59 protein-coding genes, 1 tRNA gene and 1 other RNA gene (2 of these 61 cut by a window edge) are annotated in these 57,671 nt (G+C 46.3%); 15 read left to right on the top strand and 46 right to left on the bottom strand.

From position 1 onward, the window contains the following. The 5 genes from brnQ to JJQ88_RS08290 all read left to right on the top strand — a co-directional run. Positions 1-469 carry the final stretch of a branched-chain amino acid transport system II carrier protein gene (brnQ, locus tag JJQ88_RS08270; protein WP_210365273.1) on the top strand. It extends 875 nt beyond the left edge of the window, so 469 of the gene's 1,344 nt are visible here — the last part of the coding sequence; its start codon lies off the left edge, out of view; its stop codon occupies positions 467-469. Between the two features lie 179 nt (positions 470-648). Further along, positions 649-2,139, top strand: a complete 1,491-nt coding sequence (locus JJQ88_RS08275; protein WP_210365274.1) for a peptide MFS transporter — start codon at positions 649-651, stop codon at positions 2,137-2,139. A gap of 361 nt (positions 2,140-2,500) precedes the next feature. Further along, positions 2,501-3,148, top strand: coding sequence for a DsbA family oxidoreductase (locus JJQ88_RS08280; RefSeq protein WP_210365275.1), 648 nt, complete (start codon positions 2,501-2,503; stop codon positions 3,146-3,148). A 540-nt stretch (positions 3,149-3,688) separates the two neighbouring features. Further along, entirely contained in the window at positions 3,689-5,572 is a 1,884-nt protein-coding gene (locus JJQ88_RS08285; protein WP_210365276.1) for a pyruvate kinase, read from the top strand. Positions 5,573-5,625: 53 nt separating this feature from the next. After that, a complete protein-coding gene (locus JJQ88_RS08290) occupies positions 5,626-5,832 on the top strand; it encodes a hypothetical protein (RefSeq protein ID WP_210365277.1) in 207 nt (68 codons plus the stop codon). A gap of 52 nt (positions 5,833-5,884) precedes the next feature. Here JJQ88_RS08290 and JJQ88_RS08295 read toward each other — a convergent pair whose 3' ends face one another. The 4 genes from JJQ88_RS08295 to JJQ88_RS08310 all read right to left on the bottom strand — a co-directional run bounded on the left by JJQ88_RS08295 (position 5,885) and on the right by JJQ88_RS08310 (position 10,348). Further along, positions 5,885-9,013 carry an MMPL family transporter gene (locus JJQ88_RS08295; protein ID WP_210365278.1) on the bottom strand — a complete coding sequence of 1,043 codons (3,129 nt, stop codon included), beginning with the start codon at positions 9,011-9,013 and terminating at the stop codon, positions 5,885-5,887. 2 nt (positions 9,014-9,015) lie between these two features. Beyond that, complete coding sequence (locus tag JJQ88_RS08300) at positions 9,016-9,471, bottom strand: MarR family winged helix-turn-helix transcriptional regulator (protein ID WP_210365279.1); 456 nt, start codon at positions 9,469-9,471, stop codon at positions 9,016-9,018. A 141-nt stretch (positions 9,472-9,612) separates the two neighbouring features. Then, positions 9,613-10,041 carry a cell wall hydrolase gene (locus JJQ88_RS08305; protein ID WP_210365280.1) on the bottom strand — a complete coding sequence of 143 codons (429 nt, stop codon included), beginning with the start codon at positions 10,039-10,041 and terminating at the stop codon, positions 9,613-9,615. A 70-nt stretch (positions 10,042-10,111) separates the two neighbouring features. Beyond that, positions 10,112-10,348, bottom strand: coding sequence for a spore coat protein (locus JJQ88_RS08310; protein ID WP_210365420.1), 237 nt, complete (start codon positions 10,346-10,348; stop codon positions 10,112-10,114). A 244-nt stretch (positions 10,349-10,592) separates the two neighbouring features. On the opposite strand from JJQ88_RS08310, the gene JJQ88_RS08315 reads away from it, so the two are divergent. From JJQ88_RS08315 to JJQ88_RS08330, 4 genes are all read left to right on the top strand, one after another. Continuing rightward, a complete protein-coding gene (locus JJQ88_RS08315; RefSeq protein ID WP_210365281.1) occupies positions 10,593-10,862 on the top strand; it encodes a spore germination protein in 270 nt (89 codons plus the stop codon). Positions 10,863-10,907: 45 nt separating this feature from the next. After that, positions 10,908-11,150, top strand: a complete 243-nt coding sequence (locus JJQ88_RS08320) for a spore germination protein (RefSeq protein ID WP_210365282.1) — start codon at positions 10,908-10,910, stop codon at positions 11,148-11,150. A gap of 29 nt (positions 11,151-11,179) precedes the next feature. Beyond that, positions 11,180-11,602 (top strand): Hsp20/alpha crystallin family protein, encoded by a 423-nt coding sequence (locus JJQ88_RS08325; RefSeq protein ID WP_210365283.1) that lies wholly within the window; start codon positions 11,180-11,182, stop codon positions 11,600-11,602. A 164-nt stretch (positions 11,603-11,766) separates the two neighbouring features. Then, a complete protein-coding gene (locus JJQ88_RS08330; RefSeq protein ID WP_210365284.1) occupies positions 11,767-12,036 on the top strand; it encodes a DUF2188 domain-containing protein in 270 nt (89 codons plus the stop codon). 93 nt (positions 12,037-12,129) lie between these two features. Here JJQ88_RS08330 and JJQ88_RS08335 read toward each other — a convergent pair whose 3' ends face one another. After that, positions 12,130-12,693, bottom strand: coding sequence for an NAD(P)/FAD-dependent oxidoreductase (locus JJQ88_RS08335; protein WP_210365285.1), 564 nt, complete (start codon positions 12,691-12,693; stop codon positions 12,130-12,132). Between the two features lie 262 nt (positions 12,694-12,955). On the opposite strand from JJQ88_RS08335, the gene JJQ88_RS08340 reads away from it, so the two are divergent. Continuing rightward, positions 12,956-13,690, top strand: a complete 735-nt coding sequence (locus JJQ88_RS08340) for a YwaF family protein (RefSeq protein ID WP_210365286.1) — start codon at positions 12,956-12,958, stop codon at positions 13,688-13,690. A 29-nt stretch (positions 13,691-13,719) separates the two neighbouring features. On the opposite strand, the gene JJQ88_RS08345 is transcribed toward JJQ88_RS08340, so the two are convergent. The 6 genes from JJQ88_RS08345 to JJQ88_RS08370 all read right to left on the bottom strand — a co-directional run bounded on the left by JJQ88_RS08345 (position 13,720) and on the right by JJQ88_RS08370 (position 18,553). Continuing rightward, positions 13,720-14,160, bottom strand: coding sequence for a GNAT family N-acetyltransferase (locus JJQ88_RS08345; RefSeq protein WP_210365287.1), 441 nt, complete (start codon positions 14,158-14,160; stop codon positions 13,720-13,722). A gap of 305 nt (positions 14,161-14,465) precedes the next feature. Then, on the bottom strand, positions 14,466-14,765 hold the full coding sequence (locus JJQ88_RS08350) for a hypothetical protein (protein WP_210365288.1): 300 nt from the start codon (positions 14,763-14,765) through the stop codon (positions 14,466-14,468). 265 nt (positions 14,766-15,030) lie between these two features. Beyond that, a complete protein-coding gene (locus tag JJQ88_RS08355; RefSeq protein ID WP_210365289.1) occupies positions 15,031-15,888 on the bottom strand; it encodes a hypothetical protein in 858 nt (285 codons plus the stop codon). Continuing rightward, positions 15,875-16,795, bottom strand: a complete 921-nt coding sequence (locus JJQ88_RS08360) for an oxidoreductase (protein ID WP_349237114.1) — start codon at positions 16,793-16,795, stop codon at positions 15,875-15,877. Before JJQ88_RS08360 ends, JJQ88_RS08355 begins: the two co-directional genes overlap by 14 nt. Before the next feature lie 183 nt (positions 16,796-16,978). Further along, complete coding sequence (locus JJQ88_RS08365) at positions 16,979-17,542, bottom strand: hypothetical protein (protein WP_210365291.1); 564 nt, start codon at positions 17,540-17,542, stop codon at positions 16,979-16,981. A 516-nt stretch (positions 17,543-18,058) separates the two neighbouring features. Beyond that, positions 18,059-18,553: a DUF6022 family protein gene (locus JJQ88_RS08370; protein WP_246861000.1), complete on the bottom strand. Its 495-nt coding sequence runs from the start codon at positions 18,551-18,553 to the stop codon at positions 18,059-18,061. A 150-nt stretch (positions 18,554-18,703) separates the two neighbouring features. On the opposite strand from JJQ88_RS08370, the gene JJQ88_RS08375 reads away from it, so the two are divergent. Then, positions 18,704-19,390 carry a MerR family DNA-binding transcriptional regulator gene (locus JJQ88_RS08375; RefSeq protein ID WP_210365292.1) on the top strand — a complete coding sequence of 229 codons (687 nt, stop codon included), beginning with the start codon at positions 18,704-18,706 and terminating at the stop codon, positions 19,388-19,390. A 1,334-nt stretch (positions 19,391-20,724) separates the two neighbouring features. On the opposite strand, the gene JJQ88_RS08380 is transcribed toward JJQ88_RS08375, so the two are convergent. From JJQ88_RS08380 to rpoN, 16 genes are all read right to left on the bottom strand, one after another. Further along, entirely contained in the window at positions 20,725-23,223 is a 2,499-nt protein-coding gene (locus JJQ88_RS08380; protein ID WP_210365293.1) for an ABC transporter permease subunit, read from the bottom strand. After that, positions 23,220-24,107, bottom strand: a complete 888-nt coding sequence (locus JJQ88_RS08385) for an ABC transporter ATP-binding protein (RefSeq protein ID WP_210365294.1) — start codon at positions 24,105-24,107, stop codon at positions 23,220-23,222. Before JJQ88_RS08385 ends, JJQ88_RS08380 begins: the two co-directional genes overlap by 4 nt. A 242-nt stretch (positions 24,108-24,349) precedes the next feature. Beyond that, positions 24,350-24,490, bottom strand: coding sequence for a hypothetical protein (locus JJQ88_RS08390; protein ID WP_210365295.1), 141 nt, complete (start codon positions 24,488-24,490; stop codon positions 24,350-24,352). Positions 24,491-24,742: 252 nt separating this feature from the next. Further along, positions 24,743-25,102, bottom strand: a transfer-messenger RNA (tmRNA) gene (ssrA, locus tag JJQ88_RS08395). A 147-nt stretch (positions 25,103-25,249) separates the two neighbouring features. Next, a complete protein-coding gene (gene smpB / locus JJQ88_RS08400; protein WP_210365296.1) occupies positions 25,250-25,717 on the bottom strand; it encodes an SsrA-binding protein SmpB in 468 nt (155 codons plus the stop codon). Between the two features lie 105 nt (positions 25,718-25,822). Further along, positions 25,823-28,162: a ribonuclease R gene (rnr, locus tag JJQ88_RS08405; RefSeq protein WP_210365297.1), complete on the bottom strand. Its 2,340-nt coding sequence runs from the start codon at positions 28,160-28,162 to the stop codon at positions 25,823-25,825. Between the two features lie 30 nt (positions 28,163-28,192). Continuing rightward, the gene (locus JJQ88_RS08410) at positions 28,193-28,939 is read right to left on the bottom strand and encodes an alpha/beta hydrolase (RefSeq protein WP_210365298.1); all 747 of its coding nucleotides are present in this window, start codon (positions 28,937-28,939) and stop codon (positions 28,193-28,195) included. A 238-nt stretch (positions 28,940-29,177) separates the two neighbouring features. Beyond that, a complete protein-coding gene (secG, locus tag JJQ88_RS08415; protein ID WP_210365299.1) occupies positions 29,178-29,411 on the bottom strand; it encodes a preprotein translocase subunit SecG in 234 nt (77 codons plus the stop codon). A 261-nt stretch (positions 29,412-29,672) separates the two neighbouring features. After that, complete coding sequence (eno, locus tag JJQ88_RS08420; protein ID WP_210365300.1) at positions 29,673-30,971, bottom strand: phosphopyruvate hydratase; 1,299 nt, start codon at positions 30,969-30,971, stop codon at positions 29,673-29,675. 108 nt (positions 30,972-31,079) lie between these two features. Then, entirely contained in the window at positions 31,080-32,618 is a 1,539-nt protein-coding gene (gene gpmI / locus JJQ88_RS08425; protein WP_210365301.1) for a 2,3-bisphosphoglycerate-independent phosphoglycerate mutase, read from the bottom strand. Beyond that, positions 32,611-33,372, bottom strand: a complete 762-nt coding sequence (gene tpiA / locus JJQ88_RS08430; RefSeq protein ID WP_210365302.1) for a triose-phosphate isomerase — start codon at positions 33,370-33,372, stop codon at positions 32,611-32,613. The genes gpmI and tpiA overlap by 8 nt, the downstream gene beginning before the upstream one ends. A gap of 127 nt (positions 33,373-33,499) precedes the next feature. Then, the gene (locus JJQ88_RS08435; protein WP_210365303.1) at positions 33,500-34,684 is read right to left on the bottom strand and encodes a phosphoglycerate kinase; all 1,185 of its coding nucleotides are present in this window, start codon (positions 34,682-34,684) and stop codon (positions 33,500-33,502) included. Between the two features lie 136 nt (positions 34,685-34,820). After that, positions 34,821-35,828, bottom strand: coding sequence for a type I glyceraldehyde-3-phosphate dehydrogenase (gene gap, locus JJQ88_RS08440; RefSeq protein WP_210365304.1), 1,008 nt, complete (start codon positions 35,826-35,828; stop codon positions 34,821-34,823). Between the two features lie 59 nt (positions 35,829-35,887). After that, entirely contained in the window at positions 35,888-36,913 is a 1,026-nt protein-coding gene (locus tag JJQ88_RS08445) for a sugar-binding transcriptional regulator (protein ID WP_210365305.1), read from the bottom strand. Positions 36,914-37,035: 122 nt separating this feature from the next. Beyond that, complete coding sequence (locus tag JJQ88_RS08450) at positions 37,036-37,296, bottom strand: glutaredoxin family protein (protein WP_210365306.1); 261 nt, start codon at positions 37,294-37,296, stop codon at positions 37,036-37,038. Between the two features lie 13 nt (positions 37,297-37,309). After that, positions 37,310-38,647 (bottom strand): RNA polymerase factor sigma-54, encoded by a 1,338-nt coding sequence (gene rpoN, locus JJQ88_RS08455; protein WP_210365307.1) that lies wholly within the window; start codon positions 38,645-38,647, stop codon positions 37,310-37,312. Positions 38,648-39,069: 422 nt separating this feature from the next. Between rpoN and JJQ88_RS08460 the strand changes: the two genes are divergently transcribed. Beyond that, complete coding sequence (locus JJQ88_RS08460; RefSeq protein ID WP_210365308.1) at positions 39,070-39,582, top strand: DUF3231 family protein; 513 nt, start codon at positions 39,070-39,072, stop codon at positions 39,580-39,582. Between the two features lie 418 nt (positions 39,583-40,000). On the opposite strand, the gene JJQ88_RS08465 is transcribed toward JJQ88_RS08460, so the two are convergent. Further along, positions 40,001-40,072, bottom strand: a tRNA-Arg gene (locus tag JJQ88_RS08465). A gap of 316 nt (positions 40,073-40,388) precedes the next feature. Here JJQ88_RS08465 and clpP point away from each other — a divergent pair. Next, positions 40,389-40,994 (top strand): ATP-dependent Clp endopeptidase proteolytic subunit ClpP, encoded by a 606-nt coding sequence (clpP, locus tag JJQ88_RS08470; protein WP_210365309.1) that lies wholly within the window; start codon positions 40,389-40,391, stop codon positions 40,992-40,994. A gap of 49 nt (positions 40,995-41,043) precedes the next feature. On the opposite strand, the gene JJQ88_RS08475 is transcribed toward clpP, so the two are convergent. The 16 genes from JJQ88_RS08475 to JJQ88_RS08550 form a co-directional block, all read right to left on the bottom strand. After that, entirely contained in the window at positions 41,044-41,301 is a 258-nt protein-coding gene (locus JJQ88_RS08475) for an HPr family phosphocarrier protein (RefSeq protein ID WP_210365310.1), read from the bottom strand. An 18-nt stretch (positions 41,302-41,319) separates the two neighbouring features. Next, complete coding sequence (gene whiA, locus JJQ88_RS08480; protein WP_210365311.1) at positions 41,320-42,267, bottom strand: DNA-binding protein WhiA; 948 nt, start codon at positions 42,265-42,267, stop codon at positions 41,320-41,322. Between the two features lie 179 nt (positions 42,268-42,446). Continuing rightward, the gene (locus JJQ88_RS08485; protein WP_282597673.1) at positions 42,447-43,430 is read right to left on the bottom strand and encodes a gluconeogenesis factor YvcK family protein; all 984 of its coding nucleotides are present in this window, start codon (positions 43,428-43,430) and stop codon (positions 42,447-42,449) included. Further along, entirely contained in the window at positions 43,427-44,320 is an 894-nt protein-coding gene (rapZ, locus tag JJQ88_RS08490; RefSeq protein ID WP_210365312.1) for an RNase adapter RapZ, read from the bottom strand. The genes JJQ88_RS08485 and rapZ overlap by 4 nt, the downstream gene beginning before the upstream one ends. Before the next feature lie 38 nt (positions 44,321-44,358). After that, positions 44,359-44,817 carry an NUDIX hydrolase gene (locus JJQ88_RS08495; RefSeq protein WP_210365313.1) on the bottom strand — a complete coding sequence of 153 codons (459 nt, stop codon included), beginning with the start codon at positions 44,815-44,817 and terminating at the stop codon, positions 44,359-44,361. Positions 44,818-45,375: 558 nt separating this feature from the next. After that, the gene (gene trxB / locus JJQ88_RS08500) at positions 45,376-46,326 is read right to left on the bottom strand and encodes a thioredoxin-disulfide reductase (RefSeq protein WP_210365314.1); all 951 of its coding nucleotides are present in this window, start codon (positions 46,324-46,326) and stop codon (positions 45,376-45,378) included. Between the two features lie 254 nt (positions 46,327-46,580). Then, complete coding sequence (locus JJQ88_RS08505; RefSeq protein ID WP_210365315.1) at positions 46,581-48,089, bottom strand: tetratricopeptide repeat protein; 1,509 nt, start codon at positions 48,087-48,089, stop codon at positions 46,581-46,583. A gap of 130 nt (positions 48,090-48,219) precedes the next feature. Continuing rightward, positions 48,220-48,471, bottom strand: coding sequence for a hypothetical protein (locus JJQ88_RS08510; protein WP_210365316.1), 252 nt, complete (start codon positions 48,469-48,471; stop codon positions 48,220-48,222). Between the two features lie 18 nt (positions 48,472-48,489). After that, entirely contained in the window at positions 48,490-49,140 is a 651-nt protein-coding gene (hisIE, locus tag JJQ88_RS08515) for a bifunctional phosphoribosyl-AMP cyclohydrolase/phosphoribosyl-ATP diphosphatase HisIE (RefSeq protein WP_210365317.1), read from the bottom strand. Beyond that, complete coding sequence (hisF, locus tag JJQ88_RS08520) at positions 49,137-49,895, bottom strand: imidazole glycerol phosphate synthase subunit HisF (protein ID WP_210365318.1); 759 nt, start codon at positions 49,893-49,895, stop codon at positions 49,137-49,139. The genes hisIE and hisF overlap by 4 nt, the downstream gene beginning before the upstream one ends. Before the next feature lie 27 nt (positions 49,896-49,922). Then, on the bottom strand, positions 49,923-50,660 hold the full coding sequence (gene hisA / locus JJQ88_RS08525) for a 1-(5-phosphoribosyl)-5-[(5-phosphoribosylamino)methylideneamino]imidazole-4-carboxamide isomerase (protein WP_210365319.1): 738 nt from the start codon (positions 50,658-50,660) through the stop codon (positions 49,923-49,925). After that, the gene (gene hisH / locus JJQ88_RS08530; RefSeq protein WP_210365320.1) at positions 50,657-51,298 is read right to left on the bottom strand and encodes an imidazole glycerol phosphate synthase subunit HisH; all 642 of its coding nucleotides are present in this window, start codon (positions 51,296-51,298) and stop codon (positions 50,657-50,659) included. Before hisH ends, hisA begins: the two co-directional genes overlap by 4 nt. Before the next feature lie 61 nt (positions 51,299-51,359). After that, the gene (gene hisB, locus JJQ88_RS08535) at positions 51,360-51,947 is read right to left on the bottom strand and encodes an imidazoleglycerol-phosphate dehydratase HisB (RefSeq protein WP_210365321.1); all 588 of its coding nucleotides are present in this window, start codon (positions 51,945-51,947) and stop codon (positions 51,360-51,362) included. Positions 51,948-51,968: 21 nt separating this feature from the next. Next, complete coding sequence (gene hisD, locus JJQ88_RS08540; RefSeq protein WP_210365322.1) at positions 51,969-53,234, bottom strand: histidinol dehydrogenase; 1,266 nt, start codon at positions 53,232-53,234, stop codon at positions 51,969-51,971. Between the two features lie 6 nt (positions 53,235-53,240). After that, positions 53,241-53,882: an ATP phosphoribosyltransferase gene (gene hisG / locus JJQ88_RS08545; RefSeq protein WP_210365323.1), complete on the bottom strand. Its 642-nt coding sequence runs from the start codon at positions 53,880-53,882 to the stop codon at positions 53,241-53,243. Further along, positions 53,879-55,063 (bottom strand): ATP phosphoribosyltransferase regulatory subunit, encoded by a 1,185-nt coding sequence (locus tag JJQ88_RS08550; RefSeq protein WP_349237113.1) that lies wholly within the window; start codon positions 55,061-55,063, stop codon positions 53,879-53,881. The genes hisG and JJQ88_RS08550 overlap by 4 nt, the downstream gene beginning before the upstream one ends. Positions 55,064-55,297: 234 nt before the next feature. Here JJQ88_RS08550 and JJQ88_RS08555 point away from each other — a divergent pair, with 234 nt between their 5' ends. Together JJQ88_RS08555 and JJQ88_RS08560 are read left to right on the top strand one after the other, a co-directional pair. Then, positions 55,298-55,855 (top strand): HAD-IA family hydrolase, encoded by a 558-nt coding sequence (locus JJQ88_RS08555; RefSeq protein ID WP_210365324.1) that lies wholly within the window; start codon positions 55,298-55,300, stop codon positions 55,853-55,855. A gap of 66 nt (positions 55,856-55,921) precedes the next feature. Next, a complete protein-coding gene (locus JJQ88_RS08560; protein WP_210365325.1) occupies positions 55,922-56,773 on the top strand; it encodes an MBL fold metallo-hydrolase in 852 nt (283 codons plus the stop codon). 136 nt (positions 56,774-56,909) lie between these two features. Here JJQ88_RS08560 and JJQ88_RS08565 read toward each other — a convergent pair whose 3' ends face one another. Continuing rightward, positions 56,910-57,449 carry an acyltransferase gene (locus JJQ88_RS08565; RefSeq protein ID WP_210365326.1) on the bottom strand — a complete coding sequence of 180 codons (540 nt, stop codon included), beginning with the start codon at positions 57,447-57,449 and terminating at the stop codon, positions 56,910-56,912. A gap of 1 nt (position 57,450) precedes the next feature. Continuing rightward, positions 57,451-57,671: the final stretch of a pyrophosphatase PpaX gene (ppaX, locus tag JJQ88_RS08570; protein WP_210365327.1), read on the bottom strand. 424 nt of this gene lie beyond the right edge of the window; only the last 221 of its 645 coding nucleotides appear in the window; the start codon falls outside the window, past its right edge; it ends in the stop codon at positions 57,451-57,453.

Consider the following 57,671-nt stretch of genomic DNA (forward strand, 5'->3'; position numbering starts at 1 on the left):
TTTCACAACCGCTGTGGGACTCGTGGCAGCATCGAGCCAGTTCTTCTCCATGATGCTGCCGAAAATTCCATACAAGACATTCACGCTCGTCATAACAATGATCAGCTTGTTCATTGCGAACCTTGGATTGAACCAGATCATATCCATTTCTGTTCCAGTCCTGATCATCCTGTATCCTGTTACGATCGTGCTCGTTGTCCTCTCCTTCTTTGAGCGTTTCATCAATGGTTCAAGAGGCGTCTATACAGGGGCTGTATTTGCTGCTATGGCAATCAGCATCTTCGATGGATTGAAGACCTTTGGAGTTGAATCAAGTTTCCTTTCATCCATTTTCAATTCCCTGCCACTTTATGCAGAAGGATTGGGCTGGCTGCTCCCAGCAGTGGCTGGAGGACTGATTGGCTTTGTTCTTGATAAATTCGTCTTTTCAAAATTTTTAAAAAAATCACTGAAGACAGCTTCGGAATAGCACATTTCGGGTATAAAAGGTGCGGGGAGATTCTCCGCACCTTTAATATTTTTGCAGGATTGCGCAAATATCCCCTACCGTATGAAATTTTTGGAATCGAGAAAATAAAGAAAATATTTTCGCGATAATAAAAAAAAGGTTATAATAGGTTTTGTCGAAAATAAGGAGGATTTTTAGCAATGAACACTATTGACAGACAGAAAATTGTGGAGAGTGTACCTCAAAAGGGTTTCTTTGGGCACCCAAAAGGTTTGTTCACGTTATTCTTCACTGAGTTCTGGGAACGGTTCTCATATTACGGCATGCGTGCCATACTGATCTATTACATGTACTATGAGCTTTCTCAAGGCGGCCTGGGACTAGATAAGACAACAGCCAACTCCATTTTCTCAATCTACGGGTCGCTTGTTTATATGTCAGGTATCATTGGCGGCTGGATTGCCGACCGTCTCCTTGGAACAACGAGAACAGTATTCTACGGCGGAATTCTGATCATGCTAGGACATATCGTCCTGTCGCTGCCGGGAAGCCTTACTGCCCTCTTCCTTTCAATGGGGCTGATTGTTATTGGTACTGGTTTATTGAAGCCGAACATTTCAAGTGTGGTCGGGGATCTATACAGCAAGGAGGACCCTCGCCGCGATGCAGGCTTCAGCATTTATTACATGGGAATCAACATGGGTGCATTCATTGCACCGTTAATTGTCGGAACAGTCGGTCAGAAATATAATTTCCATCTTGGATTCGGCCTTGCGGCTGTAGGTATGTTATTAGGCCTTATCGTGTTCCTCATTACAAAAGGAAAGAATCTCGGCCTTGCAGGATCACAAGTTCCAAACCCGCTAACGAAAGATGAGCGGAAGAAGGTGGCAATCCGATTTGGAGGGGCTGCTGTCATCATTGCCATCGTTGGTGCCATCATGATTTCAATGGGCTACCTGACAATCGAACGCTTTATTTTGTTCGTCAGTATCCTTGGGATTGTGCTTCCAACTCTGTACTTCATCTTTATGTACAGAAGTGAAAAAACAAATGAAGATGAGCGTTCCCGCCTGATTGCCTACATTCCGCTTTTCATCGCAGCGATGATGTTCTGGGCAATCCAGGAGCAGGGTTCAAATATCCTTGCGACATATGCTGATACTCGGACACAGCTTAATTTCGGCGGCATCAAAATCGAGCCAGCCTGGTTCCAGTCACTCAACCCATTGTTCATTATCACGTTCGCGCCGGTGTTCGCCTGGCTTTGGGTCAAGCTGGGCAATCGCCAGCCATCGACGCCGAAGAAATTCGCTTTTGGTCTATTCTTCGCAGGCCTGTCGTTCCTTGTGATGATCATTCCTGCCCTCGGCGGAACAGATACACTTGTAAACCCAATGTGGCTTGTATTAAGCTTTTTCCTAGTCGTTATGGGGGAATTGCTTCTGTCACCAGTCGGCTTGTCCGCAACAACTAAGCTTGCGCCTGCTGCATTCTCGGCACAGACCATGAGCCTATGGTTCATGACAAACGCTTCGGCACAGGCCATCAACGCCCAAGTCGTCCGCTTCTACTCTGCTGAAAACGAAGTAACCTACTTTGGCGTGATCGGCGGAATGGCCATTGTAATCGGTTTGATCTTGTATTTCATGACGCCAACCATCCAGAAGTATATGCGCGGAGTACGCTAATAGCTGGTTTAAACCTGATTGAAACAAATTATCTGAATCTTGATTATTCACTAGCAAAAACCTGTCTGCTTTTCATAATGCGGGCAGGTTTTTTAGATTTTTGGCCCGCTGGAAAATGTTCACTGCAAACCGAACCGGCTAACATTTTTCTTCTAATGGGAAAGCGCTCTCCAATCAGTCCGTTCAACCCACTCAAGATTCTTTCGTGGCCGTTGTAATGAAGAATCCGCATCCATTCAACGGTGTTTTATTATCTGTTCCTATTGCACCGGATAGCAAAACGTCTAATGCTAACAAAGTGTTTTTCAAAAGAAAAAAAGGGAACAATCAAACTGACAATGATCATGAAAAGGAGGCAGCCATGACTGTATCCATCAGAATTTACTCAGACTATGTTTGACCGTTTTGTTTCCTGGCGGAGGTTCCGCTGCAAGAAGCTACAAGAGGGAAAGATGTGGAAATTGAATGGATGCCTTTTGAATTAAGGCCCTATCCCACTAAGACTTTGAAACCGGAGGAACATTACTTGCAAAGCACCTGGGAGCAATCTGTATATCCGATGGCCGAACGGATGAGCGTTGAGATCCTCCTTCCTGATGTATCGCCGCAGCCGCATACCCACCTGGCGTTTGAAGGATACCAATATGCAAAAGAGCAGGGCAAAGGCAACGAGTACAACGACCTTATGCTTCGTGCCTTTTTTCAAAAGGGACTTGATATCGGTGATCTGGATGTCCTTGTGAAGCTGGCAGGTGAAATCGGGCTTGATGAAGCAGAATACCGGGAAGCACTCGAAACCCACAAATACCGGGAAGCCCATCAGCAAGCCCTCCACCATGCATACAATGAAGCGAAAATCACGGCGGTTCCGACACTTTTTGTCGGAGATACGAGAGTTCCTGGCCTGGTTCCCAAAGATACACTCGAGAAATTAATCGACGCCGAGATACAGAAGGGCGACAACGGCTTTTCCTCAGGCAGCATGTCCTGCGGGATTGATGGATGCTGAAAAAGTGCCCAGGATTCTGTCAACGTTCAGGCAATCGAAAAAAGGAAGGCAATGAACCGAGAAAGCGATACCCCTATGATGTGGAAAAATAAATCTCAAAGCATGAATTCAATAGGAGTTCATGCTTTTCTTTTCCAACGGCGCCAAAATACCAGGCCGCGAAACTTTTATACAAATCAATTACCCTCCCTTGTGGCTGCCTAGTAAGTTTAAAAAGGCTTCTAAATTAACCGAAACCCATTTGTCCCCTTATGATAAACTGTGTAAATGGCAGTGGGCATTTCCTCCAGTTCAGTATCAAGTCCCCCCTGCAATCTCATCTATTACTGAAAAATGTTCATTCCTTTGCTTATGGACAGGTATACACTAAGTCATAGTGCTGACATTTCGGCTCAGGCAATCCAATAGGATCCTTCTCAGCTCTCTTTTCGCCCTTTTTTTCCGATTCCCCCCAAAAATTAGGGCTTTTGCCCAAGAAGGCTCTTTGCCCATTTCATATTCTTTAACAAGGTCCAAAAAGCAAAAGGATGTGAATAAAGGTTGACGAGCCAGCAAATGTCCAGCCAGGAATTACGGAAGCATTTGAGAAGGATTTATCAAGAACTGATAAGGAAAATCGCATTGATTCCTGATCGTTACCCCAGCAGGAACTTTCAATTAAGCAGAGACAATCTGCTTGCTTACCTTGCGCTAAAACAGCAAAATACCTCCGCCCTTGAGCAACCTTTGCTTGAACACGGACTTTCCTCAATAGAACAAGCCAATCAACATATTCTATACAGCCTGGGAAAGCAATTGGAAAACCTCGGAGATCCGCTGCCGCAGCCAGATCAGCTTACCGTGATTACTCCTTTTGAAGCGGAAGCCATAGAAAAAAAACGGAAGGTAACGGTCCTTGGCAAGGCTAAGGAAAAGCAGCACGCTGCTATCATGGTCACCCTGGACAGCAAAATGATCCATCAGCCGGAATTGCTCGAAAAGCTTTTGACAGCTGGGATGAACATTGCCAGGATCAATTGTGCCCATGACGATCAGCATCTTTGGAAAGAGCTGATCCATGCCATAAGAGAAGCAGAGACTAGATTGCAGCGCGAAGGAAGGCATGGTGACAGAAGATGCAGGATTTTCATGGATCTGGCGGGACCGAAAATCCGGATTGGGAAGCTGGAAAGGACAAAACAGCCGATAAAATTATCTGTACACAAAGACCCTTATGGAAAGATCATTGAAAAAGCGGCAGGTTATCTGGATTGTAAGGCTGAACACACTTTTGCCGTAAGAGACGGGAACGGGGCAGAAACATTTGTCCTGGGGGTTGGGGAAGAGGCATTGATCCAGGCATTGAGCGTAGGGGATGAGGTTTTTTTCACGGATACGCGTAACAGGAGACGGAAATTGAAGGTAATGGAGATTATCAGTCCTTCGTGTGTCAGTGTCGAGGTCAACAGTACTTCCTATATAGATGATCGTACCCTCTTAAACTTTAAAACAAGGAGCAGCCAAATTAAGCCCCTTATTCCCGAACCAGTTGAAATTTCCGTTATCAGGGGGGATTCTTTAAGACTATATCTCGACCAGGATAAGGAAGGGCAGGCAGACTCGAAGAAAGGGCCGCCCGGAGTACCCGTCACTTTGGCAAAAGCCTTTCGCAATGTCCGGATGAATGATCCCGTCTATATTGATGATGGAAAAATCCATGGCCTTGTCAAAAGAATCACGAAAGAATTCATTGAAATCCAGATTGAATTTCCCGTCGTCAAGCCGGCAAAGATAAAAGAAGGAAAAGGATTGAATATCCCTGATTCGTTCCTAAGCCTGAATGTTCCCGCATTAACTGGCAAGGACTTTTTCGACTTGGAATTTGTCGCGAAACATGCAGATATTATAGGGATCTCCTTTGTCCATTCCCCGCTCGATTTGATCAAACTCCGGGAAGGATTGGAGCGGCATTCAGCCAGCCATCTTCCGGTCGTAGCAAAAATCGAGACAAAGGATGCTATTCATCATCTTGGCCGGATTATCATGGAAGGATTGAAATTCCGCGGATTTGGGCTGATGATTGCACGGGGGGACCTGGCAGTTGAGGTGGGAGCGGAAAATCTGTCTTTTGTGCAGGATGAAATTGTATCCATTTGTTCGGCTGCACACATCCCTGTTATTTGGGCAACAGGAGTATTGGAAAAATTGACAAAAAAAGGGCTCCCTTCACGATCAGAAATAACAGATGTGGCACAAGCGAAAAGGGCGGCTTGTATCATGCTTAACAAAGGCCCTTATATTGTCGATTCGGTTACATTATTAGCTAAATTGCTCCATACTGAGAAATTGAATCCGCCAAGAGAGGTGCCAGGCGAAAAGGACCTTGTTTCCCAGTATGGTATCTTCCCTGACGGTTCATATCGCGTAAAAATGACCATTGATTAACATCGCAACGGGCTTCCAGAAGCCGCGAGTCTGCCCTGCAGCGTTCTCCTTCCATGCACCAGTACGAACATGTCCTCCGTGCGAAGAAACTCGGTAGGCAGCATCTAATCCGCAGGTGCGAGAAGCTTCTGCCTGCAACCAATGAAACGGTCATGGGGAACATCAACTCCGGCAATGAATCTTCCCTTTCGCCAGTACTCAAAAAAACTCCCTTGAGAAAAGGCCTTGGAACGGATCAGCAGGCGGAAATTGAATGCTAGACATGGCCTCAGCCGACAAAGGAGGCTAGCCATATGGCCAGCCTCCCTTTTTTCATTCGTTTGCAGTTCTCTTGAATGGCCACCAGTTTGCTTTCCCGAAGTTCTTCACCATGACCGGGATGAACAACGGAAGCATGACGAAAGCATACAGGAACAGCCCGACAAGCAGGATGGATGCAATTTGGAGCAGCGACAGCATTCCCGACGGCATCATCGCTGCAAAAGTTCCGCCAAGGATGATTGCAGCGGAAATGATGACAGTGCCCATTTTCCTCATTGACAGCAGCATCGCCTCTGGGACGGAAAGGTCCTTGTATTCATTGAACCGGTCCATCAGGAAGATGCTGTAATCGACACCTAATGCTACTAGGATGACAAAAGCGAAGAACGGAACCGCCCAACTGATGCCTGTGTAGCCAAGAATGTTCACGAAAATCATTTCATTGACAGCCATTGCCGTATAGTACGTTAAAATCAATGAACCAATGATATAGATTGGCATGATGATCGAACGGAAGAGGAAGACAAGGATGATCGCGATCCCCATCAGCATCAGTATGACGGTTCTTGAATAGTCCTTGCCTGACATCGTATCGAGGTCGGCGTTTGTGCTCGTGATGCCTCCGATTGCTACATCCGCGTTCTCAAGCTTCGTTCCTTTTGTCGCCCGGCCGATCGCTTCCTTGAGATCATCAACCTGGGCAATCGCTTCATTCGAGTATGGATTTGCCTCGAGGATGACATCCATTGTCATGACTTTACGGTCTTTTGACATGTAAACATCGAATACCTGTGTGAATTCCTCATTATCCAGCGCCTCTTCCGGCAGGTAGAAACCGTTGGACCCGGACTTGGAAAGGCCATCCAAATAATCCTGGGCAGATCCGAGGCCATCGGAAACTTTATTTAGGCCGTCCGCGCTCTGGCCAAGTCCATCCGTAAGCTGGCTCAACTGGCCGCCAAGACCGCCGAAACCATCCAGGAGCTGCTGCTGCCCGGCATTGATTCCTGACAAGCCATTCGTCAATTTCGGGAAGTAATCAACGATTTGACCCTGGCCACTCGCAAGCGTATTGAGGCCCTTTTGCTGGAGTTCAATACCATCAATCAGCTGCTGGATCCCTGGACCGAACTTCTCCTGCTCAGCCAGCGCCGCTGCAAAATGCCTGTTCGCCTCAGCCATGCCTCCGTTCAGTTGGGTTAAGCCAGCGTTTAATTGATTGATAGCTTCGGAAGTTTGGCCGATCTGCTTTTGAATCTCAGAAATGGTTCCTTTTAAGATAAGGTAATTTTGATCTGCTTTCAAAGTCCCATCACGAGTTTCAAGATAGCCAAAGAGCTGCTGGTTTGTCTTGTCAAGTCCGCCAGCAAGCTGGGCTAACCCGTCCCCAGCCTGCTTGTAACCTGACTCGATCTCTGTAATCTTTCCCTGGATCTCTACATAGCCAGCCTGCAGCTTCTTGTAGCCGGCGAGCAGCTCTTCCGCTCCGCTCTTCGCTTCTTCCAACCCTGCTTTCAGCTGGCCGGAGCCTGCGGATCCCTTGCGGATGCCATCTTCGATTCTAGCAAGGTTCGTCTGGATTTCTCCCAAACCAGACTTAAGTTCACCGGTCCCTTTGATCAATTCATTGATGCCAGCGGTGGCTCCTTTTAACTCAGGCTCTGAATTCGAAAGCTCGGTTTCAGCCTTTTCCAGGCCTTCACTGATTTTATTTAGACCTTCTTTGCCTTCACCAAGTCCTGATTCCAGGGTTTCCGCCTGTTTGGAAACAAAGAAATCTTCGATTGGCTCCCCTGTCGGCCTTGTTACAGAGCGGACCGTATCAACCAGATCCACTTTTTCCAATTCGCGGCTTATTTTTTCGGCGAGCTCCACATATTCCGCAGAATCCATTCTCTCATCATTCTTCAAAATGATCTGTGTGGGCATGGATTCCCCTGGTCCAAAGCTGTCTGCAATAGCATTGAAGGCCTTGATAGAATTCACATCGCCACTGATCTCCTCAAGCGAGTTATAGCTTAACTTTCCGTCATAAGTGACGAGGAATGGCGTGACGACAGCAGCAACGACCAGCAACGCCAGGAAAGGGCGGGCAAGCGAGAAGCTCCCGACTGTTCCCCATAGCTTGCTTTCACTATGCCCGGCACTTCTCTTTGATGGCCAGAAAATTTTCTGCCCCAGTACCGCCATGAAGAAGGGTACGATCGTGAACAATGCGAGGAGAAGAATCGCCACCCCGATCGCTACAGCCGCAGCGGATTGATACAGGATGAACTGTGAAAATCCGATTGCCGCGAAACCAATCATAACGGCAATTCCGCTGAAAAACACGGTCCGGCCAGCGTTTTTATACGTCTCAACAATGGCTGCCGGTACGCTTTCATAGTGAGCAAGCTCTTCCTTGAAGCGGCTGAGCAGCAAGATACAATAGTCTGTTCCTATGCCAAAAAGGACAGCGACAAGGAAAATCTGGGTATAGTTCGATAATGGGAAGTCGAATTTATCAACAAGCATGGCCACGATGGACTGGGAGACAAGGTAACTGACCCCAACTGTCAACAGCGGGATGATAGGCGCTATGACCGACCTGAACACAAGCAGCAGGACGACAAGGATAAAGACGACAGTAATCCCTTCCGTTTTCTTAAGTCCTTCCTCCGAGCTGTTCATCAAGTCTTCGTTGATTAGCCACTGGCTGGTATAATAATGATCCACTTCGATCTCTTCGATGGTTTCATACATCAGCTTGCTTAGTTCGGCTGGTTCGCGTCCATTCCAGCTTACCGTCACAGAGGCAAGGATCGACTTTCCGTCATCCGAAACGAGCTGTTCCTCCAGGCTTTCTTCGTTGAAGTGGGTAAGGATGTCAGTGATCCCGATTTCTTCGCTGTTTTTCTCCAGCTTTCGGATTGCTTTTTCCGCTTCAGCAATCTCATCTTTTCTCAGCTTTTTATCATTGCGAAAAACGAGCGCCACTTGTGTTTCATCTCCGCCGCCCTCCTGTTTCCGGACATCCTCCATGATTTTGCCGGCCAAGGTCGATGAATATTCATCAGGAACGGTTATCTGGCCTTTATCACGGACAAGCTGCGCCATATCAGGCGCCACGACGAACAGACTTGCAGCAACCAGGATCCATGCGATGATGACAAGCCATTTCTGTTTGATGATAGAATTCATGGTTACTCCACCTTACCTTTTGTTTCAATTAAAATGTTATTCAATTTCTCATACGTGTTCAGGAACTGGACAATTTCGGTTTGGTCGAACCTTGCAATAAGCGACTCAACAAGTGCATGGATCCGTTCTTCCGTTTTGAAGAACAATTCCTTCCCCTTATCGGTCAGTGTCAGATAGACGACGCGGCGGTCATTTTCATCCCGGGTCCGCTGGATCAATCCTTTTTCCCACATCCTTGTGATGATGGCCGTGATCGCACTCTTCTTGACATCGAAAACCTCGGCCAGCTCAGATGATGTGCACGTGCCAACCTTATTGATATACCTGAGAGTGTAATGCTGGTCATTCGTCAGGTCCGCGCCAATCTGATCCTTTATCAGTCCCTCGGCAATTTTATTCACCGAAAAAGAAAGATTGATATAATGGTCGACCAGTTCCTTGATTGGTTTTTCATACATCTTTATTTATTCACCTCACATATGGATTATTCTACAATTTAACTGTTCAACTATTTAACTATTAACCTCATTAACTTTAATTCTTTTTCCTTTCTCTGTCAATATCATAAAAAAAAGGACTTGCCGTATTCGGCAGCCCATCTAAAAAGTATTATAAATATTTTCGCATTCTGCTCCTGTCGGTTCATAAAAGCAATGAAGTTTATAGCGCCCTACTAATGGCTGATTGTACCATGTCGGCGGGCAATCCCCTGGCGGCCTGAAATACCAGAGGCTGTATTTTGACGGCCATAAGCGCTCTCCCTTGACCGAACGCCTTGCCAATCGCCGTTCCGACTCCCTGGCCCGTTGGTAAAAATATCCCTTCTGGACCGCTTCGAATGCATGCTCCTGATACACCATATGCGGAATCGTCCTTATGCCCTTGAAATCAGAGCAATTCGCCCTGATCCTGTTGACCCCGACATTCCCTACCATCAGCATGCCCTCTGGTCCTTCTCCCTCTGCCTCGGCGCGAAGAAGCCGGGCGAGCAGGTTCAAATCTGCGTCTGTATGCTTCACTACTGCCATCGCATAACCCCCACCATCTTATTGTTACAGTTTATTTGCAAACGGCTCGGGCTATAACCGAAATCATCCATCACCAAAAATATGGATAACCACCGTATGGGTAAGCGAAAGGATATGAGTAATATGGATACCCATAGCCATAGAACGGGCTGAACAGCGCTGCTCCCAACAATCCGCCTGCCAATCCCCCGAAGAATGGTCCCCCAAAGAACGGCCGCCCGAAACCAAAGCCAAACGGGCGCCCGAAACCGAATGGCCGGATCCTCATATCAGCTTGCTCAATTGGCAGTTGATGGCTGTCCCTCATCACACTGGGCGAATACTGGATGTCTGTAGTCATCTCTTTGCCTCCTCGTTTTGTTATGGTAAAAATGTCCCCAGGAATCTGGGTTACTAAAGATTATGCATCCGCATAAAATATTCTTGGGTATTCGACCAGTTTCAAGCAGATATTTTGCCGGCTGACTGGTAAAGCGACAGGAAAATTACAAAGAACAAAAGGGCCATTGGCTGCATATAGTACCTCAAAGAAGTCATAAGGATGAAAATACATGTCAATCACGATCAACCTGTTTTACATGAAGGTGAACAGTATTTCAGGGAATGGTTCAATCACAATCGGTTCCGCAGCCCATAACAGCCATACGGCGAAGAGCAAATCGCTCGGGGTCAATTCTTCCTATGGAGATACCTCGCCTGCAGAGGCATTGATGGATAATGTCTATATTGATCCGGATATTAACGACCAGACTGATATCGCCAATTCTGATTCCACGAACCTCGGGGTTCCACTCATACCTTTTGACGAACCCGTTCTCTAACTTTTTCTGCATTCTGGACCGACTTTTGAAAAGAGGAGCTTTCTGATGCCTTATCAAATCAATATTTTCAACATCAAAGTGAATGGGGTAACGCAAAACGGCAACCTAGATATTGGCCCGACTGTGCATAACAGCCATACAGCAAACAGCAAAAATTTCGGAGTGAACCTTTCGCTTGGCGACCTGTCCCCGACTGCTTCTTGCATGAACACAGGAATCATTGACACGGATGTAAGCGACCAGGACCAAATCGCCAATCCATCAGCCCCTATTGCCAACCAGCTTTAACAGCGGCACGCTGACATTGGAGGATTGCCATGGATATAGAGAAAGTCACGAAGTGGCTTGAATTGACGAATAAGTATCAAAAAAATGATTTCTGGAGAAGTCTTTTCGAAAATTCCATCCCGGAACAGTTACTGAAATCGGAAAGGATCCTTCCCCTTTATGATCTCTACCAAAATGATACGCATATAAGCGTTCTGGTTGAAGTACCTGGCTTGACTGAAAAAGATTTGTCGATCGCCTTGCGCCAAAAAAACATCCTAATCATCAAAGGATCAGCGAAACCTTTTTTTCCCGCCGAAATGGAGGTCAAACAAGAAAGGTATTACGGGGAGTTCGAGCGGATGATTCCCCTTCCCGAACCGACTGACACACGATTCCTCCAGCTGAATTTTTACAACGGGCTCTTGCAGATTACGTATCCCCGCCCGTCCGTATTACCGCCAGGCAATTGAAAATGGTGTTAGGGAGCCTTTGGAAAGGCTCTCTTTCCATTTCATAGGCCAATCAAATCCTGGATATTTCTTCCTCGCTGGCACTTCCGCGTTTCCATGGCGGAAAGGCGGGTAAAACGATATTACCTGGTGCAGGGAAAAATCTTGAAAGCGAGGGATGACAGATGGCTGGAAACAATCAAAACAATGAAACCGAACAGAAAGAATATTTCAAGGACCGCGCCGGAACGGATGAAGCAAGATTCCATGCCGTTCCTCATGATGACGAAGGGTGGGCCGTCAAACGGGAAGGCCAGGACGAGCCGGAATTCACCTCAGGTTCAAAATCCGAAGTTGTCAATGAAGCGAAAAAACTGGCTGAGGATGCTGGGACGATGGCTTACATCCATGATGAGGATGGGCAGATCGAGGATCAATACAATTACAGTAACTAAGAGTGGCAATCCATAAGACGATTGCCAAGATGAGCTAAATGACCTGATAAAAAAAGAAGCCTTGCTGGGATTGCCCATGCAAGGCTTTCACTTTTACTTCTTCAGCACATCGTGGTCGACATAACGCTCGCCATTCAGCTCGCTGATGACATTGATGGCGACTTTGGCTCCGTCACCAGCCGTGATGATCGTATGCATGCTGACGCCTGCGCATGTGCCAGCTGCCCAGACTCCTTCCAGGTTCGTCTTGCCGGCAGCATCGACATCGAAAACTGTCTTGATCCTTGGCTCAGTGCCGGCCTTCGTTTTCAGGCCTGACGCTTCAGCGAGGTCCGTCATCATCCCTGTCGCAAGGATGACATGCTTTGCCTCATACTCGCCGTTCTCGGTTTCGATTTTGATGCTTTCCCCGTTCCTATTGATGGCGGTTACATTTGTTTCCACAAGTTCCGCCCCGAACTTTTTCGCCTGCGCAATCCCGGTATCGACCAGATCTGGCCCTGAGATTTCAGGCACACCGTAATGATTCTCCATCCAGGCACGCTTCGTGACACTCTTGTTGCTGTCGAGCATGATGGTTTTCTTACCAGCCTTTGCCGCGAAAATAGCCGCGCTGCCGCCAGCTGGTCCAGATCCAATAATCGCTACATCATACATAGGAAAATTCCTCCTTTTTTGTTTCTATTATTTATCTTAACAAATATTTCATTCAAGTAGCTAATAGTTTGAAGCCAAAATATTTTTCAGCCTTATTTATCGGGAAGTGAAACACTCCGATAGGATGAAAGGCAACTACAAGGAAGGTACCTATTATTTGCTATCTACGTATGATACTTTTTATTGATATCCATTAGACATATACTGATATTAAAGCGGAAATGCATGGCAAGCTGATTTTCGGAAAGAAAGGAGACTAAAGATGAACCGATTTTTCGAACCGGGAACGGAAGACGTATTTGATCTGTTTTCAATTGAACATCTTTTCACACTGGCAATTTTCGCTGGTGTCATCGTCCTGATGTACCTTCTTCGCAAACGATTAAAAACGGAACCATTAAATCGCCTGGTACGGGTTTGTTTTTTCTTCGTACTGATTGGTTCGGAGATCAGCCTGCAAATCTGGCTGTGGTGGAGCGGGTATTGGAGCTACCAGTATTCGTTGCCTCTGCATCTCAGCAGCCTTTCGCTCATCCTTTCCGCAGTGCTGCTCTTGACCCGTAACTATGCGCTTTTTGAATTCACCTATTTTGTCGGAGTCGGGAGCGCCCTTCAAGCGATGTTGACCCCCGATATCAGCCTGTATACCTTTCCGCACTACCGGTATCTCCATTTTTTTATTTCTCACGGTGGAACGGTCATAGCGAATCTGTTCATGGTATTCGTCCATGCCTTCCATCCGACAGGGAAATCTGTGTGGAAAGCCTTCTTGCTCTTGAACGGCTACACACTCATAATCTTCATTGTCAACTACCTGATAAAAGGGAATTATATGTATATCTCCGAGAAACCGGCCAACCCTTCGCTCATTGATTACCTCGGCCCATGGCCATGGTACATCCTTTCATTGGAGGTGATTGCCTTCGGAACATTTTTGCTGCTGTATGCACCATTTTGGCTGCATAGAAAAAAAGCATTGCCTTCCCGCTCAAGGTAATGCTTTTAACTCCCAGGTTTGCCGCTATTTTACTGGACGTATAATTCCATCGTAGTGGAAACCTCTTTAAATCCCAGCTTTTCACACATGATCCGCGAAGGATTTCCCTGGAATATATTCAGCTGGATGGTTTTGATTCCCTGCGCCTTCAATTCCTCAATTGCCGCCACTGTCAATTTCTCCCCGATTCCAGCCTTCCTGTATGCCGGGAAAACATATACGCTAAGAAGCACGCCGATTGTCTGGTTCGTGAGCATATTCCAATCCTTCCCGAGCAAGATCCAGCCCTTTAACCTTCGGTATTCTTCATCCACTAGAAAATATGCCCCATTTTGGATAAAGGGCATGAACAGTTGATAAGCGTTTTGGACGCTATTTTCCCCATATCCCATCGAGCTCTCCTTCAGTACTTTACCGGTCAATTTGATGAGATAATCATTTTCGGCGTAATGAGCTCTCCTGATTGCCATTTATAGCCCTCCACTGCAAAAAGAGATGATGCTTTACTATATAAAAAATCCATTCATTGCGTGCATGCTCCAACTCAAAAAAAGCAGGGCAGGCAGCCTCAACCGCCTTATCATTGATTGACCAGTCAATCGAGTGTTCCGGAAACTCAACTGCTTGATTGAGCAATCTCTTCCGGATTTTCCAGCTGCTCTATGAGCCACATTATAGTTTTTCTCTTAAGGGAGGATTGTCCATTTTGCAGTGAGGCTTAATCGTTCGTCCAAAAATGAAAGAACCCAGGCAGAAAATAATGCCTGGGTTGGGTTTATTGGGTAATGAAGATGGAGCCATCCTCAAAAATATGAATCGCTTGAAAGCTGCCTAAATATTTCAAAGCATTGCTGGTTGTCCCGCCATCAGCTAACTCCTTTTGGCCCTTCCAGAACGTGTCTTTGTCGAGGACAAGGTAATAAATAAAGCATTTCCTGCCATCAACATTCTCGGACTCGACCATTTGGAATGCCTGACCGTATCTCTTCTTGAACCATTCACGAGCTTCATCATGGCTCTTAAACACAGGAATCTCCGCCTCTTGCTCCGGAGTGATTGATCCTTGAGCGTACATTCGAACACCAGCTTTCTTCTTTTTGCCATCCCCAATCCATTTATATGTTTAAGTCAAGGACGGCATAGTGGACCTCACAGCATTTTACCATATTCAGCGAGGTTAATACAGATGGAAAAGACTTACCATCTTATACCCGGATATTGCATTTTCAAAATCACACGGTAGAAAGCCATAGATTCGCGTGATTTTCCATTCTGGAAAAAATGCCTGCTGCGCCGCTGGTCTATTGTAAGGCTGGATGTAAGGCAGTAAAACCATCCCCCTAAGAGGATGGTTCGATTTGCAGTACTTCAGGCTTGGATTCCTCCTGGCTCGCTTTGTAGAGACGGATATGGCCAATTTGAGGTGCGGATGAATTCGAGTGGACAAGAAAGTCTTCCATTAACGCGATTGTCCATTTAGCTTCCCCCTCCTTCATCAGGACGACTGCGAGGGTGCCAAATTGTTCTATTTGCTCCCATCCGAACAACTCTGTGTTACCCTCTTTGGAAACCAAAATTCCTTTTGTGTCGCTTATGACCATCGTATCTTTTCCTTTCCAGACTCCTTGAATTTCCGCCCCGACATAATAATAGGAGATACCGTCCCCGCGGTCTCCATAGGTACCGATGTGCTGCTGGATTTTGTTGTCCATTGTCATAAATGTAATAGCCGCGATATCATCCGCGAGCCACTCCACTTTCATATCATTCGCAGGCTCAGCGGAAATTTTTTGTTCCGGGCTGGCAAAAAGTCCATAACGCGAACGATAATAAACAGCTTCTCCCGTGTGTAAATTCTGTTTGACGGAAAGGATGTTTTCCGCATCAGGAGATAGGCTTGTGATTTGCTTTACCTTTTCTTTATCCGCGACAAGAAGCATGGCATTGACGAGGATAAAAAGAACAACTGCGCTTGCCCCTATCCATTTTGCCCTTTTGGATGGCAGGACCAGAAACAACAAACCCAGAGCCATGCAAAGAATAAAACCGATATTCAACAAGTAAAACAACCGGCCATCGATATACTCCCAGTGAAACCGGTCATGAACATACACATAAACCAGCTGTACAAAGAATAAGCTGAAAGCAATCAGGAAGCTTAATGACCCGATCAGTCTTCGTAACCTATCCTTCTTCAATCGGCTCAACCTCCTCCACAAATGTCCAGGTCAATCCATGATCGTTCGATTCGAACTTCGCTCTCACTTTCCCGCCTTTGTAGTCGCCAGTTGGTCCTTGATTTAAAAGAACTGTCATACCACCATCTTCTTTAACTGGTACCTCAGCTGTAACGAAGATTTTACTGTACTTTGGCGCAATCGAAAAGCTTGCTTTGCGCCATGAACTGCCGCCATCCTGGGTGACATAAAGATCTGGTGCTTCAGGATTTAGAATTCCATAGGATAAAAAACCGATCGATTCATCAACAAATCCACCACTATAGATCAGCCTAGTTGTCCCTGAATCAGCTGCCAGCCGCCAGTTCTGTCCTCCATCATTTGTCAAAAACACACTTGTTCCTTCTGAAGACATCGTTCTGCCGCCAGATACGATGATATACCCAAAAGCATCATCCAGGAAGGCGACTTTTCGATAACGTATCGGCGCATGCTGTTCCGAAACGACAGAATGATTCCACGTTTTTCCTTCATCTGCGGAATGGACCAGCATAAGCCTTTTTACATCCTGGCTGGCTCCATCCATATAAATGAAGGCAGACACACGTTCAGAGAGAATGTAACTTCCTTCAATCAGTTCCAGTTGGTTCCCGCTGTATTCCCCCTCAAATAACTGATCCTTTCCTACAGGAACCTTGTTCCAATGAACGCCATTATCATATGTGATATTCAGTTCATTATTTTGCAATGAATATCCGATCGAGTCATGTGTATAAACCGGCTGCAATTCCTCTCTCTCTCGTTTTTCTTCCACCTGGCCTGGCAATGTCTTATCCAATTGGGCAGGAATAGGCTCGTCGACTTTTTGGTAATAGAAAATGACCAGGCTCATTCCTGCCAACATAAGGCCAGCCATCCAAATAATCACTTTTTTCAAGGGCAGATCTCCTTTTGGTTATCTTTCTTCCATCCTATCATATCGGTGAATGGCCAAAAAAATAAACGGAAAGTATACGTCTGCCAATCAGCATCCTTATACCATCCGAATACAAAAAGGACTTTGTTAGAGCAAAATGCACTTAAGGCTAGACATCCCAATCTTTGTTCATCCTCAACCTTTTTTCAATTTTAACGAACGGTATAGACCTATACAAAAACCGGAAGTTGTTCCAAGTGACGTAACAATGACGAGAAGATTCAGGTCAATGCCAGCCCAAAACTTCCCACTCATTAGGTTCGTTGTTTCCGCGATTAATCCAAGCACAAGGGAAACCAATCCAGATACAGGCAAGAAAAACTTGATTGATCCCCTTCCATAGATGCTGATTCCCTGGACAACCCCGAAAACGGTATTGATCACGATAAAGAAAACGACATTGGGGATAATCGACGCTAAGGAAGGAAAAATCCATGAAACGCCCTCACCTATCGCAAATCCCAACAAAATCGCTATGATGGCTCCTCCCACGCCCCAGACAATTTTTATAAAAAGATTATCTGAGATACCCATCACAAACAGCATCAGCAAGTTCCCAAAAACACCGATTAGCATGATGCTCAATAAACCATTTGATAGGAAAAAGCCAGAAATGAAGCCGCTGATCAAGAAGGAAAAGAGTCCAATCAACATCGTCAACAACGGATATACCTTTGTGTTTCTAATGATTCCGTCCATGATCCTTTCCCCCTCTTACCATCTTCATGGAACCTTTCCGAAAAAGCTTTGGAACTAGCACATACTTCCTCGTTTCTTTGCTGTTCATTATAGAAATTCGATATAAAAATTTTGGAATCCTTCCGGTAACGAACAGACAAATAAATATTTTTAATCCTTTGTGGCAAAGAGTCACAAATTATCCATATCGGCAAAGCAGTAAAAATGAAGGATAACCAATTTTGTTAGAAAGCGATGAATATAAATTCTATCTTGATAACCAACTGGATGTTTGGAGAGAACTTGTTCGAAAAAATAAAGTGTTCAATTTTATATGACTCTTAGTAATTCAAACCCGATTGAATTCCTTAGAATCCTTTATAAAAACCGCCAGGAAACCGTAGGAGACCTATGAAGAAGGTGGAACATTATTAATGGAAATGGTGTCTAAAGAAAAAAAGAAGCACTAAGTGCACACGGCTCATAAAGCCCCCGAGAGGTGTTCATTCCTTTTCCAAAACAATAGGAAGAACAATATTACAAGTTCTCTTCTAATTGAATAATTTTTTTTATGATTTCTTCTCGTTTAATTTCTTCTAAAGAAAGGAACCTTGGCGCCGCTGGCAAATTGAACTCAATATGTGAATGAGATAGCTCAAACAGTAGAGTTCCAATCTTATCCTTATTTTGGTTTTCAATCACAATCCAAAAAACGCGTTTTTCATGATGAGGCTTGCCCCAATTAGCCTTTTCTATTGAATTTCTAAAGTGTAGGCACTCCCCAATAACAAAGTCGTCCTCTTTCGTTATTTCTATAGATCGAAATCCATTTTCTTTTATGAGTTTCCAAATTGGTGGAATGAGTTTATCTAAATACATGCCGTATGTTGCATCTTCATATTCCGGAAAGAGCTGTTTAAGCTCTTTGATATTCTTGTTCAGCACTTCTTTCCAGTGTTCTTTTATATAAGTAAAAAGCACTTCTCCTAACTCATTGATTTTCATATTAGGTTGAATATTTACTTTTTCCATATGAATCCCTCCATATTTTTTCATCTTACAAAGCAAGCATACAACATTAAAGCCAATGATAAAGTTTTTAGAAAAAATAGCTGAATTCCCTCCCTTTATTTGATAAACTTTACATGAATTGTACAGTTATCATATATAGGAGTGTAATAATTGAAAAAAATCAGGCCTATAGATATTGCAAAAAAACTAAAAATTAGCACAAGCTCTTTAAGAAGCTATGAAGAAAGAGAAATTGTGCCGAAAACTGAACGGTCATCTACAGGTTACAGGATATATACAGAGGAGCATGTAGCCTATTTTGAGTGTATTGTAGCTATGACTCCTGGATTTGGAATTGATATAACATCTGCTGTTCTAAAAAAGTTGCAACGCAAAGAACTAGACGCTGCTCTTTGGATAATAAATAATGCCCAAGTAGCAAATTCTGAAGACAAAAAGATTATTGAACGGGTGAATACACACCTGGAAAACTTGACACATGAACACTTAATGACTATTGGTGAGTTGTCACTTCAGACAAATATACCTCCAACAACTCTCCGATATTGGGAAAAGGAAGGTTTTATTACGGCCAAAAGAGGAGAACTAAATAATTATCGCCTATTTGATACATTCCAGCTCATAAAAGTCTTATTAATGAAAATTACTCAGAATGCAGTTTATTCATATGAGGTTTTTCAAATAAAAGAGGAAATTAAAGATTTAAACCAATATAATCTTGAAGAAGTCAGAAAAGTAATACACGATATTTCAAAATATATAAATAACCGTAACCAAAAACAGCTTAAAGGGATTTTCTATTTATATAAATTGTCAAAAATTTTAAACCAGCATTGAATATGTAGTCTTATTGAAGGTGAAGTTAAAAAGCAAATTTCACACCAAAAATAAAGTATAAGTTTGCCACAAATAAAATAAAGCATAAACCTGCCATTTGGCAAACTTATGCTTTAAGCCACACAAAAATGTGACTTAACCTATATTATTGCCATTTGTTAACCCATAATATTGCCAGCCCTTGTGCCGTCTAAGTTATTAGCATGTGTCTATATAGAAAAATATTAATCACCATAAGTAACAGCTATCCTTTCAAGAATATAACCAAAAAATTCAGCACTCTAGGCAACGTTATGGGTTCGTGTAAAACTCTCGGCAAGGTTATGGGTTCTCCTGAAATCTTGATATTTTAGCCCACCTTTACCTCTCTCCCTATTCATACAGATAGGTAAGGGTTTGAAGTTATCGCCCCCTTTTCCCCCTGTTCACACCGTACGTGCGACTTTCACCGCATATGGCGTTCCAACTAATCCAATTCATTCAATTCTATGTACTTGGTGAAGCAAATTCAATCCAATCAAATTATATGATTTTCACACATTCTTCGGAGTTCATTAACTTTTTCCTTTTGCTTGTTGGTGAGGTGTAAAGCCTCAAACAATTGTCCACTGCCAACATCACATTTTGGTGATATACACTTTCTATGTATTGTGCTTTTAGACCCGTGCATTCAGAAGTTCGTCAGCTTAACCCTTTCTTATGGGTTTATTCGCATTCTCACCATATTCATTCAACTCAAGCATCATGATTTACACCACCCCCGCGGGTAGGCTTTCGTCAGCTTAACCTGTTACGATAAATTCTCACGCATTTTCACCGAGCTTATAACACTATCATTCTTACTTAATCAAGTGCTTTTCGACTAAGAGAGAACCCTTCAGGGCGTTACCCCATCATTTGATTCTTCGATATAACCCTTCAGTTCCGACAGGAAATGTCTGACCCTTAGCTGGGAATTGTGGCCAATCTCAATTTTAGCCAGAAACATTTCTCACAACATAAGCACCCTTTCGTTCAAGATAGAAAATATTATAAACGAAACAAATTACCTACTGACAAAATTAAAATTATCAATAAAGACAGACATAAAGTAAGAAAGACAGTTACACTACTTCGTATCATTGATTTCCAACAACTTATAAAAAGACAATAAAAAGTGACCTTCGAGCGATAGATACAATACACACAAAAAAGTGTAGATCCATCGACCACAAAGGTCGTTCATTTACTCAATAACCCGCTAAACCCGATAGGTTTGCAAAAAAAAGAGAAACAAAAAGTAATACAAAATTATCTTACAATGTTTTCTTTCTCTTTAAAATCTCTTGGTATAGTTAAATCCTACGTTTTAATAAAAGTGTTGCAATGATGACAAGAAATACAATCGATACAACTAAAACTAAAAGGCCAGTATAAACATTCAATGCAGGGTTGTCGAGCAAAGTGGAAGCTTCTCCATTGACAATCCTATTTATGTCCAAGTACGTGAAAGGTGATAGATGTGCAGCAGCGGCAAGGTAATGTTTACTTGCCATAAATCCCCCGATTACGATGAATACTGTAGACACAAAAACAACGAATTGACTTTTGATAAAGATAGATAAGAATTGGCTTAGTATAAGAATAAAGAGCAATACCACCAAGAATAAAGATATAATTTGCATGAGATACAATCTTAAGGGAATGAATTGAAATCCATAATAAATGGATTTCATGCCTGAATAGTCGGTTGTACTAGACTCACTCAATCCATCATAATGAAGGATAGGGTAATTCCAATCACCAAACCGGTCGAACACCGTTCCAATTAAGATGACAATTCCGAATAAAATTAAGCATGTGATAATTGATACAATAGCTGAATGAAGTACTTTCCCATAAAAAATCGCTTGTTCTGAAACTGGCTGTGTCCGCAAAAAGGAGATTGTCGGGCGTTTCCCCCTCTCATAAGCCAGCCCTCCACCCACTAAAAACAACAGGAAAACTAGCGGCAGGAAATGGGCGTTTTGCTGGAAGAATAAATAAAGAGAAAATAGCCCATTATCATCTATTCTTTCATTGTTTACTATCCATTCCCTTGACAGTTTTTTCGTATTAGTATGGATATTTAAAAGAAGTCCCCCGGATGAAAGAGGACGTATCTTATGCTTTAAAAGCCACTGCTTTTCTGCGATGCTGGCATCCATTGTAAATTGTCCAATATCATCAACGACACTGTAGGATGAATTAAATTCTCCGTTTATTAAACGATTATCAAACAATTGATATTCAATTAAATGAATATAATTCCCTTTCTTATAGTCAGCTATTGCCAGACTGATAAGGTCCGCTAATTCTCTATGAGCGTTTAAGGCAATTTCTTGTTCGTTTAGTTGCTTCATTAAATAAGAGGTATCCTCTTCCTCCTTTAAGGCTGTCTGCAGGTCATTCTTTATATCATTTAAGAATTGTTCTTGGAACGGAATATCAACTTCAATAAAGCCGATTCTGGCCCTCTCCAAATTAGCTAAGAATTCCTGCTCCTTTTCTTTTGCTTCTTGAGAAATAAAAGCATAGCCGCAAGCGATAAAAATAATCGAAATCGCTAAAACAAACCGATAATTCCCTTTCCTTATCAATTTCCTCCATTCAAAAACGACGATCTTCCATAAAGAGTTCCTTCTAGCACTTGTCGCTCCCTTTCGAAAGGGCTTCTTGATTATCCTGGAATCTAAAAGGCTATATTCTCGTTCAGGCAGATAGACGGACAGGAAAATCAAAAACAAACTCCAAACAAATGCGCTAATGACATATAGACCGTCTTTAGAATCAGGCACCGCAGTCAATAACGGTTCTAAATGAAGTAAGTAAAAGGGATTGAGCGGATTCTTTAAAATTCCTGCCATGCTCGTCAACAAATATCCAGCAAATAAAAGTGAAAACGTAATGACCAGGGCATTAAAGGTGTTTTGCATTCGGGTGCCAATGAATAAGGCCAAACTGAATGAAAATATCAACGCACCTATGAATAAAGCAATACTTTTTAATATATATATGACGGTTGAAACAATTTCGACTTCTGCTCCATTAAAGACAACTTGCGGATATTCCAAACGCAACGGCTGTTCTCCAAATGCCATTGGAATCAACAAACCAAGACAGATGACGAATAAAATATACACCAGTGACACTAGCAAGATACTTACATACTTCGAAGTTAGCAGATCCCTCTGTGTAATCGGTTGTGTTCTTAACATTAAGATTGTCTTTTGGTCCTTCTCCTGTGTCAAAGTGGTCCCAAAGAAAAATAGCAGGATTACAAGCCCGGCAAGTCCGATAAACAGGCTGCTTAACTGCTTTAATATCAGGTGGGCAGAAGTAGGATATTCTTCATTTTCATATGGAAGGTTGTTGTCGCGCATATAGTCATTTTTCTTCACAGCTATTACTTTTTCCATGCCTTGCAAAGGAGGAAATACTCCTCCAGCCATTTCAAATCGGCCCAAACTGTCAAGGAATTCTCCTTGCAGTTTAGGAATCTCGTCCCACTTTTTGCGCTCAACAGCGATTTGCCAATTATACAAGGCGTACCTTGCTTCCACGATATATTCATGCTGCAGTAATCCAGGTTCATCAAGGAGACCTTCTTTCCGTTTTCCTTCTAGGTCTGTCTGGATCTGTTCAGCCGCATTTTCGTATTCTACAATTTCTTCCTTTAACTTGATAACCCATTCATTCTGCTGGGAAGCATTGAAATGAAAAAGGTATGCCGCGCTGATAAGAATGATCAGGAAAAGCCACCATATCTTTTTTTGTCTCCAAATTTTCTTCAGTTCAAAGGTTAAAAGATTCATAAGATCTCTTCCTTTTTTCCAAAAATCATCTGATACCGTTCCTCGGAACCGATGGCTTTTTTCTCGATGTTCAATACTTGCACCTCATGGGTACTTAACTGTTTGAACAACTGACTTAAAGAAGCATCTCCCAAACTTACAATCAGTTGATTTTCTTTTCCGTGCTCAGCTACTATACCTGCGGCACTCAAAACCCCGATCACCTTTTCTGGCTGCTGAACTGTAAGCTCATAAGCAACTTTTTCATGGAGAGATAAATCTTCTTCAATGAGCTGGCCATTTTTTAAAAAGAGAATATGGGATGTCACTCTATCAATCTCGGACAGATTATGGGAGGAGAGAATAATGGCTGTACCTTCCTTATTCAACTCCAGCAGCAACTTCCTTACCCGGATGGCACTTGTTGGATCAAGGCCGTTTAGAGGCTCGTCCAGAATCAGAAGCTTTGGCTCGTTCACAATTGCCATGGTAAGTAAAAGATGCTGCTTCATCCCTAAAGAATACTTGCCAACTTTTTTATGCAAATAGCTTTCCATTCCAACCCGTTCAGCTGCAGATAGGATTTGTCCTTTCGAAATGCCCTGGACATCCCCGATAAATTGAAGATGGTCATAGCCTGTCAAATAATCATAGAGGACAGAGTTATCCTGCATAAAAGAAACATAGCGAAAAATTTCCGGATCTTTATTGGTACGATTTAAAATTTTCACCTTGCCATGGTCCGGGCTGATCAAGTTGGTGACGATTCCAAGAAGGGTAGACTTTCCCGATCCATTCGGTCCAACCAAAGCAACGATTTCAGGCTGATGAATCCGGATGCTCACTCCATGTAACACTTTTTCTTTTCCATATGATTTTTGTATTTCTTCAACAGATAAAATCATGTTTATCTCCCGTATAGAAATAATATATGATTGCATAATTATAACATATATTTCATTGTTTTTACTTTTCTTAAAATTTTTTACATTTATTTTTTTGACTATATAGTAAATTTAACGGTACTTTTATGTTTTTTGAAGTTTTCATTGAGGGATATTCTAATATTGGCAAGTATTCTTCATCTGCAGAACAGAGTGGTTCCAGCCGTTGCACAACGGCAACCTTCTGTTGGAATAGAGGCCGATTACAACACTACATCTGCTAAACGAGTAACATAACTTGTCAAACATTCAGTATAAGGAGTACCTATTCTAATTGGTTCTAAATTATACAAACGGCTAACTGACTCTAAATTGTCTTCAGTTTTTAATGATTTAGTATCCATTTCCACACCTTCTAGATTTGCAAAATACTTTTTCAAAGGGTATTTTTACCATCAAATGAAATTACATACAAAGTTTTTTTATATATAGGGGGTTACCTAAGTTAGGCAAAAAAAAAAAGACAGTAGGTTAACTACAGTCTTCTTGAAATATATGAAGCATATATTTGCCGAGAGTTTATTGAAGCATATCATTGACATTCTGGCAAAATTATGGGTAAAATCACAAAAATAAAAAACCACCAACATATGTATTGGTGGAGACGGTGGGAGTTGAACCCACGTCCAAAGGCATTGCCACTTAAGCTTCTACGAGTGTAGTCGGCATATTCGTGATTCGCTGGTCCTTTTGCCTGCCGACAGGCGGCCGGCCAGCTAGCCTGGTTGTTCTCTTCCTTCATCCTCAGGCGGTGGAATCCGGCGTAGCCCACTAAGAGTGAGTCCGCTACCCTACCACATGGGCGATGGAGGGGCGAACCGCTAAAGCGCTATTAGGCAGCTAAAGCGAAGTTGTTGTTTTCTTTGCCAGTTATAGGCGTTGACGTTTTTACGAGGCCGATCCCCTCGACTCGCAACTTAAGCTCAAACTACCCCTGTCGAATCCGTAACGTCCCCATGATAAAAGGCTTCTGTATCTGTGATACAGACGTCCGGAAAACTCGGAGAGCCGAGCAAAAGGAATTGCGTCACATTAAAGTGACAATTATTATTATAACACATTAGGTGTTTTTTTCAACTGGTACACTCTTCCACAGCTCAGGATTACATTTTCTGGCGTTCCCGGAAAGCCCGCTCGATGTCGCGCTTGGCCTCTTTTCTCTTCAGCGTTTCGCGCTTATCGTAATTCTTCTTCCCTTTCCCAAGTCCAATCAAAACCTTTGCATAGCCATCCTTCAAATAAATTTTCAAAGGCACAAGCGCATAGCCCGCTTCCTTCGTTTGGCCAAGAAGCTGGTTGATCTGACGCTTATGGAGCAGCAGCTTCCTTGTCCTCAGCGGATCATGGTTGTAGCGGTTCCCCTGCTCATATGGACTGATGTGCATGTTATGCAGAAAGATTTCCCCGTTCTGGATTTTCGCATATGAATCCTTCAACTGGACACGTCCGGCGCGGATCGATTTGATTTCTGTGCCTTGAAGGACAATCCCGGCTTCATATGTTTCCTCTATAAAATAATCATGGTTCGCCTTCTTATTCTGGGCGACCACCTTTCCCTCACCTTTTGGCATGGCATTCTTCCCCCTCTATGCCTTCCTATTGTAGCAAACAACGCCCTCTCCTACAATGGATATCAAGGCCAGCAGAGAGCTCCAATAGAGGAGCTCCCAACATGTCTATCTTCTCTTTTTGGACTTGCGTTTCGCTGCAGGAGCGTTTTCGTAAAACTTCTTCTTTTTGCTTTTCGAACCGGATCTGCTGCCGGATCCCTTGCCGCCTCTTTTTCCTTCTTCCTCTTTGCCTCGGCGTGGCTTTTTCTCGCTGCTTTTCGTCCTGAACACCTTAGGCGTTTCCGGTCGTTCACGGCGACGTGTCCCCTTCATGCCGACGATCTCGAAATCGATCGAGCGTTCATCTTTGTTGACATTGATGACACGGACTGTGATTTCATCGCCAATGCGGAAGAAGTTCCCGGTACGTTCGCCGATCATGGCCATCTGGCGCTCATCGTAGCGGTAATAATCGTCTGTCATATAGCTGACATGGACAAGTCCTTCAATCGTATTCGGAAGTTCGACGAACATCCCGAAATTCGTTACTGAGCTGATGATGCCATCGTATTCGTTACCGATTTTATCTTCCATGTATTCGGCTTTCTTCAACTCGTCTGTTTCGCGTTCAGCTTCCACAGCCCGGCGCTCCATGTTCGATGAATGCTCGGCAATGTCTGGCAGCAGCGCATTCCATTTTTCCTTCGTCGCTTGATTCATTTTTCCATCGATCAAATAGGTCCGGATAAGGCGATGGACAATCAAATCCGGGTAACGGCGGATCGGTGAAGTAAAATGGGTATAAAATTCGGTTGACAGGCCAAAGTGCCCGAGGCTTTCTGGATAATATTTCGCCTGTTGCATCGAACGGAGCATCACGGTCGAAATAACTATTTCCTCCGGCTTGCCCTGCACTTCCTCGATGATTTCCTGGAGCGCCCGCGGATGCACTGCATTGGCAGATCCTCTTACGATATAGCCAAAATTAGTAATGAACTCAAAGAATTTCCTCAGCTTGTCCTCTTTAGGATCTTCATGGATCCGATAAATGAACGGGACATCCAGCCAGTGGAAATGTTCAGCGACTGTTTCATTCGCTGCAAGCATGAATTCCTCGATCAGCTTTTCCGCCACGGACCGTTCACGCAGGACAATATCCTGCGGCTTGCCTTCTTCATCGACAAGGACCTTCGATTCTTTAAAATCGAAATCGATCGCGCCCCGTGTCATCCTCTTATTACGAAGGATGGCAGCGAGCTCTTCCATCAGCTCGAACATTGGAACAAGCGACTCGTAACGCGAACGGGTTTCTTCGTCTTGATCAACGAGGATCCTGTTTACATCTTGGTAGGTCATCCGTTCCGTCGTCTTGATGACGCTCTGGAAAATTTCATGGTTGACAACCTGTCCGTCCTGAGTGATTTCCATCGTGCACGAGAGGCTTAAGCGGTCTACCTTTGGATTCAGTGAACAAATTCCATTAGAGAGGCGATGCGGGATCATCGGGATGACCCTGTCCACCAAATAAACACTCGTGCCCCGCTCCTCCGCTTCCCGGTCAATCGGAGAGTCTTCCGTTACATAATGCGAAACGTCGGCAATGTGGACACCAAGCTTATAATTCCCGTTTTCCAGCCTAGTCACCTGGACAGCGTCATCGAGGTCTTTCGCATCCGCGCCATCAATCGTGACAATGACCTCATCGCGGAGGTCGCGGCGGCCGCCGATGTCACTTTCATGGATCTGATCCGGCGTTTCATTCGCCTGCTGCAGGACTTCAGCCGGAAATTCAATTGGGAGCCCATGTTTGTGAATCACCGAAAGGATATCTACGCCGGGATCGTTTTTATGCCCCAGAATCGCCGTTACTTCTCCTTCGGCACTTTTCCTGCCATCAGGGTAACTGGTTAGCTTGACGACCACTTTATGCCCTTCGACTGCCCCCATCGCCGCATCCTTTGGAATGAAAATATCGCTGTTGAATTTTTTATCGTCAGGAATCACAAAACCGAAATGCTTGCTTTCTGTATAGGTCCCGACGATTTGCGTCACACCTCTTTCAAGGATTCGGATGACGGTTCCTTCACGGCGCTGTCCTGAGCTGTCAGAGGACACCCTGACAAGGACCGTATCACCATTCATCGCGTTGTTGGTTTCATTTGGAGGGATAAAAATGTCATCCATCCCCGGCTCATCAGTAATGACGAACGCAAACCCCTTCGCATGCGCGCTCAGGCGGCCGCGCACCAGATTCATTTTTTCAGGCAGCCCGTAGCGATCGCTCCTTGTGCGGACCACAAGCCCCTTTTCCTCCATGACAACCAAAGCCTTGACAAAATCCTTGAATGTTGAAGAATCATGGATGCCAAATGCGCTTTCCAGCTCCTGGACGGTTAGCGGCTTATAGGCTTCGTCCTTCATATAATGCAGCAGCCGGTCTATATGCCCTTGAATATTTTCGTCCATCACAAACCCCTCCTTCATAACGACTCTTTTTTATTCTTTCCAATTCAGCGTCTCTAGAAACTCATACACATCCTCGTGCAGCTGGTCACGCTCTTTGTCAAGCGTGATCACATGCCCAGACTCTTCATACCATTTGATCTTTTTATGCTCTGATTCTACTTCGTTGTATATGATGTTGGCGCTGTCCGGATTGATGATGTGGTCGTGCCTTGCCTGGACAACGAAGGTTGGTGCATAGATCATGTCAACATTATCCCTGACCTCGGCAATCAAATCCTGTAATGACTTAAGCGTACCCATTGTCTTTTTTGACAGCTCCTCCACCTCTGCCTTGATCTGGTCCTCAGGTTTTCCTTCCATCTTCTTATATTCTTTTGCATACTCGAGCACCCCATGATACATGACTTCCTCGGCCTTGATGTACATGGGTGCACACATCGTTACGATTCCCTTAACCGGGACAGTGTAGCCAAGTTTCAAGGACAGTACGCCGCCAAGCGATAAACCGGCGACTGCGATTTCTTCATAGCCTTCGCTTTTCAGAAATTCATAGCCGGCTACAGCATCCTTCCACCAATCTTCTGGCCCTGTATGTATCAGCTCTTCCGGCGGAACCCCATGGCCTTTGAAAATCGGGGCATGGCAAGTGTAGCCCTTTCCTTCTAAAAATCGACCCAGCATCCTGACGTCCGCTGAATTCCCGGTGAAACCGTGCAGGAGCAGCACAGCTCTTTTTCCTGCTTTAAAAGTAAATGGTCTTGGTACTAACTTTCTCATTTTTCTACTCCCTCTATGTCAAAAACATTTCATTGATTGAATATCTTCCTTAGTTTTAACAAACCGGAAGTGAACATTCCAATAAAAAGCCTTTCTATATTTCATTACCCATAAAATCAGGAATTATGTGATGATCTGCTGCCAGGGTTGGCCTGCCACCAATGGACCCGGCATTGGATCTGCCTTCCTGAACACAGCAAGACCCAGCCTCAATGGAAGCCGGGTCTGTGTGTTTGTATTATAGCTTGAAATAAGTTACGGCAATAGTCAGGATGAAGAACAGGACAGACAAAACAATCGTGATGCGGTGGAGGACAAGGTCCAGGCCTCTTGCCTTCTGCTTGCCGAACAATTGCTCAGCGCCCCCAGAAATCGCACCGGAAAGGCCAGCACTCTTTCCTGATTGAAGCAGGACTACCCCAATCAGCCCAATACTGACAATGACTAAAAGTACTACTAAAAATGTATGCATGACGAACCTCCCGAAAAACTGCTTAACAGTATTTTAAATTTATCACATTTTCTGTAATGAAACAATACTTGTCCGAATAGTTAGTTGTGATTTAAGGATCGGCGTGAAGGAATCCTTCTGGGATAATCTTCGCGCGGACCCTGGGACTTGTCCTGATGTCCTTGAATACGATCGGTTTAAAAAGAAAAATGAAGCAGGAGAACCGTCCCTTTGCTTCAAAAGAAAACGAAGCAGGAGAACCGTCCCCCTGCTTCATTTTATTTATTTTTTTAGGTTGTAGAAGGATTTGATTCCGTTGAAGCGGGCTGTTTCTGCGAGCTGGTCTTCGATGCGCAGGAGCTGGTTGTATTTCGCTACGCGGTCTGTGCGTGATGGTGCGCCAGTCTTGATTTGGCCTGCGTTTGTTGCGACAGCGATGTCGGCGATTGTTGAATCTTCCGTTTCGCCGGAACGGTGGGAGATGACCGCTGTGTATCCTGCGCGCTTCGCCATTTCGATTGCATCGAAGGTTTCAGTCAATGTACCGATTTGGTTCACTTTGATCAGGATGGAGTTGCCAACACCCTGCTCGATCCCTTGTGCAAGCTTCTTCGTGTTCGTTACGAACAGGTCGTCACCAACAAGCTGTACTTTTCCGCCAAGGCGCTCAGTCAATAGCTTGTGGCCTTCCCAGTCGTTTTCATCCAATCCGTCTTCAATGGAGATGATTGGGTACTTGTTTGCCATTTCTTCGTACCAGTCAACCATTTCCTCTGATGTCTTCACGACTCCTTCTCCAGAAAGATGGTATTTGCCGTCTTCTTTGTTGTAGAACTCCGAAGATGCAGCGTCCATCGCAAGCATGACTTGCTCGCCAGGTTTGTAACCAGCTTTTTCGATTGCCGTCACGATTGTTTGAAGCGCTTCTTCATTAGAACCAAGGTTTGGAGCGAATCCGCCTTCATCACCTACAGCTGTGTTCAAGCCTTTTTCCTTTAAAACGCCCTTCAGGCTATGGAAGATTTCCGCACCCATGCGAAGCGCCTCACGGAAGTTCTCAGCGCCAACAGGCATGACCATGAATTCCTGGATGTCAACGTTATTGTCAGCGTGCTCGCCGCCATTTACGATGTTCATCATTGGAACTGGAAGCTGTTTTGCATTGAAGCCGCCAAGGTATTGGTATAAAGGAAGATCAAGATAGTCTGCAGCTGCGTGAGCGACAGCCATTGACACGCCAAGAATCGCGTTCGCGCCAAGCTTGCCTTTGTTTTCTGTTCCATCAAGTTCGATCAGGGCATGGTCGATGCCAACCTGATCAAGGACGTTGAACTCTTCGCCCACAAGGAATGGTGCGATGACCTCGTTCACGTTTTCAACTGCCTTCAGAACGCCTTTTCCAAGGTAGCGGCTCTTGTCGCCATCGCGAAGCTCGACTGCTTCGTATTCACCTGTGGAAGCACCGCTTGGCACCAATGCGCGCCCGAATGCGCCAGATTCTGTGAAAACTTCTACCTCTACTGTTGGATTTCCGCGGGAATCAAGTACTTCGCGAGCATATACGTCTGTTATGAATGGCATAGGATAATCTCTCCTTATTTTTGGATTGTTTATAGTTGGTGAGTCGTCAGTTTCAATTTAATGAACCGGACGTCTTTACGCAAGCATTTCGACTGTCCGTAAAATGATTTATTTTTTGATCAGTGATTTCCCGGTCATTTCCGCGGGCTGTTCAATGTCCAACAGCTCAAGCATCGTTGGCGCAAGGTCGCCGAGGATGCCATCTTCACGCAGCTTGATTCCTGGCTTGGTGACGATGACAGGGACTGGGTTCGTTGTATGGGCCGTCATCGGATTTCCTTCCAATGTCACCACTTCGTCGGCATTCCCATGGTCGGCCGTGATGATGGCTGTACCGCCTTTTGAAACAATCAAATCGACGATTTTGCCTAGGCACTCATCAACGGTTTCAACCGCCTTGATGGTCGGCTCGAGCATTCCTGAATGGCCGACCATGTCAGGGTTGGCAAAATTCAGGATGATCGCGTCGAAGTTGTCTGCCTCGATTTCCTTCAAGAGTGCTTCCGTCACGCCATAGGCGCTCATCTCAGGCTGCAGGTCATAGGTAGCAACCTTTGGAGAGTCAATCAAGATCCGCTTCTCTCCAGGGAACTCCTGTTCACGCCCGCCGCTCATGAAAAACGTCACATGCGGGTATTTTTCCGTCTCGGCGATCCGCAGCTGGGTCATGCCTCTTTGCGAAATCACTTCGCCGATTGTGTTGTCGAGGTTCGTTGGCTTGAAGGCCACATAACCATCCACTGTCTCACTAAAATGGGTCAGGGTGACAAAGTGAAGGTTTCCCGGTTGCCCTGGTCCGCGGTCGAAAGAGCGGAAGTCTTTGTTTGTAAAAGTGTTGGAGATTTGGATGGCCCGGTCTGGACGGAAGTTATAGAAAATGACGGCGTCGTCATTCTTAACTGTAGCGACAGGGGTTCCATCAGGACGCACCAGCACGGATGGCACAACAAATTCATCGAAGATTCCGTTATCGTAGCTATCCTCGATCAGTTCCAGCGGATTGGAATATGCCGGTCCATCCCCATATACCATCGAACGGTAGGATTTTTCAACTCGTTCCCAGCGTTTATCGCGGTCCATCGAATAGTAGCGTCCGGAAATCGTCGCGAACTCGCCTACACCTAGTTCACTCATTTTCTCAAGCGTTCGTTTGATATATTCTGGCGCTGTTTTTGGTCCGACATCTCGGCCGTCCAGGAAGCCGTGTATATATACTTTTTCGACTCCTTCATTCGCTGCCAGTTTCAGGAGCGCGAACATGTGGTCAATATGGCTGTGCACGCCGCCATCTGACAGCAGTCCCATCAGGTGGAGAGCCGTGCCTTTTTCCTTTACATGCCTGATGGCATCAAGGAAAGTATCATTTTTCTCGAATTCGCCCTCACGGATGGAAATGTTCACACGTGTAAGGCTTTGGTAGACGATGCGGCCGGCGCCAATGTTCAAGTGGCCGACCTCCGAGTTTCCCATCTGGCCCTCTGGAAGGCCGACCGCTTCTCCACACGCCGTCAATTGGGCGTGAGGATAGCTGTTCCAATAGCGGTCAAAGTTCGGCTTGGTCGCCTGGGCAACGGCATTTCCCATCCGTTCGCCGCGGAGCGCGAAGCCGTCCAGTATGATCAATGCAGTTGGTGACTGTTTACTCATTCTTACCTGCCTCCAATAATTTCAGGAAGGAATCTGCTTCCAGGCTCGCCCCGCCGACCAAGGCGCCGTCGATGTCTTGCTGTGACAAGTATTCCTTGATGTTTCCCGGCTTGACGCTTCCGCCATACTGGATCCGTACAGCATCCGCTGTTTCCTGGGAGAATTGCTCTGCGATGACTTTGCGGATATGCGCACAAGTTTCGTTCGCATCTTCTGCAGTCGAGGATTTTCCTGTTCCAATCGCCCAGATCGGCTCATAAGCGATGACAGTCTGTCTGACCTGGTTTTCTGTAAGGCCGTCAAGCGCTGCCTTGATCTGGCCGCCGACGAATTCATTCGTTTCGCCATTTTCACGCTGCTGTAGTGTTTCCCCGCAGCAAACGATTGGAGTCAGATTGTATTTAAATGCTGTCAGTGTCTTCTTGTTCACCGTCTCGTCTGTTTCGTTGAACATTTCACGGCGTTCAGAGTGGCCGATGATGACATACTTGGCACCGATGTCTTCGAGCGCTTTCGGGCTGATCTCGCCTGTGAATGCACCGCTTTCCTCAAAGTGCATGTTCTGGGCTCCGATTCCAAGATCCGAGTTCCCGGCAAGCTCGGTTAATTGCCCAAGGAACAACGCCGGCGCGCAAACGACCGATTCGACTTGATCCTTCGAAGGGACACTTCCTGCCACTTCTTCTATGAATGCCTTGGCTTCAGGCAGTGTTTTATGCATTTTCCAGTTTCCTGCAATGATTGGTTTTCGCATGCTGACACTTCCTTTCATGATTCCTTTTAAAAAATTTCTCTTTCTCAAAGCAGCAGCGATTACTGCTTCTATTTTACAGGACCAGCAGCCAGCCGATTCAAGCTCGGCCAGCTGCCGGCTAAAAAGTCTATTTATCGTTCAAAGCAACGACTCCCGGCAGCGCCTTGCCTTCCATGAACTCAAGGGAAGCGCCTCCGCCAGTCGAAATGTGGCTCATCTTATCCGCCAGGTTGAACTTTTCCACGGCTGCGGCAGAATCGCCGCCGCCGATGACCGAATATGTACCTTCTGCTTCGGCCAGTGCTTCCGCAACAGCTTTTGTGCCGCCAGCGAACTTGTCGAATTCGAATACACCCATTGGCCCGTTCCAGATGACCAATTTGGATTTTTGAATGACATCGCGATACAGTTCAGCTGTCTTCGGTCCGATATCAAGCGCTTCCCAGTCTGCAGGGATTTCTTCAATCGGAACGACCTTGGAATTGGCGTCAGCTGAAAAACTGTCTGCAACGATCGCATCGACAGGCATAAGGAATTGAACGCCTTTCTGCTTCGCTTTTTCCATAAAGCTCTTGGCCAGTTCTATTTTATCTTCTTCAAGGAGCGACTTGCCGATTTCGTGGCCCTGCGCTTTTACGAAAGTATAAGCAAGGCCGCCGCCGATGATCAGGTTATCCACTTTTTCAAGAAGGTTCTCGATGACACCTATTTTGTCCTTTACCTTGGCACCGCCGATGATAGCGGTAAATGGACGCTCAGGATTTGACAAAGCTTTCCCAAGCACATCAAGCTCTTTTTCCATCAGGAAGCCGGAAACTGCTGGAAGATGCTTGGCAATGCCTTCAGTAGAAGCATGCGCGCGGTGTGCAGCTCCAAACGCGTCGTTGACATAGAGATCCGCAAGATTGGCAAATGCTTTCGCCAGTTCCGGGTCGTTCTTCTCTTCGCCAGGATAGAAACGGACATTCTCAAGAAGCAGGATGTCGCCATCGTTCATGCTGCTGATTTCTGACGTAACAGACTCGCCATATGCTTCATCCGTTTTCTTCACATCTTTCCCAAGCAGTTCAGACAGACGCTTTGCTACCGAAGTCAAGCGCATTTCTTCGACAACTTGTCCTTTCGGACGCCCAAGATGGCTGGCAAGAAGGACTTTAGCTCCTTGTTCCACAAGGTACTGGATGGTTGGAAGGGCGGCGCGGATCCTCGTATCATCTGTTACTTGCCCATCCTTCATCGGCACGTTGAAATCAACGCGGCAAAATACTCGTTTCCCTTTTACATCCACATCTTTAACCGTCTTTTTATTCAAGGCTAGAGACCTCCTTTATGAATAGCACCATCTAGATGGTGTCATGACAGAAAAAAGGGGAGAGGGACTTTACCCCGCTCCCCTTTTTCATCCCACTACATTATAGTCTTTATCGGATTGTATATCCAATATTAACTTACAGACCTTTTTTAGCGATGAAATCAATCAGGTCAACTACACGGTTGGAGTAACCTGTCTCGTTATCATACCAAGAGATTACTTTTACCATATTGCCTTCCATGACCATTGTTGAAAGTGCATCGATCGTGGATGAGTTTGTGTTGCCATTGTAGTCTCCTGATACAAGCGGCTCTTCGCTGTATCCAAGGATGCCTTTAAGGTCGCCTTCAGCAGCCTGCTTCAGGGCAGTGTTGATTTCTTCGACAGTTACGTCTTTTTCAAGTTCAGCAACAAGGTCAACCAATGACACGTTTGGAGTTGGAACACGCATTGCTCCACCATTCAATTTTCCTTTCAGTTCAGGCAATACAAGTGAAACTGCCTTTGCAGCACCAGTCGTTGTCGGAATGATGTTTTCCGCAGCTGCACGCGCACGGCGGTAGTCTTTATGCGGCAGGTCAAGGATTTGCTGGTCATTTGTGTATGAGTGGACAGTCGTCATCATGCCGCGTTTGATGCCGAAGTTGTCGTTCAATACTTTCGCAAATGGGGCCAGGCAGTTTGTTGTACAAGATGCATTCGAGATGACATGGTGGTTCGCTGCATCGTACTTATCATCGTTGACTCCCATCACAATCGTGATATCTTCATCAGTTGCCGGAGCGGAGATGACCACCTTTTTAGCGCCTGCTTCAAGGTGTTTCGCTGCGTCAGCGCGCTTTGTGAAACGTCCAGTCGATTCAACAACGACCTCTACGCCAAGGTCTCCCCAGCCAAGCTGCGCAGGGTCTCTTTCAGCAAGCACTTTGACACGCTTGCCATCCACTACGATCGCATCGCCGTCAACTGTTACTTCTTTATCAAGCGTTCCGTGAACAGAGTCATATTTTAAAAGATGGGCTAGCATATTTGCATCTGTCAAATCGTTAACTGCCACGACTTCCACGTTAGGGTTATTCAATGCTGCGCGGAAAACAACGCGACCAATCCTTCCAAATCCGTTAATACCAACTTTTACTGCCATGTGTATTTCCTCCTTTGATTTTTCCCTTAAAGGTATTGTTTTTATTTATATAAAGGGGATTACCCTTGTAACAATTTCTTAGCGGCTCCCTCATCCGTCACCAAGATGGTGGAGGCAGGTGCCTTTTTCATGTAAGCCCTGATCGCCTTTGCCTTCGACTCGCCTCCGGCCACAGCAATGACATCTCCGATATTGGCGAGATCGCTTAATTGGAGTCCGAGTGTCAGGACTTTGTGGACGATTTCGCCGGCTTCGTTGAAATAATAGCCGAATGCCTCGCCGACAGCGTTGCCGGCCATGATTTTCCGTAAATCTTCAGGACTTGTATTACGCCGTTCTGCCATTGTTATAGCGTCCCCAATTCCATGCAAAACCATGCTGGCCGATTTGACCAGATTCAGGACCTCGAAAATGAGCGGTTCCTTGATGAATGATTGGTAGGCTTCAGTGCTGACTTGATCAGGTACATAAAAGACGCGGTGGCGCGAATTCGTATTGTCTGCCATGATAGAGCAAACAGTATTCGCCTGGTTCTTGACATCCTCGCCAATCCCGCCGCGCGCCGGCACGAACAGCAAATCCTTCTGCCCGAAATCCGGGGTCAGCATATCAGCCACAGCCGCCATTGTCGATCCCCCTGTCACCGCAATCACATTCTTGGGTTGAAGAAGGTCTTTTATCGTGCTCGCTGTTGCCCTGCCGAGCTCACTTTTCACCCAGGGCGATTGGTCGCTGTCACCGGCAACGACGATTACTTTCCGGATGCCCATGCGTTCTTTTAGCTGGCGCTCTAACATGTCTATACCCGTAATGTCCCTCATTACACTCTCAAGGCTTTCCAATATTTCTTGGCCCTCATGTGTAATATGCATCCCCTGCGACGAAACCGAAATCAAATCCTGTTCCTTCAAAAACTCCACCTCGGACCGCAATACCCGTTCAGTCAGGTTCAAGCTGACGGAAAGACTCCGCCTTCCTACCGGCTGCATCACGTTTATGTATTGCAGGATGAGGTAGCGTTTTTGCATAACTTGCAATAAGTCGGGCAATATTCTTTTTTGAATATCAATGAGCGAAGTCTCCATGTTGATATTCTCCTTTACATTGTTGGTCACAAAATGTCCCACTAAGACAAATTATGTCCCACTTGCGGTAAAAAAAATCACCCCTGCTACAATTTTCATTCTAACAGGAGTCCATCCCCAATTCAACCAATAAACTCAACGTTTCTCCGTGAAAACGCTTCACTCATGAACTTTTTATCAACACGTCCGTATTGGATTTCTTCTCCGTCCAATTCAATTACTGGAATCATGATGCCATAACGCTCGACAAGTTCATCATCAAGATCGATATTGATTTCTTCTATCTGAAAAAGCCATTGCTGTTGCAAGTCTTCAAGAATTTCCCGCGCTGTATCACAAAGGTGGCAGCGCGGCCTGGAATAAAGCCTGACAATCTTGTTCATGGAAAAACTCCTTTTAATCAAATCTTTTCCGTTTCGAAGATGATGGGATGCCAAGCTGGTCCCTATATTTGGCGACCGTCCGCCTTGATACAACCATGCCTTCCCTGTCCTCCAGCAGTTGTGCGATCGCCTGGTCGGACACCGGCTTTTTCTTGTTTTCCCCAGCGATGATCTGTTCAATCGCCGCCTTTACTTTGTGGGAAGAAGCCAGATCATTTTCCGTCGTCTGAACGGCGCTTGTGAAGAATGATTTCAATTCATAGGTGCCCATCGGTGTCTGCATGTATTTTTCACGGACTGTCCGGCTGACCGTTGATTCATGGATATCAAGCTCTTCCGCCACTTCCCTCATGGTCATCGGTTTTAAATTCTCCGGACCTTCGATGAAAAAATCCCTCTGTTTTTCGATGATTTTCCTGGAAACCTTCATCAGCGTTTCCTTCCGCTGCTCAAGGCTCCGCTGGATCCAATGGAAGTCATTCTGCTTTTCCTGTAGGAAGCGATCCACTTCTTCATTTCGATACCCTGAAAGCTTCTGATAATATCCTTCATTAAAGGAGACCTTCGGAATGAGCCTGTCGAACACACTCACCGAAAGCTCATCACCATCCCTGGTAACGACGACATCCGGGACAATGTAAGCCGGTTTCTCCCTCTGAAACGCGGAACCAGGCTTCGGGTTAAGGCACTGGATGTAATCATGGACCTTCTGGATCTCCTTCAGCTCAATGTCCAGCATTTTTGCGATCGCTTTCCACTTCTTTTCGGCAAAAAGCATGAAGTGCTTGGAAAGGATTTTGATCGCCAGCTCATTCTCCGATGTGGCAGGCATCCGTTCCAATTGCAGGACAAGGCATTCCTGCAAATCATTCGCGGCAATCCCCGGGGGATCTAAAGCCTGTAGCCTTGATATATATATGTGCAGGCGGTCCTCCGGGACGTTCAGTCTCTTCGAAAGGCCGGAAATTTGAAGGTAACCGTTTTCATCAAGGTTTTCAATCAAGGATTGAAGAATGGATCTATCCTCAGTCGTTACCGACAGCAGATTCAGCTGGGAAAGCAAATATTCTTCAAGCGTCTCCTCATTGCTGGCACCTATTTGTTCAATCAAGTTCTTCTGGTCGCGCTCAAAGGGACGCTGCTTTTTCTTTCGCGTCCGGTCCATATTCGCATCAAATGTTTTGATGTTTTTGAAGTCCACTTGAATCAGGGGGTTTTCGATTGATTTGGCCTCAAGGAAAGCAGCAAGCTCCTGCGCGGAATATTGCAGTAAGGCTATCGCCTGGGTAAGCTCCTGAGTCATCGCCAATTTCAATGTCTGCTTTTGCCATAATCCGGCTCTAAGATCCATGTGAATCACCCCTGCACCTATTTTACATGATAAATGGAATTTGGTGTATGGAAAGAAATTGTTATCCTTGTTACAGACAAATAGAAAAACCCCTTGCCTGGTTGGCCAGACAAGAGGTTTTTGGCAGCGCCCTCGGCAGGAATCGAACCCGAAATTAAAAACACAGATTATAGAGTGAAACTACACGCAGATAAACCATTAGTTTGAAGGTTTATTTAGCTGTTTTCATTCATGTTATGACGGCCATACTCCTTTTTATTCCACGATATAAAATCCGAACCTTTAAAATTCCGTTGTTGTTAATTGATCCTCTTAGGATCATCATGGAATAATTCCATACTTGGTCGCGCATAATATCCCATGTAATCCATTTTTTTAAGGAGCAAATCATGAGCTTCCAAAAAATGATAAGGAGTGTATTTATGGGAATATTAAATGGTAATCCTCAAGATGAACCGATGCATTATGGTGAAGTATTTGGCACTTGGACCCATTTATCTACTAATAAGGGGTTAATAGCTGCATATCAAACCTACCATAATCATGCTGGCGATGGAGCCCTTAAAAAGTTGATTCAAGAAGCAATACAAGGCTTAGAATCTGAAAATCAACAAGTCGAAGGACTGCTGAAGGCCAATGGAATCGGCCTCCCACCAACACCACCTGAACGCCCAATTGCAAAGTTAGAAGACATTCCAGTTGGAGCAAAATTTACTGATCCAGAAATCAGCGCTTCCATCGCTATAAATGTTGCTGCAGGATTGGTATCTTGCAGTCAAATAATGGGACAATGCATCCGGGAAGACATAGCTATGATGTATGGACAGTTTCATCTTGCTAAAGCACAATTTGGTGCCAAAATGTTGAAACTGAACAAGGAAAAAGGATGGTTAATTCCTCCTCCACTTCATGTACACAGACCCGAACAAGAATAGATGGTCTTCAGGCAATCAAAATCTTGATTGCCTTTTTTGCGTGAACCTCACCCACCAAATGCTTCGCAATTGGAAGGTGCTTTCCTTATCAAAAATACGGTCTAAGCCTCGTTATGAAGCTACAAGTGCCAAATTAAAACTAATTAAAAACAAGATAGTTTCCCCCTCATATGTCGGCTTGCAACGGGAATCATGTATGGGTGATTCCAACTCCATAAAAGCCCGCCTGGAAAACGTGAATATATCCATTCTGTTGAACACTTATGGACATATATCTAAAAAATCAAGGCAGGTGCAGAACGAGAATGTCTTAACCAAAAAATCAAAGAAATAAAACAAGGGTTTCTCAAAGCATTCGGACAAAAACCGGACAGTTTTTATCTGAATACTCGAAAACCCATGTTTATCAATGCTTTAGCGCCCTCGGCAGGAATCGAACCCACATCTCAAGAACCGGAATCTTACGTGCTATCCGTTGCACCACGAGGGCATATCATCATTATTATAGCGCTAAAGTGAATTAGCGTTACGCTTACCTATTATAGGCTAAGTTCAGTCGCTTTGCAAGAGCGTTTTTTGTTTAAAAATCCGAATCCTGGGTAAGATGGATATGGTACAGGATTGTGCCGATTGTTCCAAAACAATAAATGTCGAACAGTTTCCATGCGATTCGTTTGACCTTTATTGACCATGCGTGTATCATAAAAATTACATAGGTACTCTGGCAATAGAACCTTTTAATGCCAGTTGCTTAGTGCCACAATCCTTGGCATGAAATTCACGATAGTTAAAGGAGGAAAATAAATATGAACTTGATTCCTACAGTCATTGAACAAACGAATCGGGGCGAACGGGCATATGACATTTATTCCCGCCTTCTGAAGGACCGTATCATTATGCTTGGAAGCGGGATCGACGACCATGTCGCGAACTCCATCGTCGCTCAGTTGCTATTCCTGGAAGCTGAAAACCCTGAAAAGGATATCTCCATCTACATCAATAGCCCTGGCGGCAGCATCACTGCCGGTATGGCCATCTATGATACAATGCAGTTCATCAAGCCGGATGTCCAGACCATTTGTATCGGCATGGCTGCGTCAATGGGCGCATTCCTGCTTGCTGCTGGGACGAAAGGCAAGCGTTTTGCCCTTCCGAACAGTGAGGTCATGATCCACCAGCCACTTGGCGGTGCACAAGGCCAGGCGACTGAAATCGAAATCGCTGCAAAGCGGATCCTTTTCCTTCGCGATAAACTGAACAAGATCCTTTCTGAGCGAACAGGCCAGCCGCTTGAAGTCATCGCCCGGGATACAGACCGCGACAACTTCATGACAGCTGAGCGCGCAAAAGAATACGGTCTGGTCGACCAAATCATCTCACGTAATGTGATCGAGGAAAACAAGGATAAATAAGCCGAAAAAACTCGCTTCTTCAATAATAAGGAGCGAGTTTTTCATTGCCTTAATTTTCCCTTTGCATGTATTCAGAAAGTTTCTGGAGGGCTTCCTCCTCGTCATTTCCATCTGCGATCAAATTCACGGATGCACCCGAGCCAATCGCAAGGCTCATCAATCCCATGATGCTTTTCGCGTTCACCTTTTTTCCATCTTTCTCAAGGAAGATATCGGATGAGAAACGGTTTGCTTCCTGGACGAATCGCGCAGCCGGACGAGCCTGCAAGCCCGATCTCAATTTGACCTCCACCTGTTTTTGAACCATCTTGCATTCCTCCTCTTTCTATTTATCAATGATCTGGCCGGCCCTTAGTTTTTCGGCGATTTCATCTATTTTCCGCAGCCGGTGATTGATTCCTGATTTGCTGATTGCTCCGCCTGATACCATTTCCCCTAGCTCCTTCAGGCTCACATCCTGGTAATCGATGCGTAGCTGGGCGATTTCCCTGAGCTTATCCGGTAGAATATGCAGCCCAACTGTATCGCGAATATAGCGGATGTTTTCCACCTGGCGAAGGGCTGCCCCGATCGTCTTGTTCAAGTTTGCTGTTTCACAATTGACGAGACGGTTCACCGAATTGCGCATATCCCTTACTATTCTAATATCTTCGAATCTCAGGAGCGCATTATGGGCTCCGACGATGTTCAGGAAGTCAGATATTTTTTCAGCTTCTTTCAAGTAAGTGATGAACCCTTTCTTCCGTTCAAGCGTTTTGCTGTTGAGGCCGAAGGTATTCATCAATTCACACAAGGAATCATTATGCTCCTGATAGAGAGAGGAAATCTCCAGATGGTAGGAGGATGTTTCCGGATTGTTGACAGACCCCCCTGCAAGGAAAGCCCCTCTAAGATAAGAGCGCTTACAACATTTCTTTTTGACTAACTCTTGCGAAATTTCGTGAAGGATTTCAAAGCCTTCCCCAATGATTTTCAGGTCCTCAAGGATTTCCCTGGCTGATTCCTTCAAGCGGACAATATATACATTATTCTTTTTCAGCCGCATTTTCTTCCGCACGAGCAGCTCTACCTGTACCTGATAGCTTTTCTTTATCAGCGTATAAATCCGCCGGGCAATGGCAGCATTCTCGGTTTGTATGTCTACAATGAGCTTGCGATTTGAGAAGGAAAGGGAACCATTCATCCGAATGAGAGCAGACAGCTCTGCTTGCGCACAGCAGCCCTTCACCTCAAGATTCGTCAGTTCCTTTTTTGTTTCCGAAGCGAACGACAACCTTTCCACCTCCTGATAATAGAAGCAACAAGTGCTTTGCTGGCCTTCAAATGAAAAGGCGGCCAGGCGCTTTGCGCTTAATAAACGTCCGGGACGCCGAAAGTGGATCGAAACTGGTGTGGCGCCCCGGGCCTTGCTATAGTATGAAGAAATTCATAGACAAACGCTTGCATCCATTATTACGCGTTATATCTCTTTTTGGTTTCATTTAAAATCATTGAGTAGAGGATTTCTGAGACCTTTTTTGTATCATGCCTGATGACATTGCCCTCAAGCTCAGCAATCTCTTCCTGGACGACTTCAATGCCGAGAAGCTTCAGCCGGTCAAGGTCAAAATGGACAGGTTGGGCGAGTTCCTCTTTATATCGCAGTTCGATGTCAGGCGGAATGGTTTCATTGTTGACGAGGATGGTATCAAGAAAAGCGCATTCCATATGGTCATAGATTGCCTGGACATGGTCGCTGGCGGTAAAATCATGCGTTTCTCCTGCCTGTGTCATCAGATTGCAAATATAAACCTTTCGCGCTTTTGCCTTGCAAACTTCCTTTCCAAGCCTCTTGACCAACAGATTTGGCAAGATGCTCGTATAAAGGCTCCCAGGTCCGATCACGATCAAATCGGCTTCCCTGATTTCCTGGATTGTTTCCGGGAGCGGCTTGACACCCTCCGGATTCAGGAAAACCCTCCTGATTCTTTTTCCCGAATAAGGGATTTTCGATTCTCCCCTGACGATGCTGTCATCTTCCATCAAGGCGTTCAGGACAACGCTGCGGTTTGCCGCAGGCAGCACTTTTCCACGGACATTCAGCACCTTGCTCATTTCCTGGATCGCATGGACGAAATTGCCGGTGATCGATGTCATCGCGGCAAGAATCAAGTTCCCCAGCGAATGCCCGGAAAGTTCATTGGAAGTATTGAAGCGGTGCTGGAACATTTCCTCGATCAGCGGTTCAACATCGGAAAGCGCGGCCAGCACATTCCTGATATCGCCTGGCGGCGGGATGTGCATATCATCCCGGAGCCTGCCTGAACTCCCCCCATCATCGGCAACAGTCACAATCGCGGTTATATCTACAGGATACTTCTTCAAACCCCGCAGCAGCACTGGAAGTCCGGTGCCCCCGCCTATGATGACGATTCTCGGCTGTCCATTCATAATCATTGTGTCTGTACCTTTCTTTTATCAATATCCCGGTGGGTAACGCGAGTATGATAGTCTTTTCCAAAAAACTTCGCGATATATTCAGCAAGTGCTACAGACCGGTGCTGGCCACCCGTGCAGCCAATCGCAATGATCAGCTGGGCTTTGCCTTCACGCTTGTAATGCGGAAGCATGAAACTGAGCAGGTCTGTCACTTTTTCTAAAAACTTATGTGTTTCATTCCATTTTAGTACATATGTCGAAACCTCTTCATCAAGACCGGTTTTCGGCCGCATGTGGTCAACATAGTGCGGATTCGGCAGGAACCTTACATCGAAGACCAGGTCTGCGTCAATTGGAATGCCATGCTTGAAGCCAAAGGACATCACATTTACCGTGAAAATCGATTTCTTGTTGACCGAAAATTCCTCAAGGATCTTCTCCCTAAGTTGCTTTGGTTTCATATCGGTCGTCTTGTAAATGATCTGTGCCCTTCCCTTCAATTCCTCAAGGAGCTTGCGCTCAAGCTGGATGCCTTCAAGCGGAAGCCCTGAAGGGGCAAGAGGGTGCGACCTTCTTGACTCTTTATAGCGGCGAACAAGCGTGGCGTCATCCGCATCAAGGAACAGGATTTGCGGGGAGACCCAGGAAGTCTCGGCAAGTTCATCAAGCGCCTTGAACAGTGAATCGAAAAACTCACGGCCGCGCAGATCCATGACAAGCGCCACTTTATTCATTTTCGTGCCGGATTCCTTCATCAGCTCCAGGAATTTCGGGAGCAGTGTAGGCGGCAGATTATCCACACAGAAAAAACCTAAATCTTCAAAGCTCTGGATGGCAACGGTCTTGCCCGCGCCAGACATGCCTGTTATGATCACCAGTTGGGTATCTGTTGTCGAACCGGTACTCATTTCTATTTCCCCCTGATAACGAAAGTTTTTGTGTAAATTCAGTTTGGATCGAGACGATATTGGATCAGTTCAAAATCCGGTGTATAGGTGAAGGCTCCATAAATGATGCCCTGGCCATGGACCATATAGTCGAGGATATGATAATCACCGGCAGCCATCGGAAGCTCTTTTATCTTATCGAGTTCATGCCATGAAAGCATTCCTTCCTCTGATTCATCAAGTTGGATGCCATCCGCTTCCGTTGCATAAAAGGTGAACATCATCCACTCCGAGACAACCTTGTCACCGTCCTTGATCACAAACGTAAAAATCCCTTTGATTTGCGGATTGCGCAGATAAATGCCTGTTTCCTCACGGAACTCCCTCACACATGAGTCTTTGACTGTCTCACCCGGCTCCATCTTCCCGCCCGGAGCGACCCACCAATTGCGTCGCGGTTTTTGCAGCAGCAAAATTTTATCATCTTTTACTAAAACACAATTTGTCACCCGCTGCATTGGTTCCCACCTCATCTTAAAAAAATGCCCGAACTTTTCATTCTTTTCATTATACTATTTTTAAGATACCGTCACAATGAATACAGAAGCGATATTTTTTTCATGTCAATTTCATGGTGTTATACCCATAGAGGGAGGCCTGTTTCATTAGCGGTAAAAAAAATTGGCACAGGGAGCACCTGTGCCGTCAAAGGATTATATTTTTAAAAGGGGGTCAATTTCTATTCCTATGATACCCCAGTTTTATTTCACTACTGTTACAGAAGAATTAATATCTAATTACGTTTTGTTAATTTATGCCGAGAAGGTCTGTTTTTACCAAAGTGCAGGAAATTCCTCCTGCATAGAAGTACCCGCTTGACAGCGGGCACTCCGTTTTATGAAGCAATCCTTACCTGTTCTCCCCAGACGTTCATTTGCCGCGGAGCGGGTTGAAGGCTCCTGGTGCACGGCAAGCCTTAAGGCCGTATCCGCATACGATACAGGGAAAAGCTGATCGCATGAGAACGTCTTTGATTTCAGGGAAAAAACCTGATTGTGAAAAAAACAGCCTTTGATTTACGCTTTCGCTTTCAATTCTTCCACTAACTCTTCAACATAATGCTGTGCGTTCTGTGCTGCGATGCTGCCATCGCCAGTCGCGGTAACAATCTGGCGAAGCGTTTTTTCACGGACATCTCCTGCCGCGAAAATGCCAGGAACCTTTGTTTCCATCTGCTCATTTGTTTCAATATAGCCGTTGCTGTTTGTGATTCCCAGGCCATTGAATGGCTCTGTCAGCGGCACCATGCCGATATAGATGAACACGCCATCAGTCTTGAATTCCTGTTCCGATCCGTCCTTTGTGGAAACAAGCGTCACGCTGCCAACCTTGCCGTCTTTTTGATTGATTTCCTTGATAGTATGGCTCCAGATGAAATCGATTTTATCGTTCGCGAAGGCGCGATCCTGAAGGATTTTCTGTGCGCGCAGCTCGTCGCGGCGGTGGACGATTGTCACTTTGGAAGCGAATCGGGTCAGGTAAACACCTTCTTCTACTGCTGAGTCGCCGCCTCCGATCACCACAAGTTCTCTTCCTTTAAAGAAAGCTCCGTCACACACGGCACAATAAGAAACTCCTCGTCCGGCCAATTCCTGTTCGCCCGGGACGCCGATCTTTTTATATTCAGCACCGGATGCAACGATAATTGCCCGGGCTTTATATTCCTTCGAGCCAGCTTTGATTGTTTTATACTCTTTGCCGTCGATGACTTCTTTCACATCGCCGTATGCATATTCCGCACCGAACTTCTTGGCGTGGTCGAACATCTTAGTTGAAAGTTCCGGTCCAAGGATGTGGTCAAAACCCGGGTAGTTCTCCACTTCCTCCGTGTTCGCCATCTGTCCGCCAGGTACTCCGCGCTCCAGCATCAATGTTGATAAGTTCGCACGTGATGTATAGACCGCTGCGGTCATGCCTGCGGGTCCGGCGCCAATGATGATGACATCATAAATTTTCTCTTCTGACATGGTGTACAACTCCTTTGATTATCTTCATCCACATGGATTTTTCCATTCATTCGAAAATAGTATTTCCTGCCTACACATATCCTATAAAACAAAGGCAGTATAGTCCAAACATATGCTTATTAAAAACAAATGTTCACCGAATTGACACAAATAGGTGCAGGGGTATCTGGTTTTGGCAATAAAAGAGGGTAAACTTCATCCGGCTTGCAGAATCAGTTTACCCATTTTTACTATACCCATCATTTTGCTTTTTGCTAGATGCTGTCTTCCTCATGGAGGAGTTCACTGACCAAATTCACGTATTTCGAAAGTGTTGATACAGACAATCCATACTTTTTCGCGACTGCCTGCTTCGAAGTCTTGATATTTCTTAGCTTATAAAAAAGATAGTCGACTGCTGCAGCCCACGCTTTTTTATTTTTGAAGTTGTAGCCTGCTTTCGCTGCCTGCTCGAATACTGAAAACCACATGATATACACAGCCGCCTCGTTCTTTCCGATTGGATGGTAGTGGTCATATAGCAGTTTCGCTGTTTCATGGGCGCCGGTGACTTCTTCTTTCCTGGTGCTGAGCTTGCCTGAAGCAACAAAGGATAGATACGATTTTTCCATTTCTGTCATCTTGTCCGTCGATTTCTCTGCGGCCAGGATTTCTTGCTTCCTTGAGGAAACGGAAGTCAGGAAGAGGGCGAATAGCCTCTCTTCTGGATAATCGCTGTTCAGCTGATTGACGATCGCGGTAACATGGGCCTCGAATTTCCCGCCTGGATGATCTGCCCACGGCTCCATCCCTTCTTTTTCAGGATTATATTCAATGACCTTTTTCCAGAGCGTCCTTGCTGCATTTTCCCTGCCAGTAAAATAGGAAGCATAGGCCAGCCAGTAATAAAACGCGCCATCACCATCAAAACCCGCTTTTTGCAGTTTTTTCAGCCATCTGTAAGCAAGTTCGTATTCGCCGATCAGGGCAAAGGTAGCGCCCAGCTTGAATTGATGCTCTACGTGGATCGGATGGATTTTTCCCAGGGAAGCCTTCAATTTCGCTACTTCTTCTATCAGGTCCTGGTAATGCGCAAAGACGAGTGCATTGCAGAGCGCATGCAGGTTCCCCGGATTCCGCTCAAGGACATCATTTAGGATATCGCTGGCTTTGCCGGTTTCCCCCAGATAAAAGTAGGCAAGCGCCAAATTATTATACGCCGACCAATATTCAGGATATTCGTCAATGACTTCATGGAAAATCTCAATCGCCTTCGGGAATTCGCCGGATTCAAGATAGTTGCGCGCTTCCTCCTGTTTGACGATGAGATCATCTTCCTCGTAGAAGTCCTCATCCAGTTCTTCCGCCTCAAGCGTCAGTATATCAAGAAGGTCGATCGCATCTTCAGCAAACTCTCCGTCCTCATTCATCTCAATATACAGATTCGCATGCCTGAAAGCATCTTTAAATAAGCCCATATGAGCGTAGTTATTCGCTAAGAAATAATGGCACTCGTCCATGTGTTCATCAAGTTCTTCGAGGACCAAGTGCAAAAGACGGTTCGACTGCTGGTACTCCCCCAACTCCGAATGCACAATCGCCAGCTGGCAAGCAATCATCGGTTCGCCAGGTTCAAGCTGCATCGCACGCTCAAAGTACCTCAGAGCCTTATGTAGATCCCGTCTATGGAAAGCCTTGACCCCCTTGGTGAAATAATACTCACCCGTAGGAACGAATGACAGCAATTGTCCCTTTTGCTTCATTGCTTTAGAGTCTTTTCCCATATGATCCTCCGTAAATGTTTTTAACTAATGTAGTATAACACAAGCAGAGTCCGTTCGAGAAGGCACCAAGCGGAAAATATTGCGCACAGGTTGGGAAAATCGGCTTGCTGCTCTCGACCGAGCCCTCATATTATATCAAGAGTAGATAGTTTGATGGGGTGTGGTGTGAGCTGACGACCTGGTTATCGCTCATGTTCACGGCCAGGCTCTCAAGGATTGCTTTTTCTTTTACGGGCCATCGATCAATAACAAACAACCCAGAGAATTCCTCCATATTGAATCGATTCATTCTGTCAAGAGGATTATCCAGAAGCTCGTTGTAGTCACTTCCGGAACCACCAAAAGCCGGACCTATCATCCAGCTCAGGACTTCTTCAGCCAATAAAAAATCCAGCGCCTGTCACTTGCCAGCGCTGGGATTCTTCCGTTCATTCAAGACTTCTAACACATTCTTAAGTGGCAGTTTTTGCTCCTGGAGGAGAACCATCAGATGGTAGAGCAGGTCGGCTGCTTCCCACTTCAGTTCTTCTGGGTCGCGGTTTTTGGCAGCGATAATCACTTCAGCGGCTTCCTCGCCGACTTTTTTCAGGATCTTGTCTACGCCCTTTTCAAATAAATACGTTGTGTAAGCTCCCTCCGGCATTTCCCGTTCCCGTTCGCGGATGGTTTTTTCAAGTTCAAGCATGACCGCAAAATCGGTCAGTGCCGTTGATTCAGAAACTGGAGAACTCTTGTCCATCAAGCTTTCCGAAAAGCAGCTGTCCGCTCCGGTATGGCACGCAGGGCCTGCCGGGTCGACGAGCACGACGAGCGCGTCCCCGTCACAGTCATACTTCAGCTCAACGATCCGTTGTGTGTTCCCGCTTGTCGCTCCCTTATGCCACAATTCCTGGCGGGAACGGCTGAAAAACCATGTTTCTTTTGTCTCCAGCGATTTTTCCAGCGATTCTTTATTCATATAGGCGACTGTCAGCACTTGCCTTGTGGAAACATCCTGGACAACAGCTGGAATCAGCCCGTTTGCATCAAACTTCAATTTTCCAATGTTCATCTGACGTTCACTCCTTTTTCACGGAGATAGGATTTGACTTCTTTTACCGAGGTTTCGCGATAATGGAAGATTGAAGCTGCCAGTGCGGCATCCGCTTTCCCTTCCATAAAGGCATCAACGAAATGTCCGGCATTCCCGGCTCCGCCTGATGCGATCACTGGCACGGTCACCGCATCGCTGACCGCCCGGGTCAGCTTAAGGTCAAAACCCTTCTTCTCTCCATCGCTGTCCATGCTGGTCAGGAGGATTTCTCCTGCCCCAAGCCGGACAGCTTCCTTCGCCCACTCGATCACTTCGAGTTCCGTCGGCGTACGGCCGCCGTGTGTATAAACGCGCCATGAACCGAGCTCCGGATCATATTTGGCGTCGATAGCAACAACGATGCATTGCGAACCGAAATACGCTGACCCTTCGGCGATCAGCCTGGGGTTTTTTACCGCTGCCGTGTTGAGCGACACCTTGTCCGCGCCGGACCGGAGCATCTTTTTCATATCGTCGAGCGTATTGATGCCGCCGCCGACCGTGAACGGAATCGCCAATTCAGATGCGACCTCCCTGACAACCTCGACCATCGTTTTCCTGCCTTCGACCGAGGCGGAAATATCAAGGAATACAAGCTCATCCGCCCCCTGTTGATCATAGAGCCGCGCTAGCTCGACAGGGTCGCCAGCATCGCGAAGCTGGACAAACTGGACGCCTTTGACGACCCGGCCTTCCTTCACATCAAGGCAGGGAATGATTCTTTTGCTCAACATGATCCATCCCCCGCTTTCACAGTTGAATTATCCATTGGCATTCCCCATTTCCAGTGCGTCTTTAACCGAAAAACGCCCTTCGTAAATCGCTTTGCCAACAATGGATCCGCTGACACCATCTTTGGCGAGTTTTTTCAAGGCAGCCAGGTCCTCGAGCGAGCTGACACCGCCAGAAGCGATGACGCTTTTTCCCGTTTCCGCAGCAAGCTGGCTTGTCGCTTCCAGATTCGGGCCTGCCAAAGTGCCATCTGTCGCTATGTCGGTAAAAATGAAGGTTTCTGCCCCTGCATCCGCGAATCGCTTCCCAAGATCTAGCGTTGTCACTTCCGATGTATTCAGCCAGCCATTCGTAGCCACCAGCCCTTTCTTCGCATCAAGCCCAATCGCGATTCCCGGACCATACTTCCTCACCATTTCCTCTGCGAAACTCGGATTGGACACTGCGATGCTGCCGATGATGACGCGATTGACTCCGTTATCAAGATAGTGGACAATGTCAGCTTCGCTCCGGACGCCGCCACCAATCTGGACATTGGCGCCAAGCTCCCGCGCGGCCTGGATGACGTAACGGTCGTTCACCCGTTTGCCATCCCTGGCACCATCCAGATCGACCATGTGGATCCACGAAGCTCCTTCGTCCGCAAACTTTTTCGCCATTTCAAACGGCGAATCCCCATATACCGTTTCCTTATCATAATCACCCTGCAGCAGCCTGACACATTTGCCGCCACGCATGTCGATGGCTGGATAGATTGTAAAAGTCATTTTTCCACCTTCCTTTCCTCCGCTAGCTTCGCAAAGTTACGCAGCAGCTCCATTCCCGTCGAACTGCTTTTTTCCGGATGGAATTGCATGCCATGGATGTTCCCTCTGCCAACGATCGCTGGCACCTCAATACCGAAGTAGTCGCCGACTGCCGCGAGTACATCAGGCTCAGACGTTTTTGCATAATAGGAATGGACGAAGTAAACATAGCCTTCATCAATGGATTCCAGCAAAGGCGAATCGCCCGTGAACCTGAGCTTGTTCCAGCCCATATGCGGGACTTTATACGTTTCACCTTCTGAAGTTGTGCCGCTGAACCGTTCTACTTTTCCGGGAAGCAGCCCGAGGCCAGGCGTAAGCCCGTTTTCGGTGCTTTCCTCAAAAAGCAGCTGCATCCCAAGACAGATACCGAGGATGGGCTTGCCGGTTGCCGCGTATTCGCGGATTGTCTCTGCCAGGCCAGTCCGGTTCAAGGCAGCCATCGCATCCCGGAAGGAGCCGACACCGGGCACAAGCAGTGCATCAGCCTTTTTCAAGTTTTCGCTGTACTGAGAGATGAAATAGGGTGTCGCCAGGCGTTCAAGCGCCTTGCTGACGCTGAAAAGGTTCCCCATCCCGTAATCAACGATGCCAATCATTGCGTTTCTTCCCTTCTTGTAAGATCAGCGCCCCATTTCAGACCCTGCTGGCTGCTAAGTTCTATAGCATCCCCTTCGTTGATGGTACGCCCTTGACGCGCGGATCGATTGCCGCAGCTTCATCGAGTGCACGGCCTAATGCCTTGAAAACGGCTTCGATCATGTGGTGCGTATTTTTGCCGGAATGGACGATGACATGGAGATTCATCCTCGCCTCAAGAGCGAGCTTCCATAGGAATTCATGGACCAGCTCGGTGTCGAAGGTACCAACCTGCTGTGCGGGGAAATCCGCGCGCATTTCAAGATGCGGCCGGTTGCTGAGATCGACGACAACCTGTGCCAGCGCTTCATCCATCGGAACAAATGCATTGCCATAGCGCTTGATTCCTTTTTTATCACCGAGAGCTTCGCGCAGCGCCTGTCCGATGCAGATTCCGATATCTTCCGTCGTATGGTGGCCGTCGACTTCAACGTCTCCCTTTGCGTCTACAGACAGGTCGAACTGTCCGTGTTTCGCGAACAAGTCAAGCATATGGGTCAGGAAAGGCACGCCCGTATCAAGGGAGGTCTTCCCCTCGCCATCGATGCTGAAGGCAAGGTCGATTTTCGTTTCATTCGTGTATCTTTTTACCGTTGAGGTTCGTTCCATCTCAAATTCCCTCCACTTTTCTCATTTCAACCTTTTTTCCACGGCCCGTGCATGTGCTTCGAGCCCTTCAAGCCTTGCGAACTCCGCGATTTTCGCGCCATTGTCCTCCATCGCCTTTTCACTGTAAAGGATGACACTTGATTTTTTCTGGAAATCATCGACGCTTAACGGACTTGAGAAGCGGGCTGTTCCGTTTGTCGGCAGGACATGGTTAGGGCCGGCAAAATAATCGCCAACAGGCTCAGAGCTGTACCTGCCAAGGAAAATCGCGCCAGCATGCTTGATTTTCCCGAGGAGTTCCATCGGGTTGCCAGTGACGATTTCCAGATGCTCGGGAGCCAGCTGATTGATGGCAGCGACGGCTTCCTCGATATCGGCAGCCACGTAAATCGCGCCATAATTTTCTATCGCCTCTTCCGCGATTTCCTTTCTTGGAAGCCGGGCAAGCTGGTTATAGACTTCGGCCTGGACATCCTCGGCGAGCTGAAGTGATGTTGTCACCAAAATCGCGCAGGCGCGCGGGTCATGCTCAGCCTGTGACAGCAAATCTGCTGCGACCTCATGCGCTCTGGCGGTATGATCGGCAAGAATCCCGATTTCACTTGGCCCGGCAATCATGTCGATGGCGACATCGCCAAAAACTTCACGCTTGGCAAGCGCGACGTATATATTGCCCGGACCAGTGATTTTATCGACGGGCCTGATCGACTCCGTCCCGTAGGCAAGCGCGGCAATCGCCTGGGCACCGCCAACCTTGTAAATTTCTTTGACACCGGCGATATCTGCGGCAACAAGCACGCCGGCAGGGAGCTTCCCGTTGCTGCCGGGCGGAGATGCCATGACTATCCGTTCGACACCAGCTGTCTTCGCGGGGATGACATTCATCAGCACCGAAGATGGATAGGCCGCCGTCCCTCCTGGCACATACACACCGACTGAATCAAGCGGGGTGACCTTCTGGCCGAGGATCGTCCCGTTTTCCTCTGCAGACATCCATGATGGACGCAATTGTTTTTCATGGTATGTCCGGATATTGTCAGCAGCTTCCTTGATGATCCCAATAAGCCTCTCGCTTACATTCCGGTATGCCTCAGCTATTTCTTCCTCGGACACAAGGAAGTCATCAAGCGTAACGGAATCGAATTGTTTGGTAAAAGCCCTGAGCGCTTCATCTCCCGAATTCCTAACTTCCGAGATGATTCCCTGCACTGCCTTCCGCTGTTCCTCCGTTCCGCCGTCAACTGTCCTTTTTAGGGACACACTGCCGTCTATTTGTACTATTTCCACCGGTCATCATCCTTTCAGCCCAGCTTCGATTACTTCAGTCAATCGATCAATGAGCTCGCTGATCCGTTCGTCTTTGATCCTGTAGCTGACAGGGTTGACAATCAGCCTGGAGGTGACAGAAGTGATCGTCTCATATTCGATAAGCCCGTTTTCCTTCAGCGTCCGGCCCGTAGATACGATATCGACGATCCGGTCCGCTAGCCCGATGAGCGGCGCCAATTCGATCGATCCATTCAGCTTGATGATTTCGACCTGCTCGCCCTGCTCCCTGAAGTAAGCTGCTGCGACATGGGGATATTTAGTCGCGACCTTCGGAGCGATATCATTCATTTTCGTGTCAGGTAGCCCGGCCACAGCAAGGTAGCAGCCGCTGATTTTCAAATCGAGCAGCTCATAAACATCACGTTCTTCCTCAAGCAAGACATCCTTCCCAGCGATGCCAAGGTCAGCAACACCATGCTCGACGTATGTAGCAACATCCATTGGCTTCGCCAGAATGAACCTGAAGTTTTCTTTTTCAACATCTATGATCAATTTCCGTGAATCATCAAATTCCGGAGGCAATTCGTAGCCAGCTTGGCGCAAAAGTTCAGCGGCTTCCTCGAATATACGCCCCTTCGGCATCGCAATCGTTAATTGCCCGTTCATTCCACCGCCCCCTTTTCCGCTTTTCCTACGAGGTAAAGAACCTCACTGAAAATATCGGAGCATGTATCGAGGTTGCGGACGGCGCTGATATCCTGCAAAACAGCCTGTACGCCATCGCCCCTGAGCTGAGCCGCGATGTTGTACGCTTCCTTCCTGCGCTCGGGACTGAAGAGAATACAGACAACCGGCTCCGCGGCACCGAGATTGCCCAGGCTTTCAAGCAGGCGGTCAAGGCGAAGCGCAAACCCGGTTGCGCCAGTTGATTTCCCGAATTTTTCGAGCAGCCTGTCATAGCGGCCGCCATTTCCGATCGGAAAACCAACACTGCCTGCATAGACTTCAAATAAGATACCTGTATAGTAGGTCATATGGCTGATGATCGTAAGGTCTAGCCTGATGCGCTCATGCTCGCCAAAGTCCTCGATGATCTGCCATAAAAGCTCCAGTTCAGCTAGCGCGTCACCGCCTTCGCCATTTTCCACAAGCCCGGAAGCCTTGCTGATGACTTCTGGACCGCCGCGAAGCTCCAGGAACGTGAGCAGCCGCTGCCTGTCAATAGAAGACAACGGAAGTGCTTTTACATGTTCGCGATAGCCAACGTAATTTTTTTCATATAAAAATTTCATCAATTCCCTGGCACGGTCCTCTGTACCAAGTATCTGGACAAATAGTTGATTTACGAAGGCTGCATGGCCTACGGAAAGCTGGAATTCCTCAAGGCCTGCTTTTTTCAGCGAAGATATAGCCAGGGCAATCATCTCACCATCCGCACTGACGGAGTTGTCGCCAATGCATTCAACCCCGATCTGTTCAAACTCCGCCGGCCGGCCCCCTTCGCGCTGCTGCGCCCGGAAGACATTGGCCGAATAGGCCAGCCTGAGCGGGACATGGTCCCTGAACAGCTTGGATGCTGCAACCCTGGCAATCGGCGCCGTCATATCCGGACGGAGCACCAATGTATGTCCCTGCTGGTCAAGCAATTTGAACAGCTGCTGGTCAAGGATTGCCGAAGCATTTCCCACCGTTTCGTAATATTCAAGTGTTGGCGTTTCAATGAATTGAAAGCCCCATCTTTTCATTTCGGTCTCGATCGATTTCCTTGCCTTTTCCTTTGCCTCATATAATTGCGGCAATGTATCCCTCATGCCTAATGGCTTTTCAAACATAAACAAACGGCTCACAGTTTCACCCTCTTCGCTGCTGTTGATCTATTCTTCCATTTGCCCAAAAAGGTAAATATTATTTCCTTCTCAAAACGCTTTAGTTCGCTAATATGGTAACAAAATGAAGATATAAGTAAGTGTACCTTCCCATCTAGTATCCGTCAACCATTAACTGTTCATGTTCATGGATTTATTTGATTTTTCAAGAGGGGCTGTTTAAAATGAGGGCAACGATAAAGGAGGCGGACAGGCATGAAAATACTATGGGACTTGGATGGCACAATCCTTGATTCATGGCCGACGTTAGTGGAGGCCTTCACGATCCTCGCTAATAAGGATCTACCGTATGAGGAAGTGCTTCCGCGGCTGAAATATGGCACGGCATATGAATATTACGGGGTGGATGAATCCAAAACAAGAGAATTCAGGGAAATCGAACGGACACTTGCCAATGACCGGAAACCATTATTTCCCTATGTGAAAGACGTATTGTCCAGTTCTGCAGCGAATGTGCTCGTCACACACCGGAATCGGAAATCGACAGAGGAACTGCTCGAGTATTGGGATATTGGCCATTTTTTCGAAGAAGTCATCTGTCCGGCAGACGACGGCTATTCCGAGAAGCCCGACATCCATGCATATCAGTACCTGCATGATAAGTACCAGCTTGATATAGCGATTGGCGATCAGGAAACAGACCTGATCCCTGCCCGGAAAATCGGATTGAAGTCCTATTCCTATCGCGAACCGATCGAGATTGCGGACCATACGATCCACTGCTATTCCGAATTCCTGCAAACTGATCAGTAACCGGGTTTACACCATCACGGTTTTTTCCAGGCCGATCGGGGTAAAATGTGAACGGAGGTGCTGAAAATGGCGAATCAGGAACATGACATCTTCCTCCCTGTTACTTCGATTGGCAGCGGGGATATGGAGCGAATCACAGACGATCTCCATTGCTTGACCGTCCAGATTGTGAATCTATGTTTTTTCGGCCAGCCAGGCGACCAGAATGAATGGGTCCTGATTGACGCAGGAATGCCGAAATCCTCTCATCTCATCATCGAGAAAGCGGAAGAGCTATTCGGTAAAGACAATCCGCCAAGGGCCATCATCCTCACCCACGGGCATTTTGACCATGTCGGAGCGCTTGCGGACCTGCTGGTTCACTGGGATGTTGATGTATACGCCCACGAACTCGAGCTTCCGTATCTATCAGGAAAAAAAGATTATCCCGAACCGGATCCGACTGTCGAAGGCGGGATGCTCGCGAAAATATCCAAGCTATATCCGAATGAAGCGCTTGATATCGGAAGAAACCTTAACAATCTTCCGTACAGCGGTGCCGTTCCACAAATGGAAGGCTGGCGCTGGATCCATACACCAGGACATACTCAGGGACATGTTTCTCTTTTCCGTGACTCAGACCGTACGATGATTGTGGGAGATGCGTTTGTCACTGTCAAACAGGAATCGCTTTATAAAGTCATCACCCAGAAAAAAGAAATCAGCGGACCTCCGCGCTATTTGACTCCTGACTGGACTGCAGCCAGAAGATCGGTTGAGGAACTGTACGCCCTCCGGCCGCTAAGAGCCGTCACTGGACATGGCAAACCGATGGAGGGGAAAGAACTGCACGAGAGCCTTGATTTGCTTGTCAGGGATTTTGATAAGATTGCGATACCGGACTACGGAGAATTCGTAGATGGAAAAAGAAAAGATTGATACAAGCTGCCTGTACGTTTCGTGCAGTTGCTTTTATAAAGGTACTGGGGACTTTGATGGATCTTCCGTTACCTGTTTGTACCCTGCAACAAAAAAAGCGAAACGGCGCATTAATCCCGTTTCGCTTTTTTGCTGTTCATTTTTTCTGAGGTATCCCGTAAATCTCATCTTCAGCCCAGCGTTTTTCGAGCTCTTCCTTGGTATAGATGACGCGCATCGGATTGCCGCCGACGAAGGCGCCGGCTGGAACATCTTTATGGACGAGCGTCCCGGCGGAAATGATGGCTCCATCGCCAATGGTGATGCCCGGCATGATAGTCGAGTTGGCACCGATCATCACTTCGCTTCCGATTTTGACATTGCCGAGGCGGTATTCCTTGATTAAATACTCATGTGCAAGGATGGTCGTATTGTAGCCGATCACCGTATTGCGGCCCACACTGATTTTTTCCGGGAACATGACATCCAGCATTACCATCAGCGCGAATGATGTCTGGCTGCCGACCTCCATCCTTAAAAAAGTGCGGTAAAGCCAGTTTTTCACGCCAAGGAATGGAGTGTAGCGCGCAAGCTGGATTACGATGAAATTCTTGACAACCTTCCAGAACGGAACCGTTTTATAAACATGCCAGAGCGAATTGGCCCCTTCCACACGATAACGCGTCGTCTTCCTCATTTTACACCCCGAGAATCGGCAGGATATCCGCCATATTTTCTAAAATGTAATCAGGATTGTACTTTTCAAGATGCTCTCTTCCCTTGATCGACCAGGCGACGCCAGCTGTTTTTGTGCCAGTGTTTTTCCCGCCAAGGATATCATGGTGATTGTCACCGACCATGATGGCGCGTTCCGGGGTTGAACCAAGCATTTCCAGTGCCTTTAAAAGCGGCTCCGGAT

It is taken from the genome of Bacillus sp. REN3 (assembly GCF_017912555.1).
GTDB lineage: Bacteria > Bacillota > Bacilli > Bacillales > Cytobacillaceae > Mesobacillus.

Bases quoted from the DNA above. Each gene is read 5' to 3' on its own strand.
- trxB (WP_210365314.1), bottom strand. From the start codon at position 46,326: ATGTCAGAAGAGAAAATTTATGATGTCATCATCATTGGCGCCGGACCC.
- JJQ88_RS08290 (WP_210365277.1), top strand. From the start codon at position 5,626: ATGCACCAGTACGAACATGTCCTCCGTGCGAAGAAACTCGGTAGGCAG.
- hisB (WP_210365321.1), bottom strand. From the start codon at position 51,947: ATGGAACGAACCTCAACGGTAAAAAGATACACGAATGAAACGAAAATC.
- smpB (WP_210365296.1), bottom strand. From the start codon at position 25,717: ATGCCAAAAGGTGAGGGAAAGGTGGTCGCCCAGAATAAGAAGGCGAAC.
- JJQ88_RS08275 (WP_210365274.1), top strand. From the start codon at position 649: ATGAACACTATTGACAGACAGAAAATTGTGGAGAGTGTACCTCAAAAG.
- JJQ88_RS08325 (WP_210365283.1), top strand. From the start codon at position 11,180: ATGGATATAGAGAAAGTCACGAAGTGGCTTGAATTGACGAATAAGTAT.
- JJQ88_RS08385 (WP_210365294.1), bottom strand. From the start codon at position 24,107: ATGATTTTATCTGTTGAAGAAATACAAAAATCATATGGAAAAGAAAAA.
- clpP (WP_210365309.1), top strand. From the start codon at position 40,389: ATGAACTTGATTCCTACAGTCATTGAACAAACGAATCGGGGCGAACGG.
- JJQ88_RS08485 (WP_282597673.1), bottom strand. From the start codon at position 43,430: ATGATTATGAATGGACAGCCGAGAATCGTCATCATAGGCGGGGGCACC.
- gap (WP_210365304.1), bottom strand. From the start codon at position 35,828: ATGGCAGTAAAAGTTGGTATTAACGGATTTGGAAGGATTGGTCGCGTT.
- JJQ88_RS08475 (WP_210365310.1), bottom strand. From the start codon at position 41,301: ATGGTTCAAAAACAGGTGGAGGTCAAATTGAGATCGGGCTTGCAGGCT.
- hisIE (WP_210365317.1), bottom strand. From the start codon at position 49,140: ATGAACATTGGAAAATTGAAGTTTGATGCAAACGGGCTGATTCCAGCT.
- rpoN (WP_210365307.1), bottom strand. From the start codon at position 38,647: ATGGATCTTAGAGCCGGATTATGGCAAAAGCAGACATTGAAATTGGCG.
- JJQ88_RS08345 (WP_210365287.1), bottom strand. From the start codon at position 14,160: ATGGCAATCAGGAGAGCTCATTACGCCGAAAATGATTATCTCATCAAA.
- hisA (WP_210365319.1), bottom strand. From the start codon at position 50,660: ATGACTTTTACAATCTATCCAGCCATCGACATGCGTGGCGGCAAATGT.
- JJQ88_RS08365 (WP_210365291.1), bottom strand. From the start codon at position 17,542: ATGGACGGAATCATTAGAAACACAAAGGTATATCCGTTGTTGACGATG.
- JJQ88_RS08295 (WP_210365278.1), bottom strand. From the start codon at position 9,013: ATGAATTCTATCATCAAACAGAAATGGCTTGTCATCATCGCATGGATC.
- JJQ88_RS08350 (WP_210365288.1), bottom strand. From the start codon at position 14,765: ATGTACGCTCAAGGATCAATCACTCCGGAGCAAGAGGCGGAGATTCCT.
- JJQ88_RS08310 (WP_210365420.1), bottom strand. From the start codon at position 10,348: ATGAGGGACAGCCATCAACTGCCAATTGAGCAAGCTGATATGAGGATC.
- JJQ88_RS08390 (WP_210365295.1), bottom strand. From the start codon at position 24,490: ATGGATACTAAATCATTAAAAACTGAAGACAATTTAGAGTCAGTTAGC.
- JJQ88_RS08340 (WP_210365286.1), top strand. From the start codon at position 12,956: ATGAACCGATTTTTCGAACCGGGAACGGAAGACGTATTTGATCTGTTT.
- secG (WP_210365299.1), bottom strand. From the start codon at position 29,411: ATGCATACATTTTTAGTAGTACTTTTAGTCATTGTCAGTATTGGGCTG.
- rapZ (WP_210365312.1), bottom strand. From the start codon at position 44,320: ATGAGTACCGGTTCGACAACAGATACCCAACTGGTGATCATAACAGGC.
- hisF (WP_210365318.1), bottom strand. From the start codon at position 49,895: ATGTTGAGCAAAAGAATCATTCCCTGCCTTGATGTGAAGGAAGGCCGG.
- JJQ88_RS08305 (WP_210365280.1), bottom strand. From the start codon at position 10,041: ATGGCAGTAGTGAAGCATACAGACGCAGATTTGAACCTGCTCGCCCGG.
- JJQ88_RS08505 (WP_210365315.1), bottom strand. From the start codon at position 48,089: ATGGGAAAAGACTCTAAAGCAATGAAGCAAAAGGGACAATTGCTGTCA.
- JJQ88_RS08315 (WP_210365281.1), top strand. From the start codon at position 10,593: ATGTCAATCACGATCAACCTGTTTTACATGAAGGTGAACAGTATTTCA.
- JJQ88_RS08320 (WP_210365282.1), top strand. From the start codon at position 10,908: ATGCCTTATCAAATCAATATTTTCAACATCAAAGTGAATGGGGTAACG.
- eno (WP_210365300.1), bottom strand. From the start codon at position 30,971: ATGCCATTCATAACAGACGTATATGCTCGCGAAGTACTTGATTCCCGC.
- JJQ88_RS08555 (WP_210365324.1), top strand. From the start codon at position 55,298: ATGAAAATACTATGGGACTTGGATGGCACAATCCTTGATTCATGGCCG.
- gpmI (WP_210365301.1), bottom strand. From the start codon at position 32,618: ATGAGTAAACAGTCACCAACTGCATTGATCATACTGGACGGCTTCGCG.
- JJQ88_RS08450 (WP_210365306.1), bottom strand. From the start codon at position 37,296: ATGAACAAGATTGTCAGGCTTTATTCCAGGCCGCGCTGCCACCTTTGT.
- hisH (WP_210365320.1), bottom strand. From the start codon at position 51,298: ATGATTGGCATCGTTGATTACGGGATGGGGAACCTTTTCAGCGTCAGC.
- JJQ88_RS08410 (WP_210365298.1), bottom strand. From the start codon at position 28,939: ATGAGAAAGTTAGTACCAAGACCATTTACTTTTAAAGCAGGAAAAAGA.
- JJQ88_RS08445 (WP_210365305.1), bottom strand. From the start codon at position 36,913: ATGGAGACTTCGCTCATTGATATTCAAAAAAGAATATTGCCCGACTTA.
- hisG (WP_210365323.1), bottom strand. From the start codon at position 53,882: ATGAACGGGCAATTAACGATTGCGATGCCGAAGGGGCGTATATTCGAG.
- JJQ88_RS08380 (WP_210365293.1), bottom strand. From the start codon at position 23,223: ATGAATCTTTTAACCTTTGAACTGAAGAAAATTTGGAGACAAAAAAAG.
- JJQ88_RS08330 (WP_210365284.1), top strand. From the start codon at position 11,767: ATGGCTGGAAACAATCAAAACAATGAAACCGAACAGAAAGAATATTTC.
- JJQ88_RS08565 (WP_210365326.1), bottom strand. From the start codon at position 57,449: ATGAGGAAGACGACGCGTTATCGTGTGGAAGGGGCCAATTCGCTCTGG.
- JJQ88_RS08300 (WP_210365279.1), bottom strand. From the start codon at position 9,471: ATGTATGAAAAACCAATCAAGGAACTGGTCGACCATTATATCAATCTT.
- JJQ88_RS08335 (WP_210365285.1), bottom strand. From the start codon at position 12,693: ATGTATGATGTAGCGATTATTGGATCTGGACCAGCTGGCGGCAGCGCG.
- JJQ88_RS08460 (WP_210365308.1), top strand. From the start codon at position 39,070: ATGGGAATATTAAATGGTAATCCTCAAGATGAACCGATGCATTATGGT.
- JJQ88_RS08370 (WP_246861000.1), bottom strand. From the start codon at position 18,553: ATGGAAAAAGTAAATATTCAACCTAATATGAAAATCAATGAGTTAGGA.
- JJQ88_RS08495 (WP_210365313.1), bottom strand. From the start codon at position 44,817: ATGCAGCGGGTGACAAATTGTGTTTTAGTAAAAGATGATAAAATTTTG.
- tpiA (WP_210365302.1), bottom strand. From the start codon at position 33,372: ATGCGAAAACCAATCATTGCAGGAAACTGGAAAATGCATAAAACACTG.
- rnr (WP_210365297.1), bottom strand. From the start codon at position 28,162: ATGGACGAAAATATTCAAGGGCATATAGACCGGCTGCTGCATTATATG.
- JJQ88_RS08560 (WP_210365325.1), top strand. From the start codon at position 55,922: ATGGCGAATCAGGAACATGACATCTTCCTCCCTGTTACTTCGATTGGC.